Genomic DNA, 57008 nt, shown 5'->3' with positions numbered 1-57008 from the left:
CCAGTCGCGGTGGCGACGTGGCAGGCCCCGCGTACACGCTTGGTCGCGTAGGAAGACCGGCTTCCTGTTCCGGGGGCCACCACGTCGCACTCTCACCAGGAGGCCCGGCATGACCGCTTCCCCTCAGACTTCCCGGCGTTCGGAGACCGACGTGGCCGGATTCACGGCCTCGCCTCAGTTGGCCCGGGCCCTGCAGCAGATCGTGGTGGACCTCGTCGAGCTGCACCTCCAGGGGAAACAGGCGCATTGGAACGTGGTCGGCCACAACTTCCGGGACCTGCACCTGCAGCTTGATCAGATCGTCGACGACGCCCGTGAATCGGCCGACGTCATCGCCGAGCGCATGCGCGCTCTCGCGGCCTTGCCGGACGGCCGCTCCGACACGGTCTCGGCGGGGACCACGCTCCCGAAGTTCCCGGAGGGCGAGCTGAGTGTGAGCGCCGTCGTCGATCTCGTCACGGCGCGCCTGCGTGCCACCGCCGACACGGTGCGCGCCCACCATGACCAGATCGACGGCGAAGACCCCTCCACCGCCGACCTGCTGCACACGATCATCGACTCCCTCGAGAAGCACGCCTGGATGGTCAGCGCGGAGAACCGGATCGTCTGACGCCGTTCGCCGCGTTGCGCGGAAGGGGCGGGCATCCCGCATCACCGCTGCGGCCACGGATGCACGGGCCGCTCGGCTCCGGGCTCCACGGAGCCGTCGCCCTTCTTTCTGACGTTGGCTCAGGTAGCGTGCAGCCCGCCGTCCACGAACAGGTCCTGGGCGTTGACTCCGGTGTCGCGGGGCAGGCACTCGGTGGCGTCGACGACCTCCGCCGTCGTCACCAGGCGTCCGATGGGGGTGCGCGCCACGTGTGGGTGGTCCGGCGCCCCGCTCCACTTGGGGCTGTCGCCCAACGCGCCCGGGTGGATCGCGTTGACGCGGCAGGGGGCGAGTTCCACTGCCAGTGTCCGCACCAGGCCGCTGACGCCGCCGTTGGCGGTGGTCACCATGGTGGAGCCGGGGTACGGGCGCAACTTGGCCAGGCCGCCGAAGAGCACCACGGACGCCCCGGGGGCGAGCCGGTCGCGCAGCGCGCGCACCGTCTCGGCGTAGGCCACCAGCTTGACGGTCACGGTCCGCACCGCGTCCGTGATGCTGAAGTGGTCAAGGGAGTTGACGCTCTGCTCGATGGCGCTGATGACCAGATGGTCGACCTCGCGAACCGTGGCGAGCGCGTCGGCGCTCGTCTCCGGACGCGCCAGGTCCAGGGGCAGTCCCCGGGCCCCGCCGCCGATCTCGCCCGCCACGGCGGCCGCGCGCTCCCGCGAGCGGCTGGTGACGACGAGGGTGTCGCCGCGGTCGGCGAGGCGCTGGGCCACGGCTCGCCCCAGCCCGCTGCTCCCGCCCACGACGACGGAGGTGATCGCGTTCCAGCGCTCCCTTCCGGTCAACAGCCGATGAGCGACGAACAGAACGGGAGAATATCCGCAAACCCGGGCTTCACCGGTCTGTCGTCGGACGTGGCACGGGAGAGGCACGCGCCTGCGGGAGGCGTCGGACACTCGCCCGGGCTCCCGACGCCGGCGATGCGGGCCGCACGACCGCCTCGGGGGCGGCCCGTCCCACCCCGGGCCTTCGCACGTCCGTGCCGCGTGCGGGCCGCAGGCCCGCCTTCCGAGGGCCTACGCCGGTCGGTGGAGGGCCGGGAACCCCATCAGGGAAACCTCCGGCAGGTGACCGTGTCGGGTCGTCCCGCGAGGGGCGCCGGCACCGCAGGATGACGCGGCGCGGTGCGGCCCGAACGACGGGAGGAGTGCGATGTCCATCGACCCGACGGCGACCTCGATCACCGAGGTGGTGCGGAGGACCTTCGACGGCACGGAGGACGAGCGGGTCAAGGAGCTCTTCGTCCGCCTGGTGCAGCACCTGCACGACTTCGCGCGGGAGGTACGGCTGACCGGTGACGAGTGGTTCAAGGCGATGGACTTCCTGGAGCGTGTGGGCAAGACGTGTACGCGTACTCGGCAGGAGTTCGTCCTGCTGTCCGACATCCTGGGCCTGAGCGTCCTGGTGGACCTGATCCACCATCCGGGTGGTGGATCGGTGACGGATTCGACGCTGCTGGGCCCCTTCTTCGTCGAAGACCGGCCGACGGCGGGGAACGGCTCGGACATCTCCGGCGGGGTCGCGGGGACTCCGCTGTTCTTCGACGGCCGGGTGCTCGGCCCGGACGGCGCCCCGGTGGCCGGTGCCGGGGTGGACACCTGGCACAGCGACGGAAACGGCTTCTACGACGTGCAGATGCAGAACAAGCTGCACGGCCGGACGGCCATGCGGGCTCTGCTGACCACTGACGACGAAGGGCGGTTCTGGTACCGGTCGGTGGCCCCGCGCTGCTACCCGGTCCCCGCCGACGGGCCGTGCGGGGAGATCCTGCGCGCCGCGAACCGGTCACCGATGCGCCCGGAACACCTGCACTTCCGGTTGTGCGCCGAAGGCTTCGAGCCACTGACCACCATGCTGGTCCGCAGTGACGATCCCTATGTGGAGAACGACGCGGTCTTCGGGGTCAGGCAGTCGTTGGTGGTGGACTTCGTCCGGCACGGGGCGGGGGAAGCCGCTCCGGACGGCACCCGCATGGACGAGCCGTTCGAGACGGTGCGGCGGACGTTCGTGCTGGCCCGTGAGGAGCATTGAGCCGTCGAGCCGTCCGGCCATGCCCCCGTGTGCCCCCGGGGCGTCACGTCACCGGGCGGGGGGCCCGCCCTGCTCGCGGCCCAGCCAGGGGCCGAACTCGCTCTCCATGACCAGTCGGCCGAGTTTCCGGTACTCCTGGAGCACGGCCGAGACGATCTGCTCCATGCCGAGCGGGCCCCCCGATTCCGCCGCCTGGTAGGCGGCGGTCACCGCGCAGGCGCGGATCGACCCTCCCGCCAGCTCGAAGCGACGCGCGCAGAATTCCAGGTCGAGGTCCGCGGCCCGCGGGATCGCCGTCCCGAGGCAGCGGTCCCACAGGGCCAGTCGCTGCCGGGCGTCCGGCATGGGGAACTCCGCGATCACGTCGAGACGGCGGGTGAAGGCCTGGTCGAGATTGGCCCGCAGGTTGGTGGTGAGCACCGCGATCCCGTCGAAGGACTCCATCCGCTGCAGCAGATAGGCCGACTCCACGTTGGCGTGGCGGTCCTGGGCGTCCTTGACCTGCGAGCGCTTCCCGAAGATGGCGTCCGCCTCGTCGAAGAGCAGGATGCCGTTGACGTCCGCCGCCTCTGCGAAGATCCTCTCGAGGTTCTTCTCGGTCTCGCCGACGTACTTGTCCACCACGATGGACAGGTCCACGACGTAGAGGTCCATGCCGAGTTCCGAGGCCACCACTTCGGCGGACATGGTCTTCCCGGTGCCCGACTCGCCGGCGAACAGGGCGATGACCCCTCGTCCCCGGCCTCCGCCGGGCCGCATGCGCCACTGGCCCAGCACCTGCTCCCGGTGGCGTGCGCGCAGGGCGAGGTCGGACAGCTGGCGGCGGGTCGCGGCGGGCAGGACGAGGTCGTCCCAGCCCACGGTCGGCTCGATCCGGCGGGCGAGCCGTTCGAGCCCCGCGCCGTTCTGGGCCCGGACCGCCCGGCGCAGGTCCCGCGGGTCCACCGGGCGTTTCTGCGCGGCCGCCAGCCGGGCGGCGACGGTGGCGGCCCTGCGCAGTTGCTCGGAATCGAGCCGGCAGGCCGTGACGGACGTCGCGAGTTCCCCGGCCGCCCGCACGTTCTCGGGAGGCAGCCCGACCGCGGCGCCGGCCGCGGCGAGGGCCCGGCTCCACTGCCGCGCCACGCCCGAGGGGCCGGCGGGCAGCGCACGGAACGGGACGGGGCTCTCCCTGCTCCAGTGCGGGTCCCAGTCCTTCTTCCCGTACGCGATCAGCGGCGTGCCGCTGATCGCCGCGCAGAGGCCGCCGAGCAGTCCCGCTCCCTCGGGGCGCTCGGGCGCGAGCCCTTCGATCGGTCCGACGACGACACCGCCTCCGCCGAGCCGGGCCTCGGCCGCCAGGGTGCGGACGAGTTCCGCCGGTTGCGGGGCGGCGGCGAGGGCCGCGACGTCGACCACCAGCGGGCGCCGTCCCGTGGCGAGCAGCGCCCGCACGGCGAGTCCGCCGGGGTCGCCTCCCCGGTCCAGCAGATGCACCAGGCCGCTGCCCGTGCCCAGCGCCGCCGCGACGCGCAGTGCCTCGGGCTCCGGGTCCGGATCGTCCCCGGGGCCGGCCACCCGGACCAGTCCGCGCAGCCTTCCGTCGGGTTCGTCGTCGCCAAGCAGGTGGGCGGTGATCCGGTCCGGTACCCGCAGCACCCGTGAGAGCAGCGGACGCTCGGCCTCCAGGACCGTCAGCAGTCCGCCCGCGATCAGCGGGGCGGACGGCGAGAACCGGAAGCGGCCGGAGCTCGCGGCGGGCAGTCCGCAGAGTTCGAGCGCCAGGCCGATGGTCGGTCTGCGCCGGCCGAGGTCGTCGTTGAGGTAGCCGTAGAGCCGCTCGAACCGGGGGTCGATGTCCGGCGCCGTCGCGACCAGCAGCAGGTCGACGTCGAGCGGGGTCAGGCCGAAGTCCTCGGCGAGCCTGCCGATCCGGCCCCCGGGCGGCGAGTCCGGCGCGGGCCGGGACGCGTACTCCGGTACGGGGGCGAACGCGTCGCGGGCCGCCAGGATCCGTTCGGCCCCCTCGGGGGTGAGGTACTGGCCCCGGTAGGGGTCGTCCGCCTGCGGGTCGACGGCCCGCCGGTCCGCGACGGCGTTTCTCACCCGGCGCTCGACGTGGACCAGCCGCTCCCAGAGTTCCCCGACGGCCGTCGGGGCGCCGGGCAGTTCGCGGGCGCGCGGGGTGTCCTGTGCCGTGGTCATCGGGCCGCGCTCCCGCGCCTGCGCCGGCCGGGCGGCAACCGGCGTTCGCGTTCCGCGGCGAAGCCCCGCTCGCCGGGGTCGGACGCCCCGTCGTAGCGCAGCCTGCGCCCCGGGCCCGTCCCGTCGCCGTCCCGCGCGGGAGCGGACCGCACCAGCAGCCCTTCGGTGACCGGCGGGCCGGCGGACGTCCGTTCGCCTTCCAGCGGCGCCCACACCCGCAGGTCGATCGCGGCCTTGAGCTCGCCGCCGAGCGCGGACCACACCTCGGCGGTGGACTGCCGGTCGGCGCCCGGGCCCGCCGCCTCGATCTCCACGGTCAGCCCCAGTTCGGCGAGGCTGCCGGTGAGCGTCCGGGCGGGCAGCGCGCTCGACCGTACGAGGCAGCGCAACACCTCGGAGAGCAGCCGGTGTTCGTCCTGCGGACGGTTGGTCCAGGCGGTCACCAGGTAGGTCAGCTCGAACCAGCGCGGCGGGGTGCGCCGACCGACCACCATTCCCTCGTCGTCGTGCTCCTCGGCGGTGCCGGTGCGGCGCCGGGTCGCGTCCTCGCGGATGCCGTGCAGGAAGACGCTGACCGTGGGGGCGTTGCGCCGGGCGGCCCAGTCCTTCGTCGGCGCCTCGAAGACCAGGTCGACGCCGCTCTCCTGGAGACCCGCCTCGACCAGCAGCAGCCGCAGTCCCTCGTCGACTTCGTGGATCACCGGCGCCCCACCTCGTCCGGCGGGGCGATGGCGCCGACGACCACCAGGAAGTCTGTGGTGACCGGGCTGAACCCGGGTCCGGCGGCCGTGATGACGCGCCGTCCCGTCCGGTCCTTCACCAGGATCAGCAGCTGCGCGATGAACGTGCCGTCCGCGCGTGGGACGGCGGGCGGCGCGGCCGCCGTGATCCCGGGTTCCCAGGTCAGTCTCACCGGGGCCCCCGGCGGGAAGTCCTTGCCCCGTACGGAGGTGACGAACCCCGGTTTGCCGACGGCGGGCACCGCGACGATGCGGGGCTTGAGAATGCGCAGCGGGGTCCTGGCGACGTTGTCGCGGGGGTCGGCGTCGGTGCCGGTCGTGGTCAGCGTGCCGGTGATGGTCGTCCTCAGTGCCCGGTCGGGCGCGAGCACGACCCGGACCACCGTGGAGGCCCCCGGAGCCAGGTCGGGCAGTGCGCACACCCCGGCCGCGCAGCCCGCCGGGAGCGGGCCCGCCGGGACGCCCGCGGGCAGGCCGAGCCTCAGCCGCAGGCCGGTGGCGAGGGCGTTCCGTCCGTTGCGCACGGTGTACGTCACCACCACCCGGCCGCCGACGAAGCCGGGGCTGGGCTGGGCCCGGACGACGACGCCGGGTCCCGCCCGGGGTTCGGGCGGCAAGGGGGCCGGGGGCCGGGGCGGCGAGGCCGTGGGGGTGGGTGTGGGCGTCGGGGTGGGCGTGGGCGCCGGCGCGTCCCGGACCGGGACGACGGTCGCGGTGGCGTTGTCCGTGGGGTTCGGGTCCAGTACGGCGCCGGCGACCGACCAGCCGATCCGCTGGTCCCCGGCGGTCACCCCGGTCAGCCGGACGGTGACGTCCACGCTCGCCCCGGGCGGGAGCACGCCGAGGTCGCACTGCGGCGACCCGGTGGCGCAGGAACCGGCCGGAGTGGTGATCCCGTCCAGACGCACGCCGGGCGGCGGGTCGGCGGTGAACGTGGTGCCGGGCGAGTGCGCGGGTCCCCGGTTGGTGACGGTGACGGTCACCGAACCGGAGGAACCGGTCTCCACCTCGGGTCCGGTGGGCGGCGCGGTCAGCGACAGGTCGACCGACTGCTGGTAGGCGGGCTCCTTCTGACGTCCGGCAAGGCCGTTCGTCAGCGGCGTCAGGCGGCCGCTGACGAGGTCGAGCACCTTCAGCCGCTCCCGGGAGTTCGCCTCCACGGTCCGGCGCGAACTCAGCACCAGCCGTCGGGCGTCCGGTGACCAGGCCACGTCGCGGGGCTGGAAGGGCCCGCTCTGCGCGGCGTCGGGAAGCTCCTGCCCGCACGCGCCGGGGTCGTTCCGCAGGGCGGACGGGAGCACGACCCGGCATCCGTCGCCGGTGGGCGAGGTCACCAGGATTCCGTCGCGCTCGTTGACCCGGCCGCCGCCGTCCTTGCGGTTGAAGGCGATCCGGCCTCCGTCCGGGGAGAAGGCGGGGCTGTCGTCGATCACCTCGCATTCCCCGGGGCAGGCGGTGGCGCTGAGGTCCCGTTGCTGGTCGAGCGCCTTCACCGGGACGGTCCAGACGTGCTTGACGCCGCCGACCCCGCGGATCACGTGGTTGCGGGTGAAGGCGAGGGTGGTGCCGTCCGAGGACCAGGTGGGCTGGGCGTCGCCGCCCGTCGGCTGCCCCTCGGGCGGGACGATCCGGCCGGTGATCGCCCCGGTGGCGACGTCCGCGATCAGGATGCCGCTCGGGCCCGGCTGCCCGTCGGCTCTGCCGGGCGAGGACCGGGTGAACGCCAGCCTGGTGCCGTCCGGGGAGAAGGTGGGGTCGGTGTCCCAGTCACGGGGGCCGCGCCCGGCGAGCGGCATCGGCTCCGGGTGCTGGCCGTCGGCGTCGGCCAGCCAGATCCGCTCGACGCGCTCGTTCTCCGGGCCCTCGAAGCGGGTCACGACGATGCGTCGGCCGTCCGGCGTGTAGTTCTGCCGCTCGGTCCACGGGTCGTAGCCGTCGGCCGGGTCGAACAGGGGGTCCTTGGCGTGGTCGGTGTTCCTGTCGGCCTCCGGGTCCTCCTTGAGGATGGTGAGTCCCAGGTCCCGCGGATCCGAGCCGTCCTGTCTGACGTCCTGGAGCGTCACGACGCACGCGTCCGCGACGGTCCGCCGGGTCACGACGACGGTCCCGGTGTCCATGGGGCCGCTCCAGGTGGGTGATTCGACCTCGCGGTCCTCGCCCAGCACCAGGCCCGGCTCGTTCTCGTCGAAGGAGGTCACCCGGTAGACGTGGTCGTAGTCCTTGCACCCGCAGGTCGTGTCGGGGCTGAGGAAGACCAGGTCGTTCCCGTCCGGCAGCCAGGCGGCGGAGCGGGTGCGCCAGCCGGCCTGCACACCGGCCAGCAGCGGGCGGTCGTCGCCGGGGCCCTCGGTCACCCGGAGCCGGGGGCCGGTCTCCTCGTCCGAGGCGAGGGTGTAGGCGACGCGGGCGCGATGGGTGTCGTCGTCCACCGGGTTCCACACCGGTTCGGTCGCGTCGCCGGGCGGCCCGTCGCTGATCCGGGTCGCCCGGCCGCCGGACACGGCCCGTTCGTATATCTGCCTGCCCCGCAGGGGGTCGCCGTCCGCCGAGTAGGCGATCCGGCCGCCGTCCGGGGAGAACGTCGGGTGGGTCTCGTCGGCGCCCGTGTCCGTCAGCCGTCGCAGGCCGGTTCCGTCGACGCCGACCGTCCACAGGTCGTGCTGGACCCGGCCGCCGGGCCCCGGCTCCGCGGAGTCGAACACCACGGTCCGTCCGTCCGGGGAGAGTTCTGGGTGGGCGGCGTCGCGGTCGGCGGTGAGTCTGCGCACCGCCCCGCCGGGCTCGCGCACGTACACCTGGGGGCGCGCCGAGTCGCGCAGGCTGGTGAAGACCAGTGTCTCGCCGCGTGCGGAGGGGTCCTGGTCGTAGTGGGTCGGTCCGGTGCCGAACAGCGGGGCGCTGGTGCCGGTGTCCGACGGGGAGACCCGGCCGAGGCTGCGGTGTCCGGTACCGGCGAAGGCGATCCGCCCGGCATCCGCAGGGCTCTCGTCCACCTCTGCGGCGGCTCTCGGCGCGTCCTGCGGCGCGGACGTGGAGCCCGCCACCAGAAGCGGCGCCAACAGCACCACCACGCCCGCCAGTCGGCGCAGCCGGGTCTGCCTCGCCGGGCCAGCAGTGCCGGTCACGGCCCACCTCACAGTCTGGTTGATGACGCTCCCCTCAGCAGCATCCCGCTCGGCCGCGGCCGGGAACAGGCCCCGAGTACCCGGATCGGGGGAAGGAGCCGCTGCCCTTTGCGTCCGCCTCTCCGGCTCCCCGCTCCGAGAACACCGAAGCGCTCCCGTGCGGGCGGCGTCGGCACGCCGTCCGCACGGGGGGCGGGACTCAGATGAGTCCGTGTCGCATGGCGTAGCCGACGGCGTGCGCCCGGTTGCGCAGTTCGAGCCGTGTCGCCATCTCGTGCAGCACGTTCTTGACGGTGCGTTCGGAGTACGAGGTCTTCTGCGCGATCTCCGCCGTGCCGAAGCCCTCCGACACCAGCCGGATCATCTCCGCCTCCCGTGCCGTGAGGGTGGAGAGGGACAGCCCCCGGGGATCGAGGACCGTGCGCTGGAGGCTGCTGACGTGGTCGAGGAGCTTTCCGAGCAGATCGCCCGGGAGCACGCCTTCGCCGTTGGCTATCGCCGTCACCAGGTGGACGAGCCGGTCCTGGTCGGCCTCCCCGCGCCTGAGCACGGCGGCCACACCGCACTCGATCAGGGTCTGGAGCGCGCCCGATTCGAAGAAGCCGACGACGAGTCCGGTGCGGGTCGCGGCGTTGCGCTGGAGGCGGGACAGGAGCCGGACGGTGGGCTCGTCCACCATGTCCACCACCACTAAGGAGACCTGGGCCCGGTCGGCCTCGGACTCCGCCGTCAGTTCTATCTCGGGACGTGGGCGCAGTTGATGGATCACGCCGGTCTGCAGGATCAGATCCTCCGCGTACACCGCTACGGAGACCCTGCCCGAGGGGGCCCTCCGAGCGCCGCGCTGCGCGGCGCGTTCCGCGGCGGTGGGCCTGCGGAACTGCCCGTGCGCCGCCGCTCCGTTGTTCACGTCTGTCATCGTCATCGTTCCGTGCTCGTCTTTCTCAGGTGCCGCTGTCGATGTGCCGGTCGCCGTTCCGTTTCGCGCCGGTTCCGTCAGGGGGACCTGGCCCGGGACGGAGGCTCGGGGACACCGTGCCGTTGGGCCGTCGGGGCACAAGCCCTGCCCGTTCGTTGCCCTCGCGTCTCTGCTGTGCCACCGCGTCCGCGGCCTAACGTCGCATCGTGACCACATCTGCCGAATTCGAAATGTCCACGGTGACGGTGTCGCCCGGCGCCGAGGCGACGACGGCCCTGACCGTGCGCAACGACGGCGACATCGTCGAGGCCTACACGCTCGAAGTGGTCGGCGACTGCGCCGCGTGGAGCACCGTGGAACCGGCGCGTGTCTCGCTCTATCCGGGCACCTCCGAGGTGGTGACCGTGCGGCTGGCCCCGCCCAGATCCCCCGAGGTCCGGGCCGGGGAGACGCCTCTGGGGGTGCGCGTCCTGCCCGCGGAGCGCCCCGAGTCGGTGGCGGTCCCCGAGGCCTCGGTGGTCGTGGAGCCCTTCCACGAGATCCGGGCCCAGCTGGATCCGCGTCGCCGCCGCGGCTGGCTGGGCGCCCGGTTCCGGACTTCGGTGCAGAACCGGGGGAACACCCCGGTCGACGTCGCGCTCACCGGAACGCAGGCCGGGGAGGAACTCCGCCTGGCCTTCTCGCCGGGCGGGCAACGCCTGGAACCGGGCGAGTTGGCCGAGATGGGCCTGCGGGTGCGGGCCCGGAAGCTGATCTGGTTCGGCAAGCCCGCCACCTGGCCGTTCGAGGTCGAGGCGGCCGAACGGGCAGTAGGGGAGACCGAGGGCGAACAGCCCCGCCCGACGGAGACGGTGTCCGGCGAGTTCGCCCAACTGCCGTTCCTGCCGAAGTGGTTGCTGATCGTGCTGGCCGCGCTGCTCGCCCTGCTTCTGGCGTGGTTCGCGCTGGTCCGGCCCGCGGTGCGGAGCACCGCGAAGCAGGCGGCGGCCGAGGCGGCGGAGAAGGAGCGGCCCGGCAACGGTCAGCAGGGCTCGGCGTCGACCGGCGGCTCCGGCGACCCGGGCGGCGGCCAGGGGCAGGACGGGAGCCAGGAGCCCCGTCCCGGCCGGTCCACCGGCCCCGGCGGCTCGGGCGGCTCCGGCTCGACGACGGGCACGGGCGGCGGCAACCAGCAGATGTCGGAGACGATCGACGTGCAGACCAGGGCCGGGGCCGAGAAGAAGGGGACGTACCGGGTGCCCCGGGGGAAGGTGTTCGAGGTCACGGACATCGTGGTGGCGAACTTCCAGGGCGACGAAGGGGTGCTGACCATCACGTTCGGGAACCGGAAGATCACCACCATCGCCCTGGAGACCTTCCGCAACCAGGACTATCACTGGGTCACCCCCATCCAGATTCCGGAGAACGCCGCCGTCACCGCTTCCGTGACATGCGACAAGCCGGGCACTCCAGCCACCGGAACCCAAGCATCCGGATGCCATCAGGTACTCAATGTCAGCGGCATACTGAGCGACCTCGCACCGTAGAACAGAGCGCCGGGCCTCCCGCTTTCCCCCCGCACGGGACGAGAACAGCAGAAATTCCGATCCGTGGAAACCCGGCTTACCGATAGTTGGCGAAACCCGTTCCCCGCGCACACAGGCGATGCGGACCCGTCCGCGGGGTCGCGCCCGTCTGATTCTGGCCGAGAGTGATCCCCTCCAACGGGCTCCGGCCACGGGCTTCCGGCGCCCCGGCGGGAGCGCCCCCATGTGCCTTCGACCGCCGCCATTCACCGGGCCCGGGCGCGCGTGCTTCCCGTCGGCCATTCCGTCGACGCGCCGTCATATGTCCGCCGTCTTGGCGGAGTTCATCTCTCTTTCGCCGAATGGGCCGGGCGCATGGCCACGGGCCGGCTCGGGAGGCCTGCGTCGCACGTCCGCGCGGGGAAGAACTCCCCGTCGCCGGGGTGCCTGGAAAGGCAGCGTCGTTGCCCCGTGCCCAGGACTCCGAGGCCTACTGCCCGCCGGGGCGGCCCGACAAGACTGGGCGTCGACCGGATGACCACCCGAAGGAGCGAGCATGCCGTCGTACCTCACCCCCGGCGTATACGTGGAGGAGGTGCAGTCCGGAGCACGGCCCATCGAGGGCGTCGGCACGGCGGTCGCAGCCTTCGTCGGTTTCGCGGAGACCGGTCCCTTCCACCGGCCCACCCTGGTGACCAGCTGGGACCAGTACGTCCAGACCTTCGGCGCCTACGCGCCCGACACGTATCTCACGCTCGCGGTCCACGGTTACTTCGCCAACGGCGGCGGCGCGGCCTACATCGTGCGGGTGGGCGGGGCCGCCCAGGACTCGGCGGCCGGATCCGCCGCCGCGGCGGCTCCGTCGGCCGCTCTCGGGGGCTTCCTGGTGTCCGCGCGGCCCGGTACGAGCGGCGACCTCTCGGTGGAGGTCGCGGACGTCGAGGGGGACAACCCTCCGGAGGACCGGTTCCGGCTGTTGGTGCGGCAGGGCGGCAAGGTGGTGGAGACCTTCGACGTCTCCACCCGCAAGAGCGTGAAGGGCTACCTGGTCACCCAGGCCCGCCAGTCCAAGCTGATCGAGGTCGTCGAGCAGCCCGGCGCGGCCCAGAGCCGCCCCGAGAACCAGGTCCTCCCGCTCTCCCCCGCCGCTGCCGGCCCGGGGGCCGGTGCTGCCCGTGTCGACCTGGCCGAGTTCGTCGGGGACGCGTCGGAGCGCACGGGGCTCGCGGGGCTCGAAGCGATCGACGAGATCACCATGGTCGCCGTGCCGGACCTGATGAGCGCCCATCGGCGCGGGGACATCGACGCGGAGGGCGTCAAGACCGTCCAGACCGCGCTGATCTCGCACTGCGAGCAGATGGGCGACCGGGTCGCCGTGCTGGACACCCCGTCGGGCATGGGCGCGCAGCGGGTCCGTGCCTGGCGCAACGACGACGCCGGTTTCGATTCGCGCTACGCGACCGTGTACTACCCGTGGATCAGCGTCTTCGACCCGGCGGCCGGCCGCAACACCCTGATGCCGCCGAGCGGTCATGTCGCCGGCGTGTGGGCGCGCAGCGACGGCGAGCGCGGTGTGCACAAGGCTCCCGCCAACGAGGTCATCCGCGGCGCGCTGGACCTGGAGATCCGTCTCAGCAAGGGCGAGCAGGACCTGCTGAACCCGATCGGCGTCAACTGCGTGCGCGCCTTCCCGGGCCGCGGCATCCGGATCTGGGGCGCCCGCACGCTCTCGTCCGATCCCGCCTGGCGCTACCTCAACGTGCGCCGCCTCTTCAACTACCTGGAGGAGTCGATCCTCCTGGGCACCCAGTGGGTGGTGTTCGAGCCGAACGACGACCGCCTGTGGTCGAGCATCCGGCGCAACGTGACCGCCTTCCTCACCGAGGAATGGCGTCGGGGCGCTCTCTTCGGCCGCACGGCCGAGGAGGCGTTCTACGTGAAGTGCGACCGCGACAACAATCCGCAGGAGTCGATCGACCTCGGGCAGGTCGTGTGCGAGATCGGCGTGGCTCCGGTGAAGCCCGCGGAGTTCGTGGTCTTCCGCCTCGCGCAGTTCTCCGACAGCACCAGCCTCGTCAACGAGTGACCCGGCAGGGTCCGCACACAGAACAGGTGACACAGAGCCATGGCAGAGGGCGACGCTCTTTCCACCCACGTCTTCGGCGTGCAGCTCGGCGGCTATCTCGTCGAGTCGATCCAGGAGGTCAGCGGTCTGACCGTCGAGGAGGAAGTCGTCGAGGTCCGTCAGGTGACCGCCGAGGGCAAGCAGATCATCCGCAAGCAGCCCGGCGCCCGTCAGGCGGGTGAGGTGACGATCACCCGCGGGATCGACAAGAGCAGCGAGTTCACCAACTGGATCAAGGAGACCCTCAACAAGGGGGCCGTCGACGCCGCGCGCCAGAACCTCACCATCGAGATCAAGGACTCGAAGGGCGACACGGTCCGGCGCATCCAGCTCATGCAGGGCTGGGCCAGCAAGTGGGAGGGTCCGTCGCTGAAGGCCGGCGAGTCCAGCGCGGCCACCGAGACGGTCACCATCACCTTCGAGGAGATCGTGGTCGAATGAGGCGCAGGACCGTTACGTCCGGCGGGCTCGACGAAGTCCTCGACACCCTCGCGCCCGCCCCGTCCGCCGCCCGCGAGGAGGCCTCCGCGCCGCCCGCGGCCCGGGAGCGGGAACGCCAGGACCTGCGCACGGAGTTCGAGTTCGAGCTGCCGCGCGGTTACGTCGACGACGAGGGCCAGGTGCACCGGCAGGGCTCGATGCGGCTGGCGACGGCACGGGACGAGCTGCGTCCGCAGATCGACCTGCGGGTGAAGGAGAACCCGGCGTACCTGAGCGTGGTGCTGCTGAGTCAGGTGATCACCCGGCTCGGCGCCATCACCGATGTGCACGCCGGGGTGGTCGAGCGGATGTACGCCACCGATGTGGCGTTCCTGCAGGACTTCTACCGGCGGATCAACAGCGAGGGCCACACGCACGCCGCGGTGACGTGTCCGTTGTGCCACGGCTCGTTCGAGGTGGATCTCTCGGGTGGGCGCCTGGGGGAATCGTGACGTACGCGCTTCCCCGCCTGCGGGAGGAGATCGCGTACGTCGCCTACCACTTCCACTGGCAGCGCGAGGACATCCTCGACCTCACCCACGGCGAGCGTCAGCAGTGGGTACGGGAGATAGCGCGGATCAACACCCGCGTCAACGAAGGCGGGTGATCGTATGGGGTTCGGCGACTGGTTCCGCCGAGCGGACCGGACACGGTCCGACGCCCCTTCCCGGGGCGAGGACCGAGCCGGTGCCGGGCCGGCGACCGGGACCGGCCCGGACGCCGCCCCGAGCGTCGGCCCGGACGCCGACCGGGCCGGTCGGCGGGGCGGCGACTGGGACGGCGGCTGGCGGCAGGTCGCGCCGCCGGCGGTGACCGTGGCCCGGTCCTCGATCGGGGTGAGCGACGGGCTGCGATTCCGGTCCGGCCTCGCCTCGTGGCAGAACGTCGCGTTCGGCGGCGAACTCGGCCATGCCGTGATGCCGTCCGCGCCGGTGGGCCTCATCCGCGGGGTCGCCCGCCCCGCGGACGCGCATACGGTGTCCGCCGGTGGGCCGCTGCTCCTGCGCGCAGCCCGGCCGGACGCGGACGGGAGCGCCGAACCCGCCGCGGGCGTGCCGGCCGCGGCGGACGGTTCGGCCGGCCGGGGAACGAGCGGTGGGAGGCGGGGCCCGGCGGCCGTCCAGCGGTCGAGCGCTCCGGCGCCTGCCGCCGCCTCCGGCCCGGGAACACCGGGACGGACCGTTCGAGGGAGCGGAGCGACCGACCCCAGGACCGCGTCGGGAACGTCCCCGACGAAGGGCGCGGCGTCGGCCGAAGACCCGGGACCCGCCCAGGCTCCCGCTCCCGCATCGGCATCGGCATCGGCATCGGCATCGGCATCGGCATCGGCATCGGCATCGCAGCGTGCCGGGGACGCCGTGTCGGCGCCGGCCGCGTTCCGGCGTACCCGCCCCGATGCGGTGCGCCCCCGGCGGACCGCACCGCCGCTGATCGTCGCCCGTCGCCCGGCGATGCCGCTGAGGCACATCACCGGAATTCCGCCGATCGCGGGCTCCGCTCCGTCCGACCCCGTCGTGGGCGATGGCGCGGCGCGGCGCACCACGTCCGATCGGCCGGGCGGCCCCGGCACTGATCCCACCGCCACCGCCCCAGCGCCTGACGCCTCACCCACATCCCCACCCACGCCGACGGCGGATAGCCCCTCCAGGCCTCCCGGTACCACAGCGGTGCGGCCCGCCCTGGGCAAGCCGCTGCGGGAACTGCCCTCCGGCGCCGTGCCCGCCGACCCGGCCGAGCGGCGCGGGGTCGCCCCCTCCGGCCCGGCGGAGCAGCCCGAACCGGGCATGCCCGTACTCCAGCGGCAGTCATCGCAGACGCCGGAACCGCCGACCGCGCATCGGCCGGAGGCAACGACACCGTCCGCGCGCCCGCAGCCGTCCCCGCGTCCCGACGCCGCCGAACCGCCCCGGGCTCCCCGGTCGTCCCCGTCCGTCCAGTCGGCGCCGGCCCCGGCACGGGCCTCGTCCTCCGGTCCGCAACAGGCTCAAAGGCCCGCTGGGCACGAGCCGTCGAAGCCCTCGGGGTCCGGCGAGTCGTCAACGCCGCCACCGCCCGACCGGGCCGGCCCACCGAGGCGTGCCCGCGGCGGGATCGGCGCTCCGCTCCCCTCGCTCCCCGCGACTGCCAGGTCGCGGGACGACGCTCCTCTGCTCGGTGACCGCCGTCGGACGGCTCCGGGAGCCATGGGCCCCGGGCAGGGCACGACACCGTCGCGGGAATCCTCGGCTCCCCCGCCGGCCGCGTCGGCCGGGCCCGTGCGGACATCGGCAGAGCCGGACGGGCCTTCCGGGATGCCGGTGCTCTCGTCGCCCGCGTCCGCGTCTTCCGCCTCGGCCGCGCCGGGTTCCGCGGCCGTCCAGCGCACGGCGGACGCCCGTACGCCCGCGAACGCACCCGCCACCGGATCCTCTTCCTCCACGTCCCCGAATCCCCCGGCTTCGCCGACCCCTCCGACTCCTCCGAGCCGTTCGACCCCTTCGGCTTCCTCGGTGCGTTCGGCTTCTTCGGTGCGTTCGGCTCCTTCGGGTCCCGCCGCTCCGGTACGGGTCCGGCGGGTCGCCCCGGAGCGAGCGCCGACAGGCGCATACCGGCCCACCGGCGACGTCGAAGGGCGGTTGCCCGTCGTGCGGCGGTCGCGTGATCTGCTCCCGAACAGGGCGCTGAAGGTCAGCACCGGTTCGGCCGAGGGCTTCTCCGCCCCGGCGGCGTCGGCGGCGGACGGCGGCACGGCCCGCCCGGTCGTGGCGGCCACCTGGCGTCGTGACGTACCGCAGCCCGGGGCCGCCGCGCCCGCATCGGGACAGGGGAGCGCGTCGCCCGGGCCGTACCGGCCGTCATCCGGCGCCTCGCCCCGGCCGACGGCCCCTCACCCGCATCCCGGTCCCGCCATAGCCGGCCCGCCGCACCGGTCCCACACCGACGGCCGGGCACCGGCAACCGAACGGCTGGCGCGCGGGGCGCGCACGCCCGGAGGGCCGGGGCCCGGCGGGACCGTCCAGCGCTCGGTGTCCGGCGACCCCGGGCCCGCGGCCCCTCCGAACGCGACCCCGTCGGGCCGTACGGCGTCCGGCCCTCCGGCTCGCCCCGCGGCGGGCGGCGACGGGGCGAGCGGGACCACGACCGGCAACGGCCGGGCGGGGCGCGGACCGTGGGTGGGCAGCTCCCTGCTGCGGCGGGTCCGGCGTTCGGCGCGGAGTGGGCCGGCCGCGCCGTCCCGGCTCGACGCCCAGCCGTCGGCGCGGGATCGCTGGGAATCCCTCCCGGCCCGTGTCCCCGCTCCGCCGTCCCCGTCCCCGCGCCACGCGCCGGCCCTGCCGTACGTGTCACCGCCGTCCCCCGGAGCGTCTATACCACAGGCGTCACCGTCCTCCCCCGGGGCCCCCGTGCCACACGCGACGGCGTCCTCCTCCGGGGCGTCCGCGCCGTCCGCCGCCGGGCCGGTCCCGGTGGTGCGCCCGCATCCGCCCGCGACGGCCGGACCGGGGCCGGGCGCGCTCGCCGTACAGCGGGCGGCGATGCCGGTGGTGCCCGAGTCCGGCGGTCCGGCGATCACCGGTCCGGCGCCCGGAGGCGGCGTGCCGGGCGGAGCGCCCGCCCTGTCGGTACGGGTGCCGCAGCCGCCGCGTCCCGCCCCCGGTCCGGCCGCCGGGACGGGCGATCCGGGGCCCGCGGCCCGGACCGTGCAGCGCGCGGCGGCCGAGGCCGGGATCATCGGCGTTCCGGTCAGGGCGGCCCCGGTGAAGCCGACCGGTCCCTCGTCCGGGACCGGATCGGCCGACCCGCCCGACCCGGTGACTCCGGCCGCGCACCGGGTGACCGGCGCGGAGATCGAGGAACTGGCGCGACGCCTGCTCGATCCGGTGAGCCGGCTGATCCGCGCGGACCTGCGCCGGGGCCGGGAGCGCACCGGCCGGTTGTACGACGGCCGCCGCTGACGACGGCCCGGCCCGGCGAAGCGCCGGGAAGCAGCCGGCAACGCACTGGGAAAACGGCAGAGAAGAAGAAAAGCACATGACGGACAACATCTTCGCGACGAGCGTGTTCTTCAAACTGGTGATCGGAGGCAACGACCTGGGCGCCTTCCACACCTGCGCGGGCCTGGGGGCCGAGGTGGAGCTGGAGCAGTACGCCGAGGGCGGCAACAACGGCTTCACCTGGCAGTTGCCGGGCCGGATCACCTGGACGAACATCACGCTGACCCGCCCGGTGACCGCCGACACGCTCAAGATCGCCCGATGGCTGAACGACACGATCCAGCGGGTCGAGCGCAAGGACGGCGAGATCGTCGCGCTCCGTCCCGACCTCAGCCGCATCATCAGCTGGCAGGTACAGGGCATCGTGCCGGTCCGCTGGCAGGGCCCCTCTTTCGACCCCGCCAGCTCCCAGCCGGCCGTCGAGACGCTGGAGATCGCGCACGAGGGTCTGGAGCCCTCCTGAGCGCTCATCGGATCGCTCACGGGCCCCAGCAGTCCCTCAGACCCGAAGTCCCGTCCGCCACACGTGAAGTTCCGGAAGGAGGAACGCGATGTCGCCCGTCGCCCGCACGAGTCGTGCTCGCGCCCAGCTGACCATCATGGAGCCGCCCGCGGAGGTCGGCGCCAAGCCGGGCGGGAGGATCGCCCAGCTCACGCTGCAGTTCAACCCGGCGCGGCTGTCGCTGAACAAGAGCACCGAGTGGCGGCGCACGCCGTCCCGGATGGCCGAGCAGTCCGCGCTGCCCGAGTTCGTGGGCAGCGGGCCGCGGACCCTGTCCATGGAGGTCTTCCTCGACGCCACGGCCACCCATGACAACTCGGTGGAGAAGGCGGTGGAGCAGCTGATGCTGGCGTGTGCGCCCACCCCCAACAGCCTGGCCCGCAAGACGCCGGCCAGCCCCTGGGTGCGCTTCGACTGGGGCACGTCCCGGACGACCTCGTTCGACGGTGTGATGTCCAGCCTGTCCATCTCGTACACCCTCTTCGACGTCGACGGGAAGCCGCTGCGCGCCACCTGCTCCCTCTCCATCGAGGAGGCGAGCAGCGAGACGCCCGGCCAGAACCCGACGTCGGGCTCGCGGGAGGCGCGGCGCACCCACCGGGTCGTCGTGGGCGACAGTCTGCCGCTGCTCGCCTGGCGCGAGTACGGCGACGCCACCGCGTGGCGCACGATCGCCCACGCCAACGACATCGACGACCCGATGCAGTTGGTCCCCGGCCGGGAGCTGGTCGTGCCCGGCCTGGAGGCCCCCGCCGCGGAGGGCGGCCGGTGACCGCCCCCGGCCGTTCCTTCGCCGCCGATCCGATCGTCGAGGCCCCCGGCGAGCTGCCCCCCGTCTGGGCGGCCCAGCTGGTGAGCTGCGTGGTCGACGAGAACGTCGGCCTGCCGGACACCGCCGTGCTGACGTACCGGGATCCCGACCACAAGCTGCTCACCGCCACCGGGCTCACCATCGGCACCCCGCTGAACATATCCGTGGTCACCGTGCAGGAACGGGCCCGCGAGCGGCTGTTCACCGGAGAGGTCACCGCGGTCGAGCTGGACAGCGACACCACGGGGTCGTTCACCGTCGTGCGGGCCTTCTCCAAGGCCCACCGGCTGCAGCGCGGGCGGAAGGTGGTGGCCTTCCGCAACATGAGGGCCGCCGACATCGTCCGCAAGGTCGCCGCGGGGGCCGGGCTCGCCTGCGGGAGGGTCGAGGCCGCGCCCGTCACGTACAGGCAGCTGACCCAGCCCAACGTCTCCGACTGGGAGTTCCTCCAGTACCTCGCGGGCGAGAGCGGCGCGCACGTACGGGTGGACGACCAGGGCCTGCTGCAGTTCGTGAGGCCGAGGCCCGCCGCGTCGGCCCCCTCGCCCGACACCTCCGCCGCCCGGAACCCGATGGTTCTCGAGTACGGGCGCAATCTGCTGGCCCTGCGGGCCGTGCTGACCGGGGCGGACGGGGCCGACGACGTGGAGGTGCGCGGCTGGGACGTCGAGACCAAGACGCGGCTGGTGGCCCGTGAACAGTCCGTGCGCAGCGACACGGTGTCCCCCGGGATGAGCCCGTCGAAGGCGGCCGGCGCGTTCGGGGCGGGCGCCCGGCTGACGGTCGCCGACACCCCGTACCGGACCCAGGCCGAGGCCACGGCCGTCGCCGGTTCCCTGGCCTCCTCGGTGAGCTCCGGTTTCGGGGAGATCGAGGCGGTGGCCGAGGGGAACCCCCATCTGCGGGCCGGTGAGCCGGTGGCGCTCGGCAACGTCGGGCCCGCGTTCTCCGGCCGCTACACGGCGACCGCCGCGCACCACGTGCTGGAGCCGAACGGCGGCTACCGCACGACCGTGCTGGTGAGCGCCGCGCCCGACCGCTCCCTGGCGGGACTGGCCGGCGGCGCGAACGCGCCCTCGCGCAGTCCCCGCGTGCCGGGCCTGGCGATCGGCGTGGTCACCGACATCCGTGAGGGCAGGGACGAGCGGGGCTGGGTCCGGCTGAAGTTCCCCTGGCTCGACGACACCTATGTGTCCGACTGGGTCCGCACGGTGCAGTGGGGCGGCCAGGGCGGGGGCGGTGTGTTCAGTCCCGAGGTCAACGACGAGGTGCTGGTCGGATTCGAGCAGGGCCTGCTGGACAGCCCCTACGTGCTGGGCGGCCTCTACAACGGGGTCGACAAGCCGTCGCCGCACGACGTGCCGCTGGTCGACCCCACCAGCGGCAGGGTCAACCGCCGTTCGCTGGTGTCCCGTTCCGGGCACCGGCTGGAGCTGCTGGACAGCCCGCGCGGGACGTCCGGCGTCCGGCTGGCCAGCGGCGACAAGCGGCTCGACGTCACGCTGGACGAGCGGCGGGACGAGATCGCGCTGAAGGTGTTCGCCCCCGGCGGCGCCCGGGTGCTGAGCTCCGTGACCCTTTCCGCATCCGGCATCACGCTGGACGCCGGCACCGGTGAGGTGAATGTGAAGGGGAGTTCGGTGACCGTCAACGGCAGGACGGGGGTCACCGTCGACGGCGGGCTGCTCGCCGTCCTCAAGGCCAAGCTCATCCGGATCAACTGACGCCCCGAAGCGGCCCGTACGGCGGCCGAAGTCCTTTTCGCAGCAAGGAGAACAGCGACCATGCCCCCTGCAGCCCGGACGGGCGACTCCACCGTTCACGGCGGTCTGATCGGCACCCCTCCCCCGGGCGCCGCGGCCGTGGCCACCGTGCTGATCGGCGGCAGGCCCGCGGCCGTCGTCGGCAGCCTGCACGTGTGCGTGGTCCCCCCGCACGCCGCGCTCGGGCCCGGGAACGTCATCATGCCCAGCCCCGCCTCCGCGCTCACCGGTCAGGTGCTGATCGGCGGGCTGCCGGCCGCCCGTATGCGGGACACCACCAGTTGCGGCGCGCAGATCAGCAGCGGCGCGCTGAACGTCCTGATCGGGGGCCCGGTGTGAGCGGCGGTTTCATCGGACGCGGCTGGGGCTTCCCGCTGCGGGTCGGTCCCACGGGGGGCATCGGCATGGTCGAGCGGGACCAGGAGATCGAGGAGGCGATCGGGCTGATCCTCGGCACGGCGCCGGGCGAGCGTCCGATGCGCCCGGAGTTCGGCTGCGGCATCCACGAGTACGTCTTCGCCCCCGGCGACGGCGCCACGGCCGGGCGGATCGCGCGCGAGGTCCGCGCGTCGCTGGAGCGCTGGGAGCCGCGCATCGAGGTGACCGATGTGGTGATCGCGTTCGACGCCGTCGAGGAGGGCACCTTGTACATCGACGTGCACTACGCCGTGCGCGCCACGAACGATCTGCGCAACCTCGTCTTCCCCTTCTACACCATCCCCTCCTCCGAGGGCTCCGAGGAAGCGGGGGCGCGCTGATGGCCTTGCCCTCCCCCAACCTGGACGACCGGCGTTTCCAGCAGCTCGTCGACGAGGCCAAGCGCTACGTCCAGCAGCGCACCCCCGAGTGGACCGATCACAACGTGTCGGACCCCGGGGTCACGCTCATCGAGACGTTCGCGTACATGGTCGACCAGTTGCTGTACCGGCTGAACCGGGTGCCGGACAAGAACTACTCGGCCTTCCTCGACCTGCTGGGCGTCACGCTGTTCCCGCCGACGGCGGCGCGCGCGGAGGTCGACTTCTGGCTGTCGGCCCCGCAGCCGGAGACCGTGCTGCTCCCGGCGGGGACGGAGGTCGCCACCTCGCGCGGCGAGGCCGAGGAGGCGGTGGTGTTCGCCACCCCCGAGGACCTCTCCGTCGTCCCGAGTTCGCTGGTCCGGCTGGTCACCGCGCCGGTGTCGGGCGAGCAGACCGACCGCACCGCGCCGCTGGGCGCGGGCCAGGACGTGCGGTGCTTCCAGCCGCGGCCGGAGCCGGGCGACGCCGTGCTGTTCGGGCTGCCGACCGCCGTGCCCCGGTGCATCGTCGCCGTACGTCTGGACAGCCGGGTGGAGGGGGTGGGCGTCGACCCGCGTCAGCCGCCGCTGGTCTGGGAGGCGTGGGACGGCGCCCGCTGGGTGACGTGCCGGACCGGCGCCGACAGCACCGGCGGGCTGAACAGGCCCGGTGAGGTCACGGTGTTCGTTCCCGCCGGGCACACCACGTCGGTGGCCGCGGGGTACCGGGCGGGGTGGCTGCGCTGCCGGGTCACGGCCCCGGAGCCGGGCCAGCCGTTCTACTCCGAGTCGCCGACGATCCGGGAGGCCGAGGTGTTCACCGTCGGCGGCACCGCGGACGTGGAGCACGCGGAGACCGTCCTGGACGTTCCGCTGGGCGTCTCCGAGGGCGTCGCCGGGCAGCGGTTCTCCGTGACCAGGGTGCCGCTGCTGCTGGACGGGGAGCCGCCGGTGGTCCAGGTGTCCTCCGCGGAGGGCTGGCAGGTGTGGACGCCCGTGGAGCACTTCGGCGCCTCCTTGCCGGACGACCGGCATGTGCGGATCGACGCCGTCACCGGCGAGTTCGCGTTCCCGCCCGAGGTACGCGAGCCCGACGGGACGATGCGCGCCTGCGGCGCCGTGCCCGAGAAGGGCGCCCAGCTGCTGGTGCCCCGCTACCGGACGGGCGGCGGCGCGGCCGGGAACGTCGCCCGGGGCGCCATCAACGTACTGCGCAGCTCCGTGCCGTACGTGGCGAGCGTGAACAATCGCGAGGCGGCCCGGGGCGGGGTCGACGGCGAGACGGTGGAGAACGCGAAGGTCCGGGCGCCCAACATGCTCCGGGTGCAGGAGCGGGCCGTCACGGCCGCGGACCACGAGGTCATCGCCCGCGAGGCCGCGCCCTCCCTACGCAGGGTCCGGTGTCTGCCCGCCGCCGCGGGCGAGGGCGGTGCGGTGCGGGTCCTGGTGGTCCCCGACGCGGTCCCCGACGAGGGCGGGAACCTGCGGTTCGAGCAGCTGATCCCGTCGGACTCGGTGCTCTCTGCGGTCGCGGCGCGGCTCGACGAGCGGCGGCTGGTCGGGACCCGGCTGGTGGTGGAGCCGCCCGCGTACCAGGGCGTCACCGTGGTCGCCAGGCTGCTGGCGTCCGGCGCGGACGCGGACCGGGTCCGCACGGAGGCGCTGGCGGCGCTGTTCCGCCACATCGACCCCCTGCGGGGCGGCGCGGACGGGGCGGGGTGGCCCTTCGGCAGACCGGTGCAGTACGGCGAGGTCTTCGCGGTGCTCCAGAACGTGCGGGGGGTGGGGCTGGTGGAGGAGCTGCGGCTGTTCCCGGCGGACCCGATCACCGGTCGGCGCGGGTCGGCGCGGGAGCGGATCGACGTCGCCGCGGGCGCCCTGGTCTTCTCGCACCAGCACCAGGTCGTGGTCACGGCGGGCGGGCCCGGTGAGGGCTCATGACCAGGGCCGCGGTACCGGGGCTCGCCAGCCGCTACCCGATCGGCGGGCTGCTGCCCGCGCTGTACGCGGACGACGACCTGGCCCAGCGGTTCACCGCGGGCCTGGACACCGTGCTGGCCCCCGTCCTGTCCACGCTGGACAACCTTCCCTCCTATTTCGATCCGGCGCTGGCCCCGGCCGACTTCCTGCCCTGGCTGGCGTCCTGGGTGGGCGCCGATCTCGATCCGGAGCTGCCGCCGGAGCTGCGCCGGGCCGTCGTCGCCCGGGCCGTCGAGCTGCACCGGTGGCGCGGCACCCGCCGGGGCCTGGTCGAACAGCTCCGGCTCTGCTTCGGCCTCCACGCCGACATCCATGACGGCGGAGGCGTCGCGTGGTCCTCGGAACCGGGCACGGCGCCGCCCCAGGCGCCGACCGGCGAACTGCTGGTACGCGTCTGGGCGCCGCACGGGGGCCCGGTGGACGCGAACCGCGTCCTGGGCGTCGTCGCGGCGTCGTGTCCCGTACATCTCACGTGCCGGGTGGAGATTCTGCCGGGCCCGCCAGAAGAGACAGGAGGCTGACGCGATGCGCGCGTGCCCGGCGTGCGGTGCGGCCAACCGCGAGGACGACGAATTCTGCGGGAACTGCGGTTCCTATCTGGGCTGGTCCTCCCAGCCCCCGCGGAACCCTCCCGCCGCCGGGGAGCCCGCAGACCCGGCAGAACCTGTCGGACCGGCGGAACCGGTCGCGCCGGCGGCGCCTGCCGAGGCGGCGGAACCGGCGGCCGGGCCGGCGAACCGGACTCCGGCGGGGGCCGGGACGGGCCCCGCCCCGGACACCCCGGACCCCGCTGCCGGGGCCGGGGCCCCGACCTCCCCGCGTCCCGGGCCACCACCGGTGGAACCCGCGCGGCCGCGCCCGCCGGAGCCCGCCGGACCGTCCGCCGTGACGCCCGCACCGGCCCCGGAACCGCCCCCGCGGCCGGTGCGGCCCGCCGCCCCCGTCCGGCCGGAGTCTTCGGCGGAGGAGGACGAGCCCGTGGTGGCGGTGCGGCCGGCCGAGCCGATCGCCCGCCGCCCCGTCGTGCGGCCCGTGGCGGCGGCGGAGGACCCCGACGGGCCGCCGTGCCCGGCGTGCGGCACTCCGAACCTTCCAGGACGCCGGTTCTGCCGGCGCTGCGCGGCGCCGCTCCAGACCCGGGAGCGGCCCAAGCCGCTGCCGTGGTGGCGCACGGTGTGGCCGTTCCGGCGGCGCGTACGGGGCGGATCGGGCCGGGTGCTGCGGCGGACCCTGCTGGTCCTGGCGGTCGTCGGGCTGCTGTTCGCGGGCTTCCTGCTCCTGCCGGCCGGGCGCTTCGTCTTCGAGGACGTGCGGGACAAGCTCGGCGGCACGGCGGAGATCACCCCTGCGAAGGTCACCGCGAGCGCCGAGGCGCCCGGCCATCCGGCGACCGCGGCCACCGACGGGGTGACCAACACGTACTGGGGGGCGCCCGCGCTCGGCTCGTCCTTGACCTGCGTCTTCGACAAGCCGTTCCGGCTGGTCGGCGTCGTGGTGCACGCCGGTGTGTCGAAGGAGCCCGAGGAGTTCCGTCGGGGGGGCAGGCCCACGCGGGCCGATCTGATCGTCACCACGTCGGACGGCGAGGTCCATGAGAAGGCGGTGACGCTCGCCGACAAGCCGGGCCCGCAGACGGTACGGACCGGCATCAGCGACGTCGTCTCCGTCCGGCTCGTGCTGCGGACCGCTGCCGGTCAGGGCGAGGGCCGGCCCATCGCGGTCGGGGAGGTCGAGTTCTTCAAGCGCACCTGAGGAAGCGCGCATGAGGCCGAGCGGACTGACGGCGGCTCGGGACCCGCTGCCGGACGGTCCGAGCGGGGTCCGCGACGTCACGGGGAAGGAGTTCCAGCAGACCTCGGCCCAGGGGGTGTCTGATGAATGAGTGCGGGAGAACGCACGGGCGTCACCGCCCGGTGATGAGCGCGGGCAGTTCCCGCATGTCGTGGAAGACCGTGGTGCCGGGGCCTTCGAGCCGTTCGGCCGGGGTGAGTCCGCCGGCATAGCCGAGGGCGCGCATGCCCGCGGCGCGGGCGGCCCGGACGCCGGGCCCGCTGTCCTCGATCACCACGCAGGCGGCGGGATCCGCTCCCATCTGCCGGGCGGCGTGCAGGAACAGGTCCGGGGCGGGCTTTCCGCGGCCGACCTCGGTGGCGCTGTAGATGCGGCCCGCGAAGCGGTCGTAGAGTCCGGTGCGACCGAGGGTGTGGCGCATCTTGTCGTGCGTGCCGCTGGAGGCCACGCAGGTCGGCAGGGTGATCTCGTCCAGCGCCTCGGGCAGCCCTTCGACGGGGGCGAGGCCGGTGTCCACGGCCTCGCGGTGCAGCTGTTCGAACCGCTCCGACCAGATCGCGGCGGTCTGCCCGCCGAGCCGGGCGGCGATCTGATCGCGGATGGCGGCATGCGAGCGGCCGATGAACCGGTCCACGACCTCGTCCTCGGTGAGCGGCCAGCCCAGCTCCGCGCCGAGGGCGACCTGGACGCGGACGGCGATGCGTTCGCTGTCGACCAGCACTCCGTCGCAGTCGAATATGACGAGTTCAATCGGCTTGATCATCCCGGCAGCATAGAGGCTCGCCGGGCCGGCAGGCCTCCAGCCGACGGGGACGCGAACGCGCACGAGCGGTCCGGAGCGGCACGGCGGTGTCCGGAGGCGGGGTTCCGCGATCGGCTCCTCGGCGTCTCGGTGCGGCCTTCATCGGCGTCTCGGTGCGGCCCTCGTCAGCGTCTCCGTGCGGCCTTCTCAGTGTCTCGGCGCTGTCCTCATCAGCCAGTTCACCGTCCGACTGACGTCGGACAGCGACAGGATCCCGACCAGTAGGCCCTGCTCCATGACCAGGACGCGGTGCTCGGCGCCGGGCTCCATGCGCGGCAGCAGATCCGCGAGAGGGGTGTCCGGGTCCACGACGGTGACCCGCGACAGCGGCACCATCACTTCGCCGACCGTGACCGCCCCGCTCCTCCCGGGCGGCACCTGCCTGGCGGAGTTCACCGTCACGAGCCCGGCCGGCGCGCCGTTCTCGCCGGTCACGGGGAACGCGGAGTGCCGGTACCGGTAGCGCGGGTCGGCGAGCAGGTCGGCGACCGTCAGGGTCACGGGCGCCGTGAGCGGGTCTCTCGTCATGGCGTCGCGCACCGGGACGCCCGCGAGCAGGCCGCGCAGTTGGGCCTGCTTTCCCTCCGCCGTGGCGGCCGTGATGAGGAACCAGCCGATCAGGGCCAGCCAGAGGCCTCCGAAACCGCCGCCCCTCATGAACACCACGAGCCCCAGCGCGACGAGGAGCCAGCCGAGGACACGCCCCGCCGCGGTGGCCCCGGCCGTCGCCCGCAACCGGTCCCCCGTACGCCACCACAGGAAGGCGCGCAGTAGCCGGCCTCCGTCGAGCGGGGCGGCGGGGAGGGCGTTGAAGACGGCGAGCAGCAGGTTGATGCCCGCGAGCCATGCCACCGCCTCGACCAGAAGGCCGGGGGCGGACGCCTGGACGAGCAGCCAGTCCGCCAGGACGAAGAGGCCGGCCAGCAGAAGGCTCACCAGCGGGCCGACACCCGCGATGCGCAGTTCCGCGGCCGGGCTCGACGCCTCCGACTTCAGCCGGGCCACGCCGCCCAGCAGCCACAGCACGATGTCATCGACGACCACCCCGTTGCGCCGCGCCACCACGGCGTGGGCCAGCTCGTGGGCGAGGAGCGAGGCCAGGAAGACCACGGCGGCCCCGAGCCCCGCGGCCCAGTACACGACCGGGGCCTGGCCCGGGTACGTCCTGGGGAAACGGCCCTCGGCGAGGCCGAACGCGATGATGACGAAGATGAACAGGACGCTCCAGTGGACCCCGGTCCGGACGCCCGCGATCCGTCCCAGCCTCAAGGTCGCCCGCACGGCGTCCCTCCTCGCTCGACGTTTCTCCTGGGGTCCGCCTCCGCTCGTGGGTCAGCACGCGGGCGCCGGGGCGTCTCGCGGGTCGCCTCCGCCGAGGAACGGGGCTTTCGGCCCACTGTCCATGGTGCGCGTGGCGCCGGGATCGGGCGACCGCGTCGCCAGGGGCCGCCCTGCCCGGTGGACGCGGCCCGGCCCCTCCTCCGTCGTACGGTTCCTTCCGTCGTACGGTTCCTTCGCGCTCCGTCCGGGGCGGTCTTAGATTGGGAGGGTGCACGAGGGCGTGGTCACCCTGTTCCTCGGCGGGGATGTGATGCTCGGCCGGGGCGTCGATCAGATCCTCCCGCACCCCGGCGACCCGGCGCTGCGGGAGACGTACGTCCGCGACGCCCGGGCCTATGTGGGTCTGGCCGAGGCGGCGAACGGGCCGATTCCCCGGCCGGTCGACTTCCGCTGGCCGTGGGGCGAGGCGCTGCCGGTCCTGGACGGCGCCGCGCCCGACGTGCGGGTGGTCAATCTGGAGACCGCCGTCACCGGCGACGGGGACTTCGCGCCCGGCAAGGGCGTGCACTACCGGATGAGCCCGGCGAACCTGCCCTGTCTGGCCGCGGTCCGCCCGGACGTCTGCGCGCTGGCCAACAATCATGTGCTCGACTTCGGCCCGCGCGGGCTGGACGAGACGCTCGACGCCCTGGCGGAGGCGGGGCTGCGGACGGCGGGCGCGGGCCGGGACGCGGCGGGCGCCGGGCGGCCGGCGATCGTGCCCCTGCGGGCCGGCGGACGGGTGCTGGTGTTCTCCTTCGGGATGCCGTCCAGCGGGATCCCCGCGGACTGGGCCGCCACCGGGGGGCGGGCCGGTGTCGAGGTCGTCGCGACGCCTTCGGCGGCGGCCGCGACCGCGTTCACCGATCGTGTGCGGCAGGTCCGGCGGCCGGGCGACGTCGTCGTCGCCTCGGTCCACTGGGGGCCCAACTGGGGCTATCGCGTCTCCCGCTCCGAGGTCGGCTTCGCGCACACGCTCCTCGACGCGGGCGTGGACGTCGTGCACGGGCATTCCTCGCACCACCCGCGGCCGCTGGAGGTGTACGACGACAGGCTGGTCCTGTACGGCTGCGGCGACCTCGTCGACGACTACGAGGGCATCGGCGGATACGAGAGGTACCGGGACGACCTGCGGGTGCTGTACCTGGTGTCGGTGGAGGCGGACACCGGCCGTCTGGTCGGCGTGCGGATGGTGCCCCTGCAAGCGCGCAGGATGCGGCTCGAACACGCCTCGCGGGAGGACGCCGAGTGGCTGCGCGAGGCCCTGGACCGGCACAGCCGGGAGTTCGGCACCCGTGTCGACGGCGGGCCCGACGGCACGCTCACGCCGCGTGCCGTGCGCGCCGCGCGGAGGGCATGACGCGGTTCCCGGCCGCTCTCCGCCGGTCGCGGCCTCAGCGCGCCCGGTCCTCGCGCAGGAATCGGCGCAGCCTTCTCAGCGGCCATGTGTTGATCACATCGTCGGGGGTGAGCCATCCGCGTTGTGCCGTGCCGATTCCGTAGCGGAGAAACCCGAGCTGGGGGATCGAGTGGGCGTCGGTGTCGATGGCGAACTTCGCCCCGTGGCCTCTGGCGCGGAGGATGTCCTCGTCGCCCAGGTCCAGGCGGTCGGGCTGGGCGTTGATCTCCAGGGCCGTGCCGGTGCGGGCGCAGGCCGCGAACACCTCGTCGAGGTCGGCGTCGACGCCCGGCCGCTTGCCGATCAGACGGGTGGTGGGGTGTCCGATGACGTTGACGTGGGGGTTCTCGCAGGCGCGCACGATCCGCCGGGTCATCGCCCTGCGGCTCATGGTGAAGTGGGAGTGCACGGAGGCCACGCAGACATCGAAGCCCTGGAGGAACTCGTCGGGCCAGTCCACCTCCCCGTCGGGCCCGATGTTGAGCTCGGTGCCGTGCAGCAGCCGCATCCCGTGGTGTCTGCCGTCCAGCGCCCGCACCCGCTCGCGCTGGGCGAGGATCTTCTCGTCGGTCATGCGCTGCATGTACAGGTTCGGCGCGTGGTCGGTGACCGCGTAGTACGCGTAGCCCCGCTCGGCGGCGGCCGCGACCATCTCCTCCAGCGGGGCGAGGCCGTCGGTGAGGTCGGTGTGGGTGTGCAGGTCCCCCTTCACGTCGCCCTCCGCCACGACCTCGGGCAGTTCGCCGCGCAGTCCGGCCTCGATCTCCCCCCGGTCCTCGCGCAGCGTGGGCGGGATCCATGGGAGGCCGAGTCTGGCGTAGACCTCGTCCTCGGTCCGGGAGGCGACCCGCTTTCCGCCGTCGGTCTCGAACAGTCCGTATTCGGAGAGCTTCAGCCCCTGGTGGACGGCGATCGTGCGGGTGCGGATGTTGTGCGCCTTCGAGCCGGTGAAGTACTGCAGGCCGGCGCCCCAGGAGTCGGGCCGCACGACGCGCAGGTCCACCTGGAGGCCCTTGACCGTTCGGATCGAGGTCTTCTTCTCGCCGTGGGTGATGACCTCGGCGGTGGAGGGCAGTTCGGTGAGCGCGTCCATGAAGGGGGCCGACCGGCCGGCGGCGACGAGTATGTCGATGTCGCCGATGGTCTCCCTCATACGGCGCAGGGAACCGGCGTACGCGCACTTCTCGCAGCCGGTGACGCGGGAGAGTTCGGCAACGATCTCCTCGGCGGCCTCCGTGGCCGCGCCCAGCGGGACCCGCCCTCCCGCCTGCTGCATGAGGGCGATGCCGTGCAGGATGTTCTCCTCGGTCTTCTCGCCGAAGCCCTTCAGGTCGCGCAGCTTCTCCGCCCTGATGGCGTCGGCCAGCTCGGCCACCGAGGAGATGTGCAGATCCTCGTAGAGGGTCATCGCCTTCTTGGGGCCGAGGGTGGGAATGGCGATGAGCTGCCGTACCCCTGCGGGAATCCTGGCCCGGCTCTCCTCGACCGCCGGGACCTCGCCGGTGCGGAAGTACTCGACGACCTTCTCGGCGATCGACTTGCCGACGCCCGGGATCTCCTTCAGGCCCGCGACATCGAGCCGGGAGACATCGGCGGGGTGGCCGCCGATCGCACGGGCGGCCTTCTCGTAGGCGCGCGCCCTGAACGCGTCGCCTCCGGTGATGGCGAGGAGATCCGCGTACTCCCGCAGGAGCGCCTCGACCTCCTCGTTGGGCCGGGCCACGTCTCACAGTCTAGGACGTCTTCGAACGGCCGCCTGCCGTGCGACGGCAGTTCGAAGACAGGTCCTGGTGCCGTGACCGGCACGGTTTCCCCGGAAGGAGCGTCGTCCGACGCGCGCGATCGCAAGGCGGCCGGAGGGAGTGCGCGGGCCCTGCGGGAAGGACCCGCGGGGTCTCGGCGGCCCGGTCCGGATCCGTACGGACCGCATCGCTCTCCCCTCTCCCCGACCGAGCCGGACGGCTGCCCGTTTCCACGAGCGCTCCGGGGGACGTGGGCTCCCGCACTGCCGGGTGGTCCCGGCGCGGAGGAACAGACCGGCCCCGCCCCCGGATCGCCGGGGCCGCGATCGCCGTCAGGCGCCCCGGTAGAGACGTTCGAGATCGACGAGCATGACTTCGCCGCGCGCCTGGGCGGAGCGCAGTTCCGGGCTGAATCCGGAGGCGCAGTAGAGCGTCAGGCGGACGGGGTCGGCCCTGTCGTGGGGACCGAGGCGGTCCAGGACATGGCGCAGGTGCCGCAGATGACGGGTGTCCATGCCGGTGTGCCTGCGGGCGAGTCCCAGCGACACCAGCGGGCCGCTCAGGAGGCCGTCCGTTCGCCGGACCACTACTTCGGCGTCGAGACCGGCCTTCGCCGAGGGGTCGCTGAGGGAACCGTGCGATGCCGTGACGCGTTCGGTCCCGAGGCCCCAGTCGGCGAAGGAGACGGCCCAGTCCCGGCAGACCTGGGCGAATCCGCGCCCGGCGACGAGGGTGTCGAAGTCGTGGCGCGCCTCCTCCCACACGGTCCGGGCGTCGCTCTGTTCCAGGGCGGCCCTGCGCGGGCGTGCCACGGCGTGCTCGAACGCGAGGAGCGGGTCGGCGATGTGGTGGCGGGTGATTCCGGGCTGCAGTCCGTCCGGCTGGGACCGGAGCAGACCGCGGTCGCGGAGCACGGAGAGGGCACGTGAGGTGTCGGTGAGCTGCTGTCCCAGGAAGCCGGCTATCTCTCCGTGGGTCGTGCAGCCTCTGGCCAGCGCGGCGAGCACGGAGTGGAAGACGCCGCGGTCCCACGGTCCCGTCTCCTCGTCGAGCAGATGGCGGGCCTCGTGGAACAGGGGCATGCGTGGATTCAGGACGGTACGGCAGACCCAGGCGTCGAAGTCGCCCCGGTCGGCCGGAACGTCGTCGTTCACGTAGTCGTGCCGGTAGGCGGGGGTGCCTCCGACCACCGTGTAGACGAGGAGGGCCAGCCCGGGGTCGTCTATGCCCCACAGACGCGCCGCTCCCCGGAAGTCCACGGGCTGCACGTCGAGGATCAGCCCGGTGCGGGCGCGCAGGGGCGAGGCCGAGGCGAACAGCCGGGTCATCACGGGAGCGGTCTCGCCTCCGAGCAGCAGCCGCGCGCGGTTGTCCGGAGGCGGCCGGTCGAGGTGCCGCAGGGCCCCGTGGATGATGGACGGCAGGGCCGGGCTCGCCGCGACGAGGTCGGGGAACGAGTCGATGACGACGGGCACCGGACGCTCGTCCCCCAACGCCAGCAGAGCGTCGAGGCACTCCTTCCAGCCGTGCCAGCGGACAGGCCGTGCGAGCCGTCGGTAGCGCGCGTACTCCTCGCCCACCCGTCGCAGGGCTTCGGCCTCGGTGGCTTGCTGACCGCAGAAGTAGAATCCGCCCGTCGTCTGTGCCAGCGATTCCAGCAGGAGCGTCTTGCCCTGGCGGTGCCGCCCCATGACGACGCCCAGATCCGTCCCCGGGTGGGGGTCGCCCGCGAAGGACACCAGGGCCGCCCACTCGCTCTCCCTGTCGAAGAGGCGGTCGGGTCTGGCCGGGCGCCCGGGGTCCACGACCGCGGTCGTTCGCTGTCCGTGTACGGCATTCACACCGGGCACCTCCGGAATCCGCTGAGGGCGTATCCATTGTCGGACGGGCGGGCGGCGGGCGCCCGTCGTGCCGGTCGCCCGTCGCGGGGCCCGCCCCGTCCCCGCGGCCCGCCCCGTCCCCGCGGCGCGTCCGGACCCGCGGCGCGTCCGGACCCTCGGCGCGTCCGGACCCTCGGCGCGTCCGGACCCTCGGCGCGCCCGGGCCCGCGGCGCGTCCGGACCCTCGGCGCGTCCGAGCCCGCGGCCCGCCCCGTCCCCGCGGCGGGGGCTCCGAGAGGCCCACCGCGGCCGCCCGGTTGGCGTTCGCCCGGGCGGCGACGGGCGCCCGGGCCCGCGTCTGGGGCCCGTGAACCACGCGGTGCTGCACTATGCCTCGCGCCCGGTGGCGGTGGTCCCGGACACCCGGTGAGCGGAGCCGCGGTTCTCTGCCGCTCCCTGCCCGACGCGGTTGTCAGGTTCGCGGGACGAGGACGACCGGACAGTGCGTGTGGTGCAGGACGGCATGTGTCACATGGCCGAGCGGAGGACCCGGATGGTGGGGATGCCGCCGGGATCCGATGACGATCAGGTCGGCCTCGGAAGTCGACTCGACCAACGCCTCGGAGACGGATCCGGCACGGACGACGCGTTCGGCCACCTCCAGCTCCGGGAATTCGGCGCGTACCGGCTCGACGGTCCCGGCCGTGGCTCTCGCCCGGTCGGCGGCGAACCGGTCCGCGCCTTCGAACCCGGCCGCCATGCCGCCGACGTTCTCGAAGAAGACCCAGGCGCTCACCACCCGCAGCACGGCTCCGTCCCGGTCGGCCAGCCGGGCGGCCAGACGCAGTGCCTCCGCGTCGCGCTCGTCCCGCACCCCGGCCACCACGACGCCCGTCCGTTCGCGGTCCTCGCCGGGCACGACGACGACGGGCGAAGGCGAGTGGGAAGCCACGTCGAGCGAGTCCGACCCGACGAGGAGGGACGAGAACCCCCCGCGCCCGCGCGAGCCCACGACGACGGTGGCCCCGGGGTCCGCCTCACCGAGCAGACAGGGTGTGGTGCCGTGCTCGCAGAGGGTCGTGGTCACCGCGACGGACGGCGCCAGCCCCCGGGCGAGAGCGGCAGCCTCCTCCAGCACCGCGCCGCCGAAACTCTCGATCCGTCGACGGTCCTCCTCGGAGAGGTACGCACTTCCGAGGCGCATGCCCGTGGCGTGCACGATGTGCAGCGCCGTACCGCGTGCGGCGGCCTCGCCCGCCGCCCACCGCACCGCTCGCAGCGCCCCGTCGGAGCCGTCGGCGCCTACCACGAGCGCTCCCGCCGTGAACACGTCGCTCGGCATGCTGTTCATGATCTCTCCCTCGCGATTCCGATAGGACGAGGATCGTCAAGAGGGGCCGAGGCGACGACGCGCAGGCACCGGCGAGCGCGGGACTCGACGGACGCATTCACCCGAACGGCGCAAGGGCCGCCCGAGCGGCGGGCGGAAAGAAACGAAACCTGTTCCGGCGGCAGCGTGCGACGGCTGCGGCGTCTGGTGCGCCGCGAGCACGGGTGGCAGCAGGCGGAGCCGCTCTTCCCGGGTCTGCTGATCCGTTTTCCGGGGGCTCCGCCACGGGAGGCGGGATGGCCGAGTCACTGATTGGCTGGATGAGTCGGCCGTTACCCCCCGTCTCCCCTGCCGGACGGCCCGAATCCGCACTTCGGCCGGTCCGAAGGCGTACGCGATGCCCCAGCCCGAGGAAGACCGCCGCCGCGGTCGGGGCGGACGGGGCCGCCGCCCTCATCACCATCCCGATCAGCCATGTCCTGACACAGCGTCACACATTGGTCCCAGCACGACACTTCGGGGAGAGGCGGAACGAATGAGCACGCACGCGGGCTTGCGCGTCGTGGTGACCGGGGCCACCGGCAATGTGGGCACCAGTGTGGTCGAGGCCCTGTCGAAGGACCCGGACGTGGCATCCGTGGTCGGCCTCGCGCGCCGACTGCCGGGACTGTCCGTCCCGGGAGTGGAGTGGGCCGCGGTCGATCTCTCGCGCGACGACAGTCCGAGCGCTCTGGACCGGCATCTGGCCGGCGCGGACGCCGTCGTCCACCTGGCCTGGCGCTTCCAGCCCACCCATGACCCGGTGACCACCTGGCAGAGCAACGTCCTGGGGTCGATCCGCGTCTTCGAAGCCGTGGCGCGGGCAAAGGTGCCAGCCCTGGTGCACGCCTCGTCGGTGGGCGCCTACTCCCCCGGCCCGAAGGACGAACCGGGCGTGAGCGAGGAATGGCCCACGCACGGCTGGCCGGACGCGGCCTACTGCCGGGAGAAGTCCTATCTGGAACGGGTGCTGGACGCCTTCGAGCTGCGGCACCCGCGGATCAGGGTGGTCAGGATGCGCTCCGGTTTCCTGTTCAAGGAGCAGGCCGCGGGCGAACAGCGCCGAATCTTCGTCGGCCGCTGTGTGCCCGGCGCCCTGCTGCGCCCGGACCTTCTCCCCTTCGTGCCCGGTCTCGCGGGGCTGCGGTTCCAGGCCCTGCACACCGATGACGCGGCGCGGGCCTTCCGGGCCGCCGTGGTCGGTGACGTCCGGGGGCCGTTCAATCTGGCCGCGGAGCCGGTCATCGACGCCCGGGAACTCGCGGACCTGCTGGAGGCCAGGGTGGTACGCGTTCCGAGGGCGCTGGTGCGGACGGCTCTCGCGGCGGCGTGGCACAGCCACGCGGTCCCCGCCTCTCCGCATCTCTTCGACGCGGTGCTGCGGCTTCCCGTCCTGGACTGCGCCCGGGCCCGCGATCTGCTGGACTGGCGGCCGAACTGGACGGCGCGGGAGGCGCTGTCGTCATTCCTGAGCGGAGTGCGTCGCGACGCGGGCCTGGACACCCCGCCGCTCGCCGGCGGGCGGTGGGGATGACCGGGAGAGTGCGTCGGAGTGCGCCATGGTCGTGTGCGCTCCGCCGGGGCCGCACGCGGCCGAGCCGTACCGGTGGTACAAGGTACGGCTCGGCGTACGGTCGGCCCGCCCACCACCCACCCGATCGCCGGGGCCGTGGTTCAGCGGCCGAGCGCCTCGCGCAGCTGCTGCTTGTTCATGGACGAGCGGCCTTCGATGTGCTTCTTCCTGGCTTCCTCGTACAGCTGGACGCGCGTGGGCACCTGAGATCCGCTGTGCGACCGCCGGCCGCCGCGCTGTGAGGACGACTTCGGGTCCTGGGTGGAAGTCCTGCTCGACGAGCGGGCCTCGCCCGACCGCGCCCGCTCCTTGTTCACGGTGCGTGCGGCGATCTCCTTCGCGCGTTTCTCCGAGGCCCCGCGATTCTCGGCGCTCTCCTTGATGTGCTCGTACTGGCGCTCACGCTTCCGGCTCGATCCACTCGGCATATCAGCTCCTGTGATTGCGTCGCGCTCACGCACCGCGGACCGCGACGAGAGATGAGGGAGGGCTCTTCCATTCCGCTCCGCGCGTGCTCGTTCATCCACGCGCGCTTTCCCATTCCACGCGCGATGCCTGTCCCACGCCACAGGAAAGCGCGGACGGCGGGGCCTGAATCGCCGGTCCAGCCGCACAGTTCCGGGCGTGGCCGAACGCCTCGGAATTCCAGGTCGGTACGGCCGGCCGAAGCCCGCCTTTCCTGGTCGGCCCGCACGCAGCGGGCCCGCTTCCCGTCGCGCCGCCGGGCCCGGCAGGAACTACGTTGGAAAGAGAGCATGAAACACCCCATCGGAGGAGTCGCGATGACTCAGGGAAGCGGCAAGGACAAGATCAAGGGCAAAGCGAAGGAAACCTTGGGCAAGCTGACGGGCGACCGACGCAAGCAAGCCGAGGGAAAGGCCGATCAGGCCAAGGGAGAGATCAAGAAGAAGATGCGTGGCGGACATGCATGACCGCACCCCGCCGCGCGTCCCGCCCGCTCGGTAGCCATCGATCACCCCTCCGTCGCACGACCGGAGACGGTCGGCGGAACGGAGTCCGCGTGGATGGCCTGCACACCCCTGCGGGGAAGTGCGGGCCATTCGCGGTTCCAGCAGGACTCCCAGCAGGAGTTCCAGCAGGAGTTCCAGCAGGAATTCGACACCCATAAGAGGGTGAATCACCCATGATTGATGTCAACAGGCTGTTGCTCGCCGCAGCGGTGGCAGGCGGTTACGTCCTGGGACGCACCAAGAAGGGGCGGCTCGCGCTCACGGCGGCGTCCTATGTGGCCGGTCGCCAGTTCGGAGTGGAGCCGCGGAAGCTCGTGACCCAGGGCGTGAAGAGAATCGGGGAGATTCCGCAGGTAGCGGACCTGGGCGATCAATTGCGCGGCGAGTTGATGACGGCCGGTCGCGAGGCCGTATCGGCGGCTGCCGACCGCCGCCTCTCCGCGTTCGCCGATTCGCTCCATGAACGGACGCTTCGGCTTGAAGGATCCGAGGAGGAGCCGGAACGGGCGGAGGAGGACGAAAAGAGCCTCGCGCGGGAGAACGAGGAAGAGGAGGGCGAAGAAGGCTACGAGCCCGAGGACCGCGAGAAGACACCGCGCAGCGATCACACCTCGAAGAGGAAGTCCGAAGGCCACGAAGAAGGAGAGAGAGGCCCGAGGAAGGCGGGCGATCGTAAGCGCGTCGCAAAGCCCGGAAAGCCGGCGCCCTCCAAGAATCCACCGACCGGTAAACCCCCCGCCAGGAAGAAGGCGGGCGGGACGACCGCTCCACGGCGGAAGACTCCTTCCGCCACCGAGAAGTCTTCACCACGCGCCGAGCACCAGAGGTGACCGGTCATGACACAGCGGCACAGGGAGACCGACGGCTCGGGGCTCGACCGGTTCCGCGACGAACTGGCGGACTACCTGACGGCTCGCGTCGGAAAGCTGGCGGAGAAGGCGAGCGACAAGCTGTTCGACGTGACGGATCAGCTCACGGACGTAGCGCACAACGGCGGGTCGCTCGCCCGCGTGGGAGCGAACCTCCTGAACGGCGGATCCCCGATCAAGGCGGTCCTCTCCGAAACGGCGAAGAGCGCCAAGGACAAGGTCCTGGAGAAGGCGGGGGATCTCCTCGGCGGGAGCGGGGGCAACACACCGGGAGACCTGAAGGTCACCAACATCGTCGAGGTGATCGATGTGGGGGTTCCCCTCCGAACGGCCTATGACCACTGGACGCGCTACGAGAAGTTCAGTGGGTTCACCAAGGGGGTGCGCGACGTCTCACCGGCTGACGAGGTGTCGAGCGACTGGAAGGTCAAGGTGGGCCCCTCGACCCGGAGCTGGAAGGCGACCGTCCAGGAACAGGTGCCCGACGAACGCATCGTCTGGACGTCCGACGGCGCCAAGGGATCGACACGGGGTGCCGTGAGCTTCCACGAGCTGACCCCCGGCCTGACGCGCATCGTGCTGGTCGTCGAGTACTACGCGTCGGGGGTGTTCGAGAAGACCGGCAATCTCTGGCGCGCGCAGGGCCGGAGACTGCGGCTGGACCTCAAGCACTTCCAGCGCTACGTCACCCTCACCGACGAAGCGCCCGACGGGTGGCGCGGCGAGATCCGTGACGGCGAAGTCGTACGGACCCATGAGCAGGCCGTGGAGGACGAGGAGGCTCAGGCCGACGGCGAACCGGACGAACCGAATGGAAGGGCGGAGCCGGAGGAGGAGGAGGAGGAGGAGGAAGAACCGGAACCGGATGACGAATGGGACGAGGACGAGGCCCGGGACGACGAAGACGACGAAGACGAAGACGAAGGCGAGGAAGAGGACGAGGACGAGGACGAGGACGAGGACGAGCCGGTCTGACCCCGACCCCCTCGGGCGTCCCCCCGGCGTCCCGCTTACCGGGTGCCCCCTCGGGTGCCCCTCGGGCCTCACGCGCCCACTGCCGCTGCCGCGGCCCTCGCACCACACCGCTCACCCCGTCCCTCACCCCACTGCTCGCCCCGTGGGCTCGCCGGGGCGACCAGCGGAGTGGGGCGGGGGCTTCGGGCGTTTGAGGAGCACCCGCGCATGGCAAACGCCTGCCATGCGACCATCGGCGGAGAAGACGGCAGGCGCGGACCCGGATGCGCGTGATGATGCGGTGAAGGGCGGTGCCACCCGCGCCGAACGCGCCGAAGGACTCATGGTGCACTGCCTCGACGCGCTGGGCCGTGCGAAGACACTCGACCTGTTGTCGCTCCCGCTGCGGCGGATCGTGCGCGGCCTGCCCCTCGGCCCCTCCCGTGACGCGCTGCGCGGCCTGCCGATCGGACATCCGCTGCACCCGGCACTCGTGCAGGTGCCGTTGGGCGCGTGGGTGTCCGCCGCGGTGCTGGACCTCGTCCCCGGCGGCCGGCGCGGTGCGCGGGTGCTGGTGGGCGTGGGTGTGCTCGCGGCGGCGCCCGCCGCCCTGGCGGGCTGGGTTGACTGGGCGGAGCAGCACCGGGAGCAGATGCGCACCGGGCTGGTCCACGCAGCCTCCGTCACCCTCGCCACCGGCCTGTACGCCGGTTCCTGGGCCCATCGTGGACGCGGGGGCCGTACGGCCGTGGCGAAGGCGCTCGGGTTCGCGGGACTGTGCGCCGTCGGCGTGGGCGGGCTGCTGGGCGGTCATCTCGCCTATCGGCAGGCGGTGGGGGCCAACAAGGCCGAGTCGCTCGGATATCTGTTGGCGGAGGGCTGGCATTCGGTGGGGTCCGCGAAGGACTTCCCGGTCGGCGTGGCGGTCCGGAGACACCTGGGCGAGGTGGCCCTTCTGGTGTTCCATGACCAGGACGGGCGGTTCCGCGTGCTCGCCGAGCGTTGCAGCCATCTCTCGGGCCCGCTGTCCGAAGGCAGGATCGTGGACGGCTGTGTGCAATGCCCCTGGCACGGCAGCGTCTTCCGGCTGTCGGACGGCGCGAACGTGCGCGGACCGGCCACCGCTCCGCAACCGGCCTTCGAGACACGCGTGGACGGCGACGGCGCCCTGCGCGTCCGGCTGCCCGGGGCGGGGGCCGAGGTGTTGCGTTCCCGGTGACGACGGCCGGTTCCGAAGGGACGGGCGAAGCGCGAACGGGCGCGAAGCGCGCTCTCACTCGGAGGGGGGCAGCAGCGGCCCGAGCGGGCCGAGGTCCAGGTTGAGGTCGCTCATCGAGAGGTCGTAGCGCGCACAGAGTTCGGTCATGCGGTCGTGGAGGATCATCAGCGTCGCCCCCAGCCGCTCCTCCTGCTCCGTCGTGAGGTCCCCTGCCTCGACCCTCCGCAGCGCCTGCCGTTCCATGAGCTGGCGCAGCAACTCGACGACGGTGAGGACCAGTTTCATCAGGTCGCGTTCCACCGTGTCGGGGTCCGCCGTCACCCTGCGGGCCGGCCGCCGCACGCCGCCGGGAGCGCTCCGGCCTCTGGCGGGCAGCGACCTGAGGGCGCGATCCGCGGCTCCGGCGACCTCCTCGAAGCGGCCGCGGGGCCGGGGTTCCTCCTCCTCCATCCGTCACCTCCTACGAACGCAGCGGCATGTTCCAGGGGGCCGGGTGCCGCTCATCGATGGACACGATCAGCGAGCGCAGCGATATCCGCACGAGATCGATGTCGGCGATCGAGAGCACGATGTCTCCGGTGAGAACGACGCCTCCGCCGAGCAGCCGGTCCAACAGGTCGATCAGGGCCACCTGCCGCTGGGGAAGCGGTTCCTCGGCCGGGACCGGCGGTCCCCCGTCGGTGCTCACCGCGCCGTCCTCCTGTCGTCCTGTGCCGCCGTTCCCCTGTCGTCCCGTGTCAGGTCTCCGTCCTGCGGCAGGTCGGGGGCGACGAACGAGTACGGGGCCCAGGGGCCCGTGATCTCGACATGCACGCCTGCGAGGCCGTCCGCCGCCCGTCCCACATCGGCCCGGAACGCTTCGGCGTGCTCGAGCGGGACCAGGTAGGCGTCGTTGGCGACGTTCTGCCCGGTGCGGGGGGCGAGTCCGGGCTGCTGCGGACGGTGTCTGACCCGGCCGACCGCATAGGGCCGCGCGGCGGACTCGATCCGGTCGGCCACGTGCCCGGCGGACCGGTAGGCATCCTCCCGGGCGTTCCGCTGGGCCCGGCGGCGGCTCAGGTATGCCTGCCCGGGGCCCAGCTCCTCGGCGGGACGCGGTTCCTCCGGGGGGCCGTTCGCCGTCGTCTCGTCGACGAACACCTTGACGCCCCATTCGGCCCTGGCCGTCAGGTCGTCGAGCCGGGAGCCGAACGCCTCGCGGCGATCCTCCAGGACGGACCGTACGCGGTCGTCGTCGAGGTACAGCGTCACCAGCCGCAGCGGCAGGACGGTGGTGCGTTCCGCGAGGACCTCGACCACCCGGTGGTGGGCCCGGGCGACGGACTCCAGCCAGTCCAGGTCCTCCAGATGCCTCCGCAGCGCGTCTTCCTCGAATTCGCTCTGGGGCACCGGGCTCACGGCGACCACCAGATCACCGCAGTTCTCCGAGCGCACCAGGTGGACCGGCGCCCCGGAGACTCCGGGGAGACCGGCCAGCGCCTGTCGCAGCGTGCCGTCGTCGCGTGCGACCGCGTACGCGTAGCTGATGGCCTCGGTCATGGTTCGTCCCGTTCCTCGGTCCGGTGCGGCCGTTCCGCGCGTCCCGTCCGTTCGCGGTGGGAAGTCTCGCGGTGCGAAGTGCCGTGCGCGGAAGCGCTGTGGTGCGAAGCGCCGCGGGGGGCCTCTTCGGGGGGTTCGTCCTGCCGGTCCGCCGGCAGCTCGGCGCTCCGGCGCAGCGCGTCGACCTCGGCGCGCAGTCGTTTGTTCTCGTCGGTGAGCGAGCGGTATCCGTCGTGGGCGCGGGAGGACAGCGAGGGGTCGTGCTCCCACCAGTCGATGCCCATCTCCTTGGCCTTGTCCACGGACGCGACCAGCAGGCGCAGTTTGATGGTGAGCAGCTCGATGTCGAGAAGGTCGATCCGTATGTCGCCCGCGATGACGATGCCCTTGTCGAGGACGCGTTCCAGGATGTCCGCGAGGTTGGAGGAGGAACCCTGACCGTAGGGTCCGTAGGGGGTGGGCCGGGACGGCACGTCCCCCAGCCGCCTGGCGACGGGTTCGGTCACAGCCACTGCACCTCGATTCCCTGCCGCCGACGCGCCGACGGGGCGCGCCGGGCTGCGTTGGCCGGCGTGGGGCCCGCCCCGGCCCGGGTCAGCCGTTGCCGCCCCGGGCGCGGGCCCTGATCTCGTCCAGCCGGTCCAGGAGTTCGTCCTCGCGCCGGTCGAAGGTCTCCTCGTCGATCTCGCCCGCCAGGAGCCGTCGTTCGAGGGCGGCGAGTTCCCGTTCCACGGGCCCGGTGTCGTAGTACTCGTTCTCCGCCGCCTCGACGACGCGCTCGATCACCCATGCCGCCCCGCGCACGGGAGCCAGCGGGAGGGTGGCCAGTTGAGTGAGGAGTCCCATTCCCCGCCTCCTAGACGAAGCTGTACGCGGCCAGCGGACCGCGCAGCCGGAGGTCGTAGTCCGGACCGAGCCGCTCCGCGACGTCCCGCTCGGCGGCGAGGAAGGGCTTCTCCTTCTCCCGCTCCACCAGGAAGGACACATTGAGGAAGTCGTCGCCCGCCGGCTGCGACGGGTGCTCCTCCCGGGCGAAGCCGCCCAGCGTCTTCACGATCTCATCGGCCGTCCGGTCCTGCCGGGCCCGCACTTCCACCGCCACCAACTCACCGAGCGCAAGCGGGAGTTCCGGGCCGCCACGGCCGCTTCTGATCTCATCGTTGAGCCCGCGCGCCTCCTCGGAATCGTTCAGGATTCCCCGTAGCAGCGCGTTCTCGTCCTGACGGGCCTTCAGGTTGTACTCGACGCACCCCTCCAGGACCCGCAGGCGCTCGAGGAACCACTCGGTGCGCTCCTCCAGCACGGCACGCACCGTTTCGTCGTCCGTCGTGATGAAGCCGAACTGCAGGGGCAGCACCGTCCCCTCGCCCATGAGGTGCTCCTGAACCGCCTGATGGGCGGCGAGATCACGGCGTTTGGGCCGCAGCCCCTCCGGGGCGTCGCTGACGACGGCGGACAGCTTCTCCGCCTGTACGGTGCGGAGCTTCGCCGGCGGATCGCCCACGCCGGGCACGTCGTCCAGTCTCTGCGGATGCGACCTGGCGACGATGGTGTAGACGTACACGGCCATGACTCATTCCCTCCGGCGTCGGGCGGCGGGCCGACGCCTCGGCCGTTCCCGCCCCTCCTCGATCTCCTCGGAGTCCTCGTCCTCGTTTCCCCCTCCCTTCAGGGCGTCGCTCAGGACTTCGGCCGCGCCGCTCAGGGCGCCCTTCGTCTTGGCGTGGGAGCCGCCCTCGGTCACCTCTCCGACCAGGTCGGTGAGCTGGGAGGGCGCCTTGCGTCCTGCCTCCAGGTCGAGGCGGTTGCACGCCTCGGCGAAGCGCAGGTACGTGTCCACGCTGGCCACGACGACCCGGGCGTCGACTTTCAGGATCTCGATGCCCACCAGTGAGACCCGGGCGAAGACGTCGATGACCAGGCCGCGGTCGAGGATGAGGTCGAGGACGTCGTAGAGACTGGCGGTACCTCCGCCGCCCGTGGCGACGGTTCCCGCGCCTTGCGGCACCACGGTCATGAGGGTGCCTCCCTTCAGCGGAACGCTCCGGGCTCCGGGGCGCGCCTGCGTTTCGCTCCATTCCTCAGCGTGCGCGGTGTGCTCCGGCGCTTCAACCGCCCCGGTCCACCCGCCCCCGCGTATAACGACGGGTGCGCTCGTACGCCACCAGTTCGCCTTCTGCGTCCAGCACGACCCGGTAGCTCGCCATGACGCTGGTGGTGGCGGGAACGCGTTCCAGTTCCAGCACTTCCACGTCCGCCTGCCAGCCGTCGTCGGTCGGTCTCACGGCCGACACCGATTCCGGCGCCCGCCCCAGCAGCTCCCGCAGCTGGTCGGCCGCGCGCCGCATGGCCTGCGGCGCTGACACACCGTGGGCCGCGCGTCCGGTTTCGCGGGTCCGGCCGTCGTCCTGCCGGTCGCCGCCTGTTCCGGCCGCCTTCTTGTCGGTTCTCCTGTCCGACGGCCGCCTCAGGCGCGGTGTGCCGCCCTCTTCCTCTTCGGCTGCGGCCATGTTCACTCTCCGAAGGCAGAGACGACATACTGTCCTCACTACATTGAGGCTCCTATGTCATGATATAAGGCTTTTGTCATCGCCCTCATTCGGGAGTCCCCGCGCCCGTTCCGCCCGCTTCCTGCAGCCACGCCGCGGGAGCGATGAACGCACACAGGGACAGTGCGCACTGACTGCCCGTTCGCGACACGACACCCCGCGTCGCGTCGCGAACGGGCGAGCCCGCCCCCTGATCACCGGGCGGCCGATTCCCGCGCCCACCGGCCGCGAACCCGGCGGTCACGAACCCGTCGGCGGCGGGCCCACCGAGACACGCCGCGGGTTCACCCCTCCGAGATGCACCCCCGCGCACGCTTGCTTACGCTGTGTGTACGTGCGGTCCCGGTGCGCAGTCGCGGAGGAACGCGCCGCATGGCCCCGGCAGGGATCTGCCCGGGCCGAGAAGATCCCCGACAGTCGCCTCGACTCGGAGGAGCCTCATGAGGAATCGTGTTCTCGCCTGTCTGCTCCCCCTGGCGGCCACCTCCGGCCTGCTGGCCGCCCATACGGCCCCGACCTCGGCGGAGGCCCCGCAGAAAGCCGTTCAGGACAGCTCCCGCATAGCCGTCGGCCCCCAGTACGACACGACCCACGTGTACGTCGAGCCCGGCAAGATCGCCGCGTTCACCGCCAGCTGGAAGGCCACCTTCGGCGGAACCAACACCGCCGTGTCGGTCACCGACGTCACCCCCACCCCCAGCACGACCAAGTCCGAGCTCGTCTTCTCCCCCGTCGGCACCCTGTCGGTCTTCGACTTCCAGACGCCCGTCCCGTATCCGTTCGGAGCGGAGCGCACCGGGTGGCTGCTGAAGGACATGGACGCCGGGATCCGGCAGGCACGTGCCAGCGGGGCCGACGTCATCGTCTCCCCCTTCCCCGATCCCATCGGCCGGGACGCGGTCATCCAGTTCCCCGGCGGAGTCAACACCCAGGTCTACTGGCACACCACGGCACCGATGTACAAGCCGCTGGAGACCGTCCCGGAGAACCGCGTCTATGTTTCGCCCGACGCGGTGGACGCGTTCCTGCGCTCCTATCTGAAGTTCACCAGCGGATCGGTCGTGTCCGACGACCCGAGGGCGGACGCGGTCGAGATCGGGCTGCCCGGGAAGACGTACCGCAAGATCCGCCTCACCTCTCCCTTCGGGAAGACCGTCGTCACGGTCTCCGACGGGCACCTGCCCTACCCGTTCGGGCGAGAGGTGACCGGGTATCAGGTGGCGAACCTCGCGACGACGCTGCGCAAGGCCGGGGCCGCGGGCGCCATGGTGCTGTGGGGGCCGCGTCCCTCGGCAGGCCGCGACAGCGCCATCGTGAAGTTCCCCGGCGGCTACATCGCGGAGATCCATGACGCCGTGTCCCGCTGACCGTGTGCCCGCAGGATCCCGGGCGGTCAGGTCCGGGCCTGACGACGGCGGCCGGCGTCAGAGCCGGCTGTACTTCTCGATGTCCTCCGTGAATTCCTCGATCGCCTGTGCGGTGAGCGTGGGCCGGGTGTCGGCGATGGCGGTCATGTAGTCCTCGGTGGTGGCGGGGCGGCCCTGGCGGTGGGTGACTTCCCGTTCGAAGGCCGCCTGCGCGCCCTTGCGCGCCGCGAACTCGATGTCGGCCGGGGTGAACAGCTCGCTGGCCGCGACCAGTTGGTCCACGTCGATCGCGTCGGTGGCGGCCCTGAGATAGCGGGCCCAGATGGCCGAGCGGGCGGTCGGGTCCGGCGGGCCGATGGGGATGACGCAATCGAACCGGCCCGGGCGCAGAAAGGCCGCGTCGAGGGAGCGCACCGAGTTGGTGGCACAGGCCAGCAGACGGGCGTCCTGCTCACGGAAGACGGGGATGAGTTTGAGCAACTCGTTGGTCACCCCGTGCCCGGGGTCGACCGCCTTCCCGGACCGTGCGCCGGCGATCTCCTCGACCTCGTCGATGAAGAGCAGCACCGAGTCGAGCTCCGCGAGTTCGGCGAAGGCCTCGCGCAGCGCCGTGGCCAGCCCCTCGCTCGTGTCGGCCGCGAGCCGGGACGGGAAGAGCTCCACGAACGGCCAGCCGAGCCGTGAGGCGACCGCTTTGGCGAAGCTCGTCTTCCCGGTGCCGGGCGGGCCGAACAGAATGATCGCCTTGGGCGGGACGACCCCGTAGCGGTCGGCCAGCGCCGGCTCCTCCAGCGGGAGCACCACACGACGTTCGACGACCTGCTTCTCCCGGTCCATGCCGGCCATGGCGTCCCAGAGGTCCCCGGGCAGCATGCGCCCGCCCAGCGCCGCCAGGACGTCGGTGTTCGGGGCGCCGGGCGGTTCGAGCCGCTCGTAGTACGTCAGGTCGTCGCGGACCCGGTACCCCGCGTTCTCCAGGGCCTTCGTGCCGGCGGAGCCCGCGGGCAGCAGGGTGCTTACATGGCGCACGCCCAGGGCGCGCAGGCGCCTTTCCAGCTCGGTGAGGAGTGCGCTGCCGATCCCGCGTTCGCGCCAGTGGGCGGCCAGGGCGACCAGGAGGATCCACCCGCGCCCGCCGCACGCCTGGGCCACGGCCATGCCGACGAGCTCGTCGCCGACCACCGCGACGACCGCCGGCTGGCCCGCCTTGGCGGCGGTCATCACTTCGGAGACCGGGAAGACCGGGTCCCGGCAGGCCTGCCGGCTCTGGTCCCAGACCTGAATCGCCTGGTCGAGATCGTCGTCGTGATAGTCGCGCAGATGCCATGCGGGCATCGCCACCACCCCATCCGGCCAGAGGTGCCATTGTCGCCTGCCCGGGCCCGATCCGCTCGGCGGCCCGGCGGTGGGCGGTTGGGTGGCGGTCCCCGGCCGTGGCGGGGCGCGGCACGGCCGCGGCGTTCCTCTGGGAGGGAGAGCGGGTCGGGCGAGGGGACGGCACAGCAGGGCGTCGGGTACGCCGCCGTGGTTCCACTTCCAGGTGGAGGCGACGCCCGCGAGGTACTCGTCGTCGGCGCACTGGCCCTTGTAGTGGCCCGGGGCCCAGTCACTGGCGGTCGAGCCTCCGATGGCGGGGCGCTTGTCGCCGTGGTCGAACCAGACGGCACGGCCCGCGGTGGGCAGCGCGGCGGCCGCGGGGGCGCAGAGGAGCACGGCCATGGCTTTGCTGTGCACGCTGTAGCCGACCGCGAAGGTGTCGTCGGGGCACTGCGGCTTGTCGTAGCCGGATGCCCAGTCGCCGCCGGTGACGTACCGCTCGTCGGTGACGGCGGTCCAGGCGCCGTTCGCCTTCGCCGGTTCGCCGGCGTCGGCGCACAGTCCTCGGCTGTCGCTCCGGCTCAGTCCGGCCAGCCGCTGCCCGTCCGGGCGGTTGCCCTTGCGGTGGCCCGGCGTCGGGGTCCGCGCGCAGGATCCGGTTCGCGGCTTCTTCGAACGCGGCGTACAGGTCGTGGTCGTCGTGGCGGCCCCAGTTGGGGTCGTCCCAGGTGTCGCGGCGGACCGGGCGGGCGCGGCGGCGTCGGCCGGGGGGTGACCAGGAGCAGTGCGGACAGGGCGGCCGGGGCCGCGGTCGCGCGTCGGAGCAGTGTGCGGGGTGTCGCTGTGGGCTCCTTCCGGGGTGGGTGTGTTCCGCTCTGACGGGGCGGTTTCGACGGGCGTTCCGCCGGTGCGTCACCGCCCGGGCCGGACGTCCCGGCGGCGCGGGCCGGGGAGGAACGGGGACGGCCCGCCCGGCGCCCGGGCGGGCCCGCGCGTCCCCGGACGCCGGCCCGGTTCGGCGGGCGCCGGGCCGGGGTCCTTCGCGCGCTCAGCCCGCGAACCGGGCCATCCACTCCTCGACGTCGTCCGCGGACCGGGGCAGGCCCGCCGACAGGTTCTCGTGCCCGTCGTCGGTGACGACCAGGTCGTCCTCGATCCGGACGCCGATGCCGCGCCACTCCTCGGGCACGGTGAGATCGTCCGGCTGGAAGTACAGTCCGGGCTCGACGGTGAGCACCATGCCCGGCTCCAGCACGCCGTCGACGTACTCCTCGTTCCGCGCCCGCGCGCAGTCGTGGACGTCCAGGCCGAGCATGTGGCCGGTGCCCGCCAGCGTGAAGCGGCGCTGGAGGCCGAGTTCGTACGCGCGGTCGGCCGGGCCCTCGATGAAGCCCCAGTCGACCAGCCGGGCGGCGAGGTGGCGCTGGCACGCCTCGTGGAAGTCCCGGTACGCGGCGCCCGGCTTCACGGCCGCCATGCCGGCCTCCTGGGCCTGGTACACCGCGTCGTAGACCTCGCGCTGGAGCGGGGTGAAGGCGCCGCTGATCGGCAGGGTGCGCGTGACGTCGGCGGTGTACAGGGTGTGGGTCTCCACTCCGGCGTCGAGCAGGAGCAGTTCGCCCGGGCGCACCGGTCCGTCGTTGTTCGTCCAGTGCATGATCGTGGCGTGCTCGCCGGCGGCGCAGATCGTACCGTAGCCGACGGCGTTGCCCTCCAGGCGCGCACGGCGGAAGAAGGTGCCCTCGATCCACCGCTCGGACGACGCGACCGCCCGGGAGAGTTCGCCGACCACATCGGTGAATCCGCGCACGGTGGAGTCCACGGCCTTGCGGAGTTCGGCGATCTCCCAGTCGTCCTTGACGAGGCGGAGATCGCTCAGCGCCTCCTCCAGCCCGGCGTCGCGCTCCTCATCGGTGGTGACGGCGGCCTCCAGGGAGGGGTCGACTCCCCGGACGATCCGGGTCGGCACGCCGGGGGCGGCGGCCAGGTCGTCGGCCGCCGTGCGGACGTCCCGGCAGGGCAGGCCGAGCACCCGCTCCGACTCGGCGAGGGAGCGGCGCCGGCCCATCCACAGCTCGGCCGTGGCCACGGTCCAGAAGTCGTTGTCGTCCCTGCTGTCCCGCGGCAGCTGGTAGCAGTGGGCGTCATGGCCGCCGTCCGCCCGGGGTTCGAGGACGAGGGCGCCGTCCCGGGCCTGATCTCCCGTCATGTGGACGTAGCCCGAGTACGGCCGGAACGGGTAGCTGTCGTCGTTCGAGCGGACCTTGAGGTGTCCGGAGGGAATGACGAGGCGTTCTCCCGGGAAGCGCGCGGAGAGCGCGGCGCGGCGACGGGCCGCGTACGGGGCCTGCTCGTCGGGCCGCAGGTCGTGCCGCTCGGTGTCCGCCCATCCGGTCCGCATCAGGGCGGACAGTTCCTCGGAGATCCCTGCGTAGAGACCGTTCTTCCGGCGCTTCGCCACGGCATACACCTTCTTCTGGTTCTTCTGGATTCTTCTGGAGAAGCTGTTCGACGGCTTCTTCCGAGGGGCTGTTCGGCCGCTTCTTCCCGGAGGCTGTCCGGCGGCGAGGGCCAAAGAGCAGGCCGTACGGGCGGGCGCGCTCCGGATGCGGCCGGGCCCCGCCCACGCCGCCCCGCCGTGCGACGCCCGGGACCGCCCTCGTCGCCACCGGTCATCGGCGTCTCCCGGACGGTATCCCGTGCCGCGCGCGCCCGGGGCCGAGGCGTGCCACTGGCACTGATCGGCCACCCCGCCCGGCCGGGGTCGTCGATAATGCGGCACATGACGAACGCGAGACTCGCCGAGGCCCTTCGGCTCCTGGGCGTCGATGAAGCCGCGGGACGGGTCTACCTGGCACTGCTGGAAATGGCGCCGGCTCCGCTGGGCGAGGTCGCGGCGGCGACCGGACTGGACGGTCCGGAACTGGCCTCCGCGTACGGCGCGCTGGTGGACGCCGGTCTGGCCGGCGCCGCCGAGGCGGCCGACGGCGTGGTGGCCCCGGTTCCGCCGGCCGCCGGCCTGGAGGTCCTCGCCCGGCACCGCGTGGCCGAGGTCGAGGAGTCGCGCATCGCCGTCGGGGGCGCCTTCGAGTCGTTCCGGCGGCAGCGGCTGGCCGCGTACGACGACCACCTCGTCGAGGTCGTCACCGGCGACGCCATCGGTCCCCGGATGCGCCGTGCCTGGATGAGCGCCCGGGAGCAGATCCGGCAGTTCGAGTCGCCGCCGTACTTTCCCCTGGTCGGCGCGACGGACGACGCGCTGGCGACGCTCGCCCGCGGGGTGACCCAACGCGTCGTCTACTCTCGGGAGTCGTTGGAGCACCCCGGTCATCTGGCGGAGGCCGTCGAACCGTGTGTCAAGGCGGGCGAACAGGCCAGGGTGCTGCCGTCGGTGCCGGTCAAGCTGCTCATCATCGACGAGGCGTACGCGCTCGTCTCGTTGTCGAGCAGGGAGGCCGACGTCCACAACACCATGCTGGTGGTGCAGCCGTGCGGTCTGCTCTCCGCGCTGGTCGCGCTGTTCGAGCAGTGCTGGCACAACGCCCTTCCCCTGCACGGCCGCACCACTCGCCCGGGCGGTCTGCCGCCCGCCGACCGCCGTCTGCTGTGGCTGCTCGCGGGTGGCGCGAGCGACGACGTCATCGCCCGTGAGCTGGGGGTCAGTCGCCGCACGCTCTTCCGCCGCATCCAGGTCCTGATGGCCCGGCTGGGCGCCGTGAACCGGTTCCAGATGGCGTTGCAGGCGCAGCGCCGCGGGTGGCTGTGACGGCGCAGACCGCCGTAGGTCTCACTCCGGGCGCGCGGGGGCGGTGGTGCCGGTCCGGCGGAGCAGGCCGAGGAGGAGTTGCGCGGCGCCCGGCATGAAGCGGGACCCGGGGTGGTAGACGGGGTCCATCGTGGTGACGATCAGGCGGCCGGGCGTGGAGACGCGGTCCTCGTGGAGGAGGACCTGCCGGGTGGCGCGGTCGCCCTCCTGTTCCAGCTCCGCGCAGGCCAGGACGGTGGCGCCGGCCGGGGGTTCCAGGAGGCCGTGATAGTGCCGGCGGACGGCGCGTTCGGTGAGGTGGTCCCACGCCTCGTGGCCGTGGGCGGCGCGGCGGACGCCGTTGTCACCGCCGGGGGTGCGCCACCACCAGAAGTTGGTCTCGGCGGGCCGCGGTCCCCGCAGGCCGGGGATTCCAGTCGCAGTCGCCGTTCTCGCCGAGGACGACGACGGTGCCGCCGCGTTCGGCGCCCCCCAGGGGCTCCGCCCAGGGCCCCCTCGCGGGCTGCCGCCCCGAGACTCTCCTCGGCGCGCTCCAGTGGCTCCCCTCGCCGCGCTCCGGTGGCTCCCGCTCGGCCGGCCCGCCGCCGAACGGGGCCGCTCACCCGTTCGGCGGCGAATCCTCCGCCGCGAGGCCTCGTTCTTACCGGTGGAGAGCCGGTGCACGCGCCGACTCCCGTGACGGTGTCCGGCACTCGGGGTGCCGGACACCGTCACGGCTCGCCAGGAGCCCGGCGAAGCAGAAGCGGAGCCGAAGCGGAGCCGTAGCCCCCCTGGCGTAACCGCCCGTCGCCCCACCGTCCCTCTCCTGCCGGTGAGGCCGGACCGTACTCCGCTCCCCCACGACGCGCCCTCGCCGCGACCCGCACCCGCCGGGGCCCCGTCGTGCCCTGCCGCCGTACGCGAACGGCGACGGCGGTCACGAACGCCCGTGGGGATCACGGAGGCCAATCAGCTCACAGGCAGGTTTCCGGCCGTCCGAAAGGGGCTACCCAGGATGCGCGGCGGTGGGCCCCGTCACCGCCGCCCGGAACCACGGAGACACCACATGTCACAGCTGGAACCCCTGCAGCGGACACCGCCGGAGAGTGACGTGACCGACAACCCCCGGGTGCTCCTGGGCTGCCGGATCCGCGAGATCGTGACGACGACCGATCACAAGACGATCGGCGCCATGTATCTCGTCACCTCATTCGGCTTCTTCCTGCTCGCCGGGGCCCTGGCGATGGTGATGCGCGCCGAGCTGGCACGGCCGGGTCTCCAGATCCTCGATCCCACGCAGTACAACCAGCTGTTCACCGTGCACGGCACGGTCATGATGCTGCTGTTCGCGACGCCCACGTTCGCCGGGTTCGCGAACGCCGTCATGCCGCTGCAGATCGGCTCGCCCGATGTGGCGTTCCCGCGGCTGAACGCGCTGACCTACTGGCTGTTCCTCTTCGGGGGGCTGCTCGTCGTCAGCGGTCTCATCGTTCCCGGCGGCGCCGCCTCCTTCGGCTGGTTCGCCTACGCCCCGCTGAACAGCGCCATCCGCACCCCCGGGGCCGGCGGCGACCTCTGGGCCATGGGGCTGGTCCTGAGCGGCATCAGCACCACCCTGGGGTCCGTGAACTTCATCGCCACCATCGTCTGCCTGCGCGCCCCCGGAATGACGATGTTCCGCATGCCGATCTTCACCTGGAACATCCTCTTCACCTCGATCCTGGCCCTGCTGGCGTTCCCGGTGTTCACGGCGGCCCTGCTGGCGCTGATGGCGGACCGCAAGTTCGGTTCGCACGTCTACGACCCGGCCAACGGAGGGGCGCTGCTCTGGCAGCACCTGTTCTGGTTCTTCGGGCATCCGGAGGTCTACATCGTCGCGCTGCCGTTCTTCGGCGTGGTCACCGAGATCATTCCCGTGTTCAGCCGCAAGCCCGTCTTCGGCTACGTCGGCATGGTGGGGGCCACCATCGCCATCACCATGCTGTCGGCCTCCGTCTGGGCCCATCACATGTTCGCCACGGGGGCCGTGCTGCTGCCCTTCTTCTCGCTCATGTCGTTCCTGATCGCGGTGCCGACGGGCGTGAAGTTCTTCAACTGGATCGGCACGATGTGGAACGGGAGCCTTTCGTTCGAGACGCCGATGCTCTGGGCCGTCGGCTTTCTCTCCACGTTTCTCCTGGGCGGACTGAGCGGGGTCCTCGTCGCTTCGCCGCCACTGGACTTCCACGTCACCGACAGCTATTTCGTGGTCGCCCATCTCCACTACGTCCTGTTCGGCACGATCGTCTTCGCCATGTTCGGCGGCTTCTACTTCTGGTGGCCCAAGATGACCGGCAGAATGCTCGACGAACGGCTCGGCAGAATCCACTTCTGGACGCTCTTCACCGGCTTCCAGACCACCTTCCTCGTCCAGCACTGGCTCGGCGAGATGGGCATGCCCCGCCGGTACGCGGACTACCTCGCGTCCGACGGCTTCACCGCGCTCAACACCATCTCCTCGATGGGCGCGTTCCTGCTGGGCCTCTCCACACTGCCGTTCCTCTACAACGTCTGGAGGACGGCGAGACACGCACCCGCGGTGACGGTGAACGACCCCTGGGGATTCGGCCGTTCACTGGAATGGGCCACCTCCTGTCCCCCGCCGCGGCACAACTTCGAGGCGCTGCCGCGCATCCGCTCGGACTCGCCCGCGTTCGACCTGAACCATCCGGAGGCGCTCACGACGAAGGCCGCGGAACCGGGCGGAAGCGCGCCGACCCCGGACACGATCGGAGGGCGGGGCGCATGAGAACGGAGGCGCGGCTCTTCGCCGGCGTGGCCCTGTTCTTCCTGCTGACCGACGCCGCCTACCTCTGGTTCGCACGCGAACCGGCCGGCGCCGCGGCCCTCACGGTCTCCTTCCTCATGTCGGCGCTCATCAGCTTCTTCTGCTGGGCCAACCACCGCAGGAGAGGCACTCGCCCGGAGGACCGTCCGGACTCGGACATCCAGGAGCGTGCCGGTTTCGTGGACTTCTTCCCCCCGCACAGCGCCTACCCGGTGACCGTGGCCGTGGGGATGGCGCTGATCGCCCTGGGCCTGGTCTACGAGCTCTTCCTGATCCTGATCGGCCTCGGCGTCACGCTCTGCGGGGTCCTCGGCATGACGTTCCAGTTCGCCGGGCGGGACGACTGAACGGCTCCCCGGGGGACGGGGGACGGTGTGACTCCGATGGACAGTGGGGCTCGCGGAACGGCGGAACTTCGGGGACGGCGGGACTCCGGAGGGACGGCGGGACTCCGGGGGTGGGCCCTACCGCTTCTCCGCCTCGCCGACCGGGTCCTCGAGCCGCTCCGAGATCTGCGCGTGCTGCTCCTCCGTCACCGGCACGTCGACCCGGTCGCGGTAGTACCAACGGCTCAGCAGAGAACGCAGCCGTGCGTGGCGCGGCGCCCCTTCCTCGGGAGCGGCCAGCGGCCGCGGCACGTCCCGGACCAGTGCCCGGTAGCGTCGCACGGCGTCGAGCGGCCGGTGCCCGCCGCGGATCGCGCCATAGACGTTCTGCTCGACCCGACCCGTCTCCTGTCCCCTCTCCAGGACCTGACGCTCATGCGCCTGCAACGCCAGGCACACGCGTTTGGTGACGAGGTAGGCGATCACCGGTCCGACGACCACGGCGACTCTGAGAATCCAGGTGAGTGTTTCGACCGAGACGCGGAAGACGAACGCCGTGACGTCGTTGCCGCCGGCGGCCAGCAGCACCGCGTAGAAGACGATGGCCGCCACGCCCAGCCCCGTGCGCGTGGCGCGGTCCCGGGGTCTGTCGCACAGGTGGTGCTCCCGGTCGTCGCCGGTGATCCACTTCTCGAAGAAGGGATAGAGGTAGAGGACCAGGAACAGCAGGCCCGGCAGCACCACCGCCGGAACGAGCACGTTCCACATGAGCGTATGGCCCGCCACCTGGTTCTCCCACGGGGGCATGAGCCGCAGCGCCCCTTCCAGGAACCCGACGTACCAGTCCGGCTGCGAGTCGGTGGACACCTGTTCCGCCCGGTAGGGGCCGTAGCTCCACACCGGGTTGATCTGCGCGGCGGCGCCGAGCCAGGCGGTGACACCGGCCACCATCAGACTCAGTCCCGCCGACTTCGCGGTGAAGTGCGGGAACATCGGCTGCCCCACCGCGTTGCGATTGGTGCGCCCGGGCACCGCCCACTGAGTGTGTTTCAGGTAGACGACCATCGCCAGATGGACGACCACCAGACCGATGAGAAGGCCGGGCACGAAGAGGACATGCACGACGAAGAGGCGCGGGAGGATCGAGTGGCCGGGGAAGGAGCCGCCCCACAGGAAGTGGCTCAGATACGTTCCGACGACGGGCAGGGAGTTCACGATGGTGTTCGCGGTGCGCATTCCGGTGCCGGACAGCAGGTCGTCGGGCAGGGAGTAGCCGCAGAAGCCCTCCAGGAGGGCGAGGAGGAACAGCGTCACACCCACCATCCAGTTGCCCTCGCGCGGGCGGCGGAACGCACCCGTGAAGAACACCCGGAGCAGATGCACTCCCAGAGCCGCGATGAAGACCAGGGCCGCCCAGTGGTGCATCTGCCGGATCAGCAGTCCGCCCCGCACGTCGAAGCTGATGTGCAACGTCGTGGCGTACGCCTGAGACATCGTCAGGCCGTGCAGTGGGGCGTAGGAACCGAGGTAGGGGCCCTGTTTCATGCTGGGATCGAAGAACAGCGTCAGAAAGGTGCCGGTCAGGACCAGGACGATCAGGCTGTACAGGGCGAGTTCGCCCAGGAGGAACGACCAGTGGTCCGGAAACGCCTTGCGCGTCAAGCCCCGCGCGGCCTCCGAGAGAGGTGCCCGGCGGTCGACCGCGGCATAGCCGGCCTCGGCGATGCGACGCGACTTCTCCTTGAGGGCGCGTCTGCGTCCCGGGAACAGCAACACCGGTCAACTCCCTCTTCGGCTCGCGGACGGCACACCGAGAAGCGCGCCCGCGGCACCCGGCGCACCACTGTGCACTATGCGGGCCTTTCGGCCCGTACCCCCGCATGACGCGGAACAGGGGCACGGCACTCACACGATCGCCGCACGCCCCCGTCCCGGGCGGCGGAACGCACCGAGGTGACCGGTCGGCGCCCTGTCGCGGTCGCACGTCCCGGCCCGCACCGGAATCGCCGGACGCCCCGCCCGGCGGAGCGAGGCGCCCGCACCGTGCCGGAACGGGAAGTGGGAACATATGCGCGTGCCGGGGACACTCGCAGACGCACCCGAGACTCCGCTCCCGGAGATGCGGGAGCGCGCGCACCGGGCCAGCATCGAGGGGTGGGGAGTGCGTGGCGGACGGACGCGGCCGCGCCGTACTCTCCGGGACGCCCCCGGATCGACCCGGGGCGCCCGCGCATCGCCCCGGAGACCGCTCGGAACGCACGGGATGTGAGAGGCATGGGCGAAAACCGTCGCGGGCCGCTGCTCCCACGGGACCGCGGCCCGCTCTCCGCCGCGACGGCCGGAACCCTCCGAGGAACGTGCGCGCCGCCGGGAGCGGCGGCCGTGAGCCGGGCCGACCCCTACGGCGACGATCTCCAACTGGCTTTGTACACCTGCTACGAACTGCACTACCGGGGCTTCGACGGGGTCGATCCGGGATGGGAGTGGGCCCCGGCGCTCCTCACGGTGCGCGCGGCGCTGGAGGGCCGATTCCTGACCGCTCTGCGCCGTGACGCGGGCGCCGGGCAGCCGCTGGACGCACTCCTGGCCGATCTGCTGGTCGAGCCCGTCGACGGCTGCGGCGTCGCGGAATTCCTCGAAGCACGAGGCACGTTGGAACATCTCCGCGCGTACGCGCAGCAGCGTTCTCTCTACCACCTCAAAGAGGCGGATCCGCACGCCTGGGTGCTGCCACGGCTCAGCGGCCGGGCCAAGGCGGGCATGGCGGCGGTCGAGTACGACGAGTTCGGCGGCGGGCGAGCGAACCGGGTGCACGCCCGTCTCTTCGCGGACCTCATGTCGGATCTCGGCCTGGAGACGGGCTACGGCCACTATCTGGACACGGGCTGTGCGGAGATGCTCGCCCTGGTGAACGCGATGTCGCTCTTCGGGCTGCACCGGCGTCTGCGCGGAGCCCTGGTGGGCCACTTCGCCACGGTGGAGATCACCTCGTCGCCCGCCTCCCGGCGCCTGGCGCGCGCGATGGAGCGCACGGGCGCCGGTCCGTCCGCGGCGCGTTTCTACAACGAACATGTCGAGGCCGACGCCGTGCACGAGCAGATCGTGCGGCGGGACGTCATCGGCGGACTCCTCGGCGACGAGCCCGAGTTGGAGCCGGACATCGCGTTCGGCGTCTGCGCGACCTCGTATCTGGAGGATCGTCTGGGTGCACGGCTCCTGGCGTCCTGGGACGGGTGAGCGGCGCCCCGGAGACCCCGTGCACCGTGCCGGCACCGCCACACGGAGCGCCACACCCCGCCCGGGCCGGTCGGCCGTCACGCCGAGAGGCGACCGGAACCGTCCGCGGGGACCATGGAAGTCCACGTCCGGTCCTCCCCGACGGGAGCAAGCGCATGGCCGACAGACTCATGGATGTCCCGGCCCCCTTTCTGGTCAGGCTGCCGGGGGTCTACGCGCCGCAGCACGACACCCGGCTGCTGATGTCGGCGCTGGACGGGGAGGACATCGGCCCCGGGACGGCCGTCCTGGACGTCGGGACCGGAAGCGGGGCACTGGCCGTACGGGCCGCGGAGCTGGGCGGGAACGTGACGGCCGTCGACATCTCGCGTCGCGCGGTCGTGACGGCGCGCCTCAACGCGGTGCTGCGTCGTCGGCGTATCACCGTGCGCCGCAGCGATCTGACCTCCGCCGTCCGCGCCCACTCCTACGACCTCGTGCTGTGCAATCCGCCCTATGTGCCGGCCCCCGCGGCCGACGCCCCTCGGCACGGCGCCGCCCGCTCCTGGGACGCCGGAGCCGATGGCCGGGCGGTGGTCGACCGGGTCTGTCAGGGCGCGCCTGCGGCACTGCGGCGAGGCGGGGTGCTGCTGATGGTGCACTCCGGACTGTGCGATCCCGACGCGACTCTCCGGCTTCTCGACCACATGGGTCTCGACGC

General features: G+C 72.7%; 52 protein-coding genes and 1 pseudogene (1 of these 53 only partly in view). 30 read left to right on the top strand and 23 right to left on the bottom strand.

Going from position 1 to position 57008, the window contains the following annotated elements; genetic code table 11:
• Positions 1 to 109 precede the first annotated feature (109 nt).
• Positions 110 to 610, top strand: a complete 501-nt coding sequence (locus tag WA762_RS10375; RefSeq protein WP_335935024.1) for a Dps family protein — start codon at positions 110 to 112, stop codon at positions 608 to 610.
• A 119-nt stretch (positions 611 to 729) separates the two neighbouring features.
• Here WA762_RS10375 and WA762_RS10370 read toward each other — a convergent pair whose 3' ends face one another.
• The gene (locus tag WA762_RS10370) at positions 730 to 1440 is read right to left on the bottom strand and encodes an SDR family NAD(P)-dependent oxidoreductase (protein WP_335935022.1); all 711 of its coding nucleotides are present in this window, start codon (positions 1438 to 1440) and stop codon (positions 730 to 732) included.
• Between the two features lie 367 nt (positions 1441 to 1807).
• Between WA762_RS10370 and WA762_RS10365 the strand changes: the two genes are divergently transcribed.
• Positions 1808 to 2686: a dioxygenase family protein gene (locus WA762_RS10365; protein ID WP_335935020.1), complete on the top strand. Its 879-nt coding sequence runs from the start codon at positions 1808 to 1810 to the stop codon at positions 2684 to 2686.
• Between the two features lie 48 nt (positions 2687 to 2734).
• Here the strand turns inward: WA762_RS10365 and WA762_RS10360 are convergent, their stop codons facing one another.
• From WA762_RS10360 to WA762_RS10345, 4 genes are all read right to left on the bottom strand, one after another.
• Complete coding sequence (locus WA762_RS10360) at positions 2735 to 4870, bottom strand: AAA family ATPase (RefSeq protein WP_335935019.1); 2136 nt, start codon at positions 4868 to 4870, stop codon at positions 2735 to 2737.
• Positions 4867 to 5571, bottom strand: coding sequence for a Pvc16 family protein (locus WA762_RS10355; RefSeq protein WP_335935017.1), 705 nt, complete (start codon positions 5569 to 5571; stop codon positions 4867 to 4869). The genes WA762_RS10360 and WA762_RS10355 overlap by 4 nt, the downstream gene beginning before the upstream one ends.
• Positions 5568 to 8735 (bottom strand): hypothetical protein, encoded by a 3168-nt coding sequence (locus tag WA762_RS10350; RefSeq protein ID WP_335935016.1) that lies wholly within the window; start codon positions 8733 to 8735, stop codon positions 5568 to 5570. The genes WA762_RS10355 and WA762_RS10350 overlap by 4 nt, the downstream gene beginning before the upstream one ends.
• A 199-nt stretch (positions 8736 to 8934) precedes the next feature.
• On the bottom strand, positions 8935 to 9660 hold the full coding sequence (locus WA762_RS10345) for a helix-turn-helix transcriptional regulator (protein WP_335935014.1): 726 nt from the start codon (positions 9658 to 9660) through the stop codon (positions 8935 to 8937).
• Positions 9661 to 9884: 224 nt separating this feature from the next.
• Here WA762_RS10345 and WA762_RS10340 point away from each other — a divergent pair, with 224 nt between their 5' ends.
• The 15 genes and pseudogenes from WA762_RS10340 (at position 9885) to WA762_RS10270 (ending at position 25324) form a co-directional block, all read left to right on the top strand.
• Positions 9885 to 11180 (top strand): COG1470 family protein, encoded by a 1296-nt coding sequence (locus tag WA762_RS10340; RefSeq protein ID WP_335935117.1) that lies wholly within the window; start codon positions 9885 to 9887, stop codon positions 11178 to 11180.
• A 535-nt stretch (positions 11181 to 11715) separates the two neighbouring features.
• Complete coding sequence (locus WA762_RS10335) at positions 11716 to 13245, top strand: phage tail sheath family protein (protein WP_335935013.1); 1530 nt, start codon at positions 11716 to 11718, stop codon at positions 13243 to 13245.
• A 39-nt stretch (positions 13246 to 13284) separates the two neighbouring features.
• Positions 13285 to 13725 carry a phage tail protein gene (locus WA762_RS10330; RefSeq protein ID WP_073784156.1) on the top strand — a complete coding sequence of 147 codons (441 nt, stop codon included), beginning with the start codon at positions 13285 to 13287 and terminating at the stop codon, positions 13723 to 13725.
• Positions 13722 to 14216, top strand: coding sequence for a hypothetical protein (locus tag WA762_RS10325; RefSeq protein WP_335935011.1), 495 nt, complete (start codon positions 13722 to 13724; stop codon positions 14214 to 14216). The genes WA762_RS10330 and WA762_RS10325 overlap by 4 nt, the downstream gene beginning before the upstream one ends.
• Entirely contained in the window at positions 14213 to 14371 is a 159-nt protein-coding gene (locus WA762_RS10320) for a DUF6760 family protein (protein ID WP_003966147.1), read from the top strand. Before WA762_RS10325 ends, WA762_RS10320 begins: the two co-directional genes overlap by 4 nt.
• Positions 14372 to 17147: 2776 nt before the next feature.
• Entirely contained in the window at positions 17148 to 17699 is a 552-nt protein-coding gene (locus WA762_RS10315) for a hypothetical protein (RefSeq protein ID WP_335935002.1), read from the top strand.
• Positions 17700 to 17775: 76 nt separating this feature from the next.
• Positions 17776 to 18201, top strand: coding sequence for a phage tail protein (locus WA762_RS10310; protein WP_335935001.1), 426 nt, complete (start codon positions 17776 to 17778; stop codon positions 18199 to 18201).
• 88 nt (positions 18202 to 18289) lie between these two features.
• Complete coding sequence (locus WA762_RS10305) at positions 18290 to 19012, top strand: CIS tube protein (RefSeq protein WP_073784148.1); 723 nt, start codon at positions 18290 to 18292, stop codon at positions 19010 to 19012.
• Entirely contained in the window at positions 19009 to 20775 is a 1767-nt protein-coding gene (locus WA762_RS10300) for a VgrG-related protein (RefSeq protein ID WP_335935000.1), read from the top strand. The genes WA762_RS10305 and WA762_RS10300 overlap by 4 nt, the downstream gene beginning before the upstream one ends.
• 60 nt (positions 20776 to 20835) lie before the next feature.
• Positions 20836 to 21153 carry a PAAR domain-containing protein gene (locus WA762_RS10295; RefSeq protein WP_335934999.1) on the top strand — a complete coding sequence of 106 codons (318 nt, stop codon included), beginning with the start codon at positions 20836 to 20838 and terminating at the stop codon, positions 21151 to 21153.
• A complete protein-coding gene (locus WA762_RS10290; protein WP_335934998.1) occupies positions 21150 to 21572 on the top strand; it encodes a GPW/gp25 family protein in 423 nt (140 codons plus the stop codon). Before WA762_RS10295 ends, WA762_RS10290 begins: the two co-directional genes overlap by 4 nt.
• On the top strand, positions 21572 to 23533 hold the full coding sequence (locus tag WA762_RS10285; protein ID WP_335934997.1) for a putative baseplate assembly protein: 1962 nt from the start codon (positions 21572 to 21574) through the stop codon (positions 23531 to 23533). Before WA762_RS10290 ends, WA762_RS10285 begins: the two co-directional genes overlap by 1 nt.
• A complete protein-coding gene (locus WA762_RS10280; protein WP_335934996.1) occupies positions 23530 to 24093 on the top strand; it encodes a phage tail protein in 564 nt (187 codons plus the stop codon). Before WA762_RS10285 ends, WA762_RS10280 begins: the two co-directional genes overlap by 4 nt.
• Positions 24094 to 24097: 4 nt before the next feature.
• Positions 24098 to 24160, top strand: a pseudogene (locus WA762_RS10275) (zinc ribbon domain-containing protein); the annotation flags it as partial.
• Between the two features lie 390 nt (positions 24161 to 24550).
• Entirely contained in the window at positions 24551 to 25324 is a 774-nt protein-coding gene (locus WA762_RS10270; RefSeq protein ID WP_335935115.1) for a zinc ribbon domain-containing protein, read from the top strand.
• Between the two features lie 151 nt (positions 25325 to 25475).
• On the opposite strand, the gene WA762_RS10265 is transcribed toward WA762_RS10270, so the two are convergent.
• Complete coding sequence (locus tag WA762_RS10265; protein WP_335934995.1) at positions 25476 to 26126, bottom strand: HAD family hydrolase; 651 nt, start codon at positions 26124 to 26126, stop codon at positions 25476 to 25478.
• A gap of 186 nt (positions 26127 to 26312) precedes the next feature.
• Positions 26313 to 27446 carry a site-2 protease family protein gene (locus tag WA762_RS10260; RefSeq protein WP_335934994.1) on the bottom strand — a complete coding sequence of 378 codons (1134 nt, stop codon included), beginning with the start codon at positions 27444 to 27446 and terminating at the stop codon, positions 26313 to 26315.
• Positions 27447 to 27714: 268 nt separating this feature from the next.
• On the opposite strand from WA762_RS10260, the gene WA762_RS10255 reads away from it, so the two are divergent.
• Positions 27715 to 28845 (top strand): CapA family protein, encoded by a 1131-nt coding sequence (locus WA762_RS10255; RefSeq protein WP_335934993.1) that lies wholly within the window; start codon positions 27715 to 27717, stop codon positions 28843 to 28845.
• Between the two features lie 34 nt (positions 28846 to 28879).
• Here the strand turns inward: WA762_RS10255 and polX are convergent, their stop codons facing one another.
• The 3 genes from polX to WA762_RS10240 all read right to left on the bottom strand — a co-directional run bounded on the left by polX (position 28880) and on the right by WA762_RS10240 (position 33797).
• Positions 28880 to 30607, bottom strand: coding sequence for a DNA polymerase/3'-5' exonuclease PolX (gene polX / locus WA762_RS10250; RefSeq protein WP_335934992.1), 1728 nt, complete (start codon positions 30605 to 30607; stop codon positions 28880 to 28882).
• Between the two features lie 351 nt (positions 30608 to 30958).
• Positions 30959 to 32467: an AAA family ATPase gene (locus WA762_RS10245; RefSeq protein WP_335934991.1), complete on the bottom strand. Its 1509-nt coding sequence runs from the start codon at positions 32465 to 32467 to the stop codon at positions 30959 to 30961.
• Between the two features lie 451 nt (positions 32468 to 32918).
• Positions 32919 to 33797, bottom strand: coding sequence for a universal stress protein (locus WA762_RS10240; protein ID WP_335934990.1), 879 nt, complete (start codon positions 33795 to 33797; stop codon positions 32919 to 32921).
• A 514-nt stretch (positions 33798 to 34311) separates the two neighbouring features.
• On the opposite strand from WA762_RS10240, the gene WA762_RS10235 reads away from it, so the two are divergent.
• Entirely contained in the window at positions 34312 to 35349 is a 1038-nt protein-coding gene (locus WA762_RS10235) for an NAD-dependent epimerase/dehydratase family protein (RefSeq protein WP_335934988.1), read from the top strand.
• Positions 35350 to 35489: 140 nt separating this feature from the next.
• Here the strand turns inward: WA762_RS10235 and WA762_RS10230 are convergent, their stop codons facing one another.
• Positions 35490 to 35816 carry a plasmid stabilization protein gene (locus WA762_RS10230; RefSeq protein WP_335934986.1) on the bottom strand — a complete coding sequence of 109 codons (327 nt, stop codon included), beginning with the start codon at positions 35814 to 35816 and terminating at the stop codon, positions 35490 to 35492.
• A 354-nt stretch (positions 35817 to 36170) separates the two neighbouring features.
• Between WA762_RS10230 and WA762_RS10225 the strand changes: the two genes are divergently transcribed.
• The 5 genes from WA762_RS10225 (at position 36171) to WA762_RS10205 (ending at position 39401) form a co-directional block, all read left to right on the top strand.
• Positions 36171 to 36320, top strand: a complete 150-nt coding sequence (locus WA762_RS10225) for a CsbD family protein (RefSeq protein ID WP_443080558.1) — start codon at positions 36171 to 36173, stop codon at positions 36318 to 36320.
• Between the two features lie 93 nt (positions 36321 to 36413).
• Complete coding sequence (locus WA762_RS10220) at positions 36414 to 36536, top strand: hypothetical protein (RefSeq protein ID WP_335934984.1); 123 nt, start codon at positions 36414 to 36416, stop codon at positions 36534 to 36536.
• Complete coding sequence (locus WA762_RS10215) at positions 36533 to 37189, top strand: histone protein (protein WP_335934982.1); 657 nt, start codon at positions 36533 to 36535, stop codon at positions 37187 to 37189. Before WA762_RS10220 ends, WA762_RS10215 begins: the two co-directional genes overlap by 4 nt.
• A 6-nt stretch (positions 37190 to 37195) precedes the next feature.
• A complete protein-coding gene (locus tag WA762_RS10210) occupies positions 37196 to 38203 on the top strand; it encodes an SRPBCC family protein (RefSeq protein ID WP_335934980.1) in 1008 nt (335 codons plus the stop codon).
• A gap of 322 nt (positions 38204 to 38525) precedes the next feature.
• Complete coding sequence (locus tag WA762_RS10205) at positions 38526 to 39401, top strand: Rieske (2Fe-2S) protein (RefSeq protein ID WP_335935113.1); 876 nt, start codon at positions 38526 to 38528, stop codon at positions 39399 to 39401.
• Positions 39402 to 39455: 54 nt separating this feature from the next.
• Here the strand turns inward: WA762_RS10205 and WA762_RS10200 are convergent, their stop codons facing one another.
• From WA762_RS10200 to WA762_RS10165, 8 genes are all read right to left on the bottom strand, one after another.
• On the bottom strand, positions 39456 to 39851 hold the full coding sequence (locus tag WA762_RS10200; protein WP_335934978.1) for a gas vesicle protein K: 396 nt from the start codon (positions 39849 to 39851) through the stop codon (positions 39456 to 39458).
• Positions 39852 to 39861: 10 nt separating this feature from the next.
• Positions 39862 to 40089, bottom strand: a complete 228-nt coding sequence (locus tag WA762_RS10195) for a gas vesicle protein (RefSeq protein ID WP_335934976.1) — start codon at positions 40087 to 40089, stop codon at positions 39862 to 39864.
• Entirely contained in the window at positions 40086 to 40940 is an 855-nt protein-coding gene (locus tag WA762_RS10190; RefSeq protein WP_335934974.1) for a GvpL/GvpF family gas vesicle protein, read from the bottom strand. The genes WA762_RS10195 and WA762_RS10190 overlap by 4 nt, the downstream gene beginning before the upstream one ends.
• Entirely contained in the window at positions 40937 to 41446 is a 510-nt protein-coding gene (locus WA762_RS10185; protein ID WP_335934972.1) for a gas vesicle protein, read from the bottom strand. The genes WA762_RS10190 and WA762_RS10185 overlap by 4 nt, the downstream gene beginning before the upstream one ends.
• 88 nt (positions 41447 to 41534) lie before the next feature.
• Complete coding sequence (locus tag WA762_RS10180) at positions 41535 to 41786, bottom strand: gas vesicle protein GvpG (protein WP_335934971.1); 252 nt, start codon at positions 41784 to 41786, stop codon at positions 41535 to 41537.
• A gap of 10 nt (positions 41787 to 41796) precedes the next feature.
• Complete coding sequence (locus WA762_RS10175; protein WP_335934969.1) at positions 41797 to 42510, bottom strand: GvpL/GvpF family gas vesicle protein; 714 nt, start codon at positions 42508 to 42510, stop codon at positions 41797 to 41799.
• A gap of 3 nt (positions 42511 to 42513) precedes the next feature.
• On the bottom strand, positions 42514 to 42957 hold the full coding sequence (gvpJ, locus tag WA762_RS10170; protein WP_335934967.1) for a gas vesicle protein GvpJ: 444 nt from the start codon (positions 42955 to 42957) through the stop codon (positions 42514 to 42516).
• Between the two features lie 91 nt (positions 42958 to 43048).
• Positions 43049 to 43450 carry a gas vesicle protein GvpO gene (locus tag WA762_RS10165; protein WP_335934965.1) on the bottom strand — a complete coding sequence of 134 codons (402 nt, stop codon included), beginning with the start codon at positions 43448 to 43450 and terminating at the stop codon, positions 43049 to 43051.
• Positions 43451 to 43929: 479 nt separating this feature from the next.
• Here WA762_RS10165 and WA762_RS10160 point away from each other — a divergent pair, with 479 nt between their 5' ends.
• The gene (locus tag WA762_RS10160; RefSeq protein WP_335934963.1) at positions 43930 to 44856 is read left to right on the top strand and encodes a glyoxalase; all 927 of its coding nucleotides are present in this window, start codon (positions 43930 to 43932) and stop codon (positions 44854 to 44856) included.
• A gap of 57 nt (positions 44857 to 44913) precedes the next feature.
• Here the strand turns inward: WA762_RS10160 and WA762_RS10155 are convergent, their stop codons facing one another.
• Together WA762_RS10155 and WA762_RS10150 are read right to left on the bottom strand one after the other, a co-directional pair.
• Positions 44914 to 46200, bottom strand: coding sequence for an ATP-binding protein (locus WA762_RS10155; RefSeq protein ID WP_335935111.1), 1287 nt, complete (start codon positions 46198 to 46200; stop codon positions 44914 to 44916).
• A gap of 1021 nt (positions 46201 to 47221) precedes the next feature.
• A complete protein-coding gene (locus WA762_RS10150) occupies positions 47222 to 48634 on the bottom strand; it encodes an aminopeptidase P family protein (protein WP_335934961.1) in 1413 nt (470 codons plus the stop codon).
• A gap of 321 nt (positions 48635 to 48955) precedes the next feature.
• Between WA762_RS10150 and WA762_RS10145 the strand changes: the two genes are divergently transcribed.
• A complete protein-coding gene (locus tag WA762_RS10145; protein WP_335934959.1) occupies positions 48956 to 49939 on the top strand; it encodes a LuxR family transcriptional regulator in 984 nt (327 codons plus the stop codon).
• A 21-nt stretch (positions 49940 to 49960) separates the two neighbouring features.
• On the opposite strand, the gene WA762_RS10140 is transcribed toward WA762_RS10145, so the two are convergent.
• Positions 49961 to 50602 carry a hypothetical protein gene (locus WA762_RS10140; RefSeq protein WP_335934957.1) on the bottom strand — a complete coding sequence of 214 codons (642 nt, stop codon included), beginning with the start codon at positions 50600 to 50602 and terminating at the stop codon, positions 49961 to 49963.
• 382 nt (positions 50603 to 50984) lie between these two features.
• Here WA762_RS10140 and ctaD point away from each other — a divergent pair, with 382 nt between their 5' ends.
• Together ctaD and ctaF are read left to right on the top strand one after the other, a co-directional pair.
• Positions 50985 to 52706, top strand: coding sequence for an aa3-type cytochrome oxidase subunit I (gene ctaD, locus WA762_RS10135; RefSeq protein ID WP_335934956.1), 1722 nt, complete (start codon positions 50985 to 50987; stop codon positions 52704 to 52706).
• Complete coding sequence (gene ctaF, locus WA762_RS10130) at positions 52703 to 53092, top strand: aa3-type cytochrome oxidase subunit IV (protein WP_335934955.1); 390 nt, start codon at positions 52703 to 52705, stop codon at positions 53090 to 53092. The genes ctaD and ctaF overlap by 4 nt, the downstream gene beginning before the upstream one ends.
• A 117-nt stretch (positions 53093 to 53209) precedes the next feature.
• Here the strand turns inward: ctaF and qcrB are convergent, their stop codons facing one another.
• On the bottom strand, positions 53210 to 54844 hold the full coding sequence (gene qcrB / locus WA762_RS10125; RefSeq protein WP_335935110.1) for a cytochrome bc1 complex cytochrome b subunit: 1635 nt from the start codon (positions 54842 to 54844) through the stop codon (positions 53210 to 53212).
• A gap of 501 nt (positions 54845 to 55345) precedes the next feature.
• On the opposite strand from qcrB, the gene WA762_RS10120 reads away from it, so the two are divergent.
• Positions 55346 to 56308, top strand: coding sequence for an iron-containing redox enzyme family protein (locus tag WA762_RS10120; RefSeq protein WP_335934954.1), 963 nt, complete (start codon positions 55346 to 55348; stop codon positions 56306 to 56308).
• Positions 56309 to 56463: 155 nt separating this feature from the next.
• Positions 56464 to 57008: the 5' portion of a HemK2/MTQ2 family protein methyltransferase gene (locus tag WA762_RS10115; RefSeq protein WP_335934952.1), read on the top strand. Its footprint extends 136 nt past the window's final position; the window shows 545 of its 681 coding nt (coding positions 1-545); its start codon is at positions 56464 to 56466; its stop codon lies off the right edge, out of view.

The organism is Streptomyces tyrfis (genome assembly GCF_037034285.1).
In the GTDB taxonomy this organism is placed as follows: domain Bacteria; phylum Actinomycetota; class Actinomycetes; order Streptomycetales; family Streptomycetaceae; genus Streptomyces.
The sequence above is the reverse complement of the archived record's forward strand: the minus strand, read 5'-3'. Positions and strand labels throughout refer to the sequence as shown.

Coding starts and splice junctions, on each gene's coding strand:
- WA762_RS10295 (WP_335934999.1), top strand. CDS start 20,836: ATGCCCCCTGCAGCCCGGACGGGCGACTCCACCGTTCACGGCGGTCTG.
- WA762_RS10345 (WP_335935014.1), bottom strand. CDS start 9,660: ATGACGATGACAGACGTGAACAACGGAGCGGCGGCGCACGGGCAGTTC.
- WA762_RS10205 (WP_335935113.1), top strand. CDS start 38,526: ATGGTGCACTGCCTCGACGCGCTGGGCCGTGCGAAGACACTCGACCTG.
- WA762_RS10230 (WP_335934986.1), bottom strand. CDS start 35,816: ATGCCGAGTGGATCGAGCCGGAAGCGTGAGCGCCAGTACGAGCACATC.
- WA762_RS10160 (WP_335934963.1), top strand. CDS start 43,930: ATGAGGAATCGTGTTCTCGCCTGTCTGCTCCCCCTGGCGGCCACCTCC.
- WA762_RS10340 (WP_335935117.1), top strand. CDS start 9,885: ATGTCCACGGTGACGGTGTCGCCCGGCGCCGAGGCGACGACGGCCCTG.
- WA762_RS10280 (WP_335934996.1), top strand. CDS start 23,530: ATGACCAGGGCCGCGGTACCGGGGCTCGCCAGCCGCTACCCGATCGGC.
- WA762_RS10240 (WP_335934990.1), bottom strand. CDS start 33,797: ATGAACAGCATGCCGAGCGACGTGTTCACGGCGGGAGCGCTCGTGGTA.
- WA762_RS10175 (WP_335934969.1), bottom strand. CDS start 42,510: ATGGCCGTGTACGTCTACACCATCGTCGCCAGGTCGCATCCGCAGAGA.
- gvpJ (WP_335934967.1), bottom strand. CDS start 42,957: ATGACCGTGGTGCCGCAAGGCGCGGGAACCGTCGCCACGGGCGGCGGA.
- WA762_RS10365 (WP_335935020.1), top strand. CDS start 1,808: ATGTCCATCGACCCGACGGCGACCTCGATCACCGAGGTGGTGCGGAGG.
- WA762_RS10335 (WP_335935013.1), top strand. CDS start 11,716: ATGCCGTCGTACCTCACCCCCGGCGTATACGTGGAGGAGGTGCAGTCC.
- ctaF (WP_335934955.1), top strand. CDS start 52,703: ATGAGAACGGAGGCGCGGCTCTTCGCCGGCGTGGCCCTGTTCTTCCTG.
- WA762_RS10325 (WP_335935011.1), top strand. CDS start 13,722: ATGAGGCGCAGGACCGTTACGTCCGGCGGGCTCGACGAAGTCCTCGAC.
- WA762_RS10235 (WP_335934988.1), top strand. CDS start 34,312: ATGAGCACGCACGCGGGCTTGCGCGTCGTGGTGACCGGGGCCACCGGC.
- WA762_RS10330 (WP_073784156.1), top strand. CDS start 13,285: ATGGCAGAGGGCGACGCTCTTTCCACCCACGTCTTCGGCGTGCAGCTC.
- WA762_RS10305 (WP_073784148.1), top strand. CDS start 18,290: ATGTCGCCCGTCGCCCGCACGAGTCGTGCTCGCGCCCAGCTGACCATC.
- WA762_RS10165 (WP_335934965.1), bottom strand. CDS start 43,450: ATGGCCGCAGCCGAAGAGGAAGAGGGCGGCACACCGCGCCTGAGGCGG.
- ctaD (WP_335934956.1), top strand. CDS start 50,985: ATGTCACAGCTGGAACCCCTGCAGCGGACACCGCCGGAGAGTGACGTG.
- WA762_RS10145 (WP_335934959.1), top strand. CDS start 48,956: ATGACGAACGCGAGACTCGCCGAGGCCCTTCGGCTCCTGGGCGTCGAT.
- WA762_RS10190 (WP_335934974.1), bottom strand. CDS start 40,940: ATGACCGAGGCCATCAGCTACGCGTACGCGGTCGCACGCGACGACGGC.
- WA762_RS10310 (WP_335935001.1), top strand. CDS start 17,776: ATGACGGACAACATCTTCGCGACGAGCGTGTTCTTCAAACTGGTGATC.
- WA762_RS10220 (WP_335934984.1), top strand. CDS start 36,414: ATGGCCTGCACACCCCTGCGGGGAAGTGCGGGCCATTCGCGGTTCCAG.
- WA762_RS10285 (WP_335934997.1), top strand. CDS start 21,572: ATGGCCTTGCCCTCCCCCAACCTGGACGACCGGCGTTTCCAGCAGCTC.
- WA762_RS10200 (WP_335934978.1), bottom strand. CDS start 39,851: ATGGAGGAGGAGGAACCCCGGCCCCGCGGCCGCTTCGAGGAGGTCGCC.
- WA762_RS10265 (WP_335934995.1), bottom strand. CDS start 26,126: ATGATCAAGCCGATTGAACTCGTCATATTCGACTGCGACGGAGTGCTG.
- WA762_RS10120 (WP_335934954.1), top strand. CDS start 55,346: ATGGGCGAAAACCGTCGCGGGCCGCTGCTCCCACGGGACCGCGGCCCG.
- WA762_RS10375 (WP_335935024.1), top strand. CDS start 110: ATGACCGCTTCCCCTCAGACTTCCCGGCGTTCGGAGACCGACGTGGCC.
- WA762_RS10215 (WP_335934982.1), top strand. CDS start 36,533: ATGATTGATGTCAACAGGCTGTTGCTCGCCGCAGCGGTGGCAGGCGGT.
- WA762_RS10180 (WP_335934971.1), bottom strand. CDS start 41,786: ATGGGACTCCTCACTCAACTGGCCACCCTCCCGCTGGCTCCCGTGCGC.
- WA762_RS10210 (WP_335934980.1), top strand. CDS start 37,196: ATGACACAGCGGCACAGGGAGACCGACGGCTCGGGGCTCGACCGGTTC.
- WA762_RS10360 (WP_335935019.1), bottom strand. CDS start 4,870: ATGACCACGGCACAGGACACCCCGCGCGCCCGCGAACTGCCCGGCGCC.
- WA762_RS10225 (WP_443080558.1), top strand. CDS start 36,171: ATGACTCAGGGAAGCGGCAAGGACAAGATCAAGGGCAAAGCGAAGGAA.